Below are 57,671 nucleotides of genomic sequence, written 5' to 3' on the forward strand. Positions count from 1 at the left end.
AAGCTTTTGCAAGAGAAGCAAACCGAAAAATCAAACGACGTTCTAAAAATCATGGAAAAATACCTTACCCATTCAGTAGTAAATCATTAGCAGCATCGCTTAAATCTTATTTAGAATCAGATAAAGAATTCAGTTTTACTGATTTCGTAAATGAAATGGGCACGTCCAATAACCTAACTCTTACAACTTCCAGAGCACAGAGCAAGCTAGTATTGATCTTTTTAGAATATGAGATCGATGCTCTAGAAACGCAACCCATTCGAAATTTAATTGTTGTTCTGTTAAAAGATAAGTCTGCTTTGCAATTCAATGATGATGGCACTCCAAACGGAACAGAAATCATTGACTTTGATGATCTCATGCAAGCTGCATTGATCGATATGGATGAATTTCAAACGTCAGTAAGCGAAGAAAACGATATCGATATTTCCTTCATAAACGGCGCTAGCGGCACTACTAATTATTTTATAGAGTTTTTTGACGCATCAGGTGTGATAAAAAACAAAGAGAGCGTTAGCAATTTATTAAAAGCGCTAGGAGACTTCTCTAATAAGCATTCCTTAACAAGGAAACAACGAGAGTTATGTGAACGCAATGTAAAATCTCACATTGAAAAAAATGAAAGTAAAAAAGCCGTAACTAAGCTGAATGATATAAGCCAAGTCATATACCAAGCGCTGAGGTATGAAAAAGATTTAGATATAGGTAAAGACTCATTTGAAGATTATATACAGGATTATAACTATAAGATAAACGAGGAGTTCACTGTAAGTAAGAAAGAAAGAGATACTTTAGAGTTTATCTCTTTTGAGACAGAAGTCGGTAACTTAAAACTAAAGAAGTCAATTATCGGTAAGCAAAATTTATCAAACAAGATTATGTTTAATAAAAATGATAAAACCTTAACGATCAAAACTAAGATTAATGATCCTGACTTAATTGAAGTGTTATCTAGCCTACAAAATAGCCAATGAGCAATATAATCCGACAGATTTTAAATGAAAATAAGTTTGAAATTGATGACGCCTATGTGACATTCCATGGAATAAATCAACTCGAATTCGAAAATCTGTTTCCTATAGCGGAGTATCCCTCACGAGATTATAACGCGCAAAGTTGCAGAGGCTCACTATCACTTGATGAAATAGACTTTATTTTCAGTGATTATCACGAATTATTTACCCGTATTGAATCAGGTAATATCGAAGCAATATATGAAGAAGTTTATATTGATCATCATGGAATTGTTAAAATGTCAAACTTACCCAACTTTTATGTTAGATGGTTGGAGTTGCTAGCTTTATTGGCAGATCATAATTATCAACAGGATAAAATGAGTAATGCTCAAACATTTATATTTGTTGAAAATACAGAACGCAGCACATCGACTGTAATTGAAGTAGACTTAAGCAAAGTGTCTGAAGGTGCACTGTCAGCGCTTAGTAGCGCTATTGGAGACCCTACCTTATTACTTGAATCATGTAGACAAGAAGACACTCATCAAAATGAAAGACTTTCAGTAATGAAAAGTACAATTATCCGGTGTTTTGAATCTAATGATAAATGTTTTACAGAATTATTTGCCAACAGTGATTCAATTTTAAATTCGTTCCATAGAAATTACGAAACGTATATTAGAAGTTTTTCATTTGAAGAGTTTATCAAAGATTTGGAAGATGACGTTGGGGACTTTATAAAGAAAGTTGAAGAACAGATTCAAAATTTTTATGTACAATCCTTAGCAGTTCCTGGAGCTGTAATTTTATCTTCTGCACTACGGGGAGCAGAAAAAAGTATAAGTTTGGCTTTAATTTTTAGTACATTTTTAGCGTTAGTTTTAGTTTTTAAAGCATTAAAGAGCAAAATGAAGTTTATTGACAGAATCACTGAAAATACACTTACTAAACTTAATTTGTATCAAAAGCGAACTGAAGATATTAGAAATAGTTTTGCTCAAACTACCATTTCAGAAAAAATAAAAGATGCAGAGAATTCTGTGAATACTACGAGCAAAGAAAGTAAAGATGATATTTGTAACTTGCGAGACATTATCATTTTTTTAATAGCTATGTATTTGGTCTGTGCGGCCATATTTTTTAGGCTATAGTGGCGTGAGAGCCTATTATCATAATCCAATTGAATAATGATTGACGTCTAAATTCATACATCTATTTCAAATAGAGCATATGCGAAACCATGTTCTAACTTTTTAACCAATGAAAAACACCAGAAGCCCAATTTGCTTTATCGAAGAGGTATTGATGGAAGTTAATTACAAACATGATGACTGGGGCGAGCAAGGACGAATTTCAGCTCTGGACGATCAAAACGAAATAGGATATTTAGTCTGGAAAGTAAAAAATAGTAAGCTCTGGTTAGCTGATTTAATGATCCATGATGAAAGTAATCGCGGTAAAGGTATTGGAACTAAGTTGCTTAATGAGCTCGATAAAATAGCAGCACAGTACAAAGCAGATAAAATTTGGGGAACTACATCGAGTGAAGATTTACCTGTTCATCGGTTTTATCGAAAAAATGGGTATTCAGTTCAGGTTATAAATAATGAAGGATATCTGGAAAAATAGCTGTAACTGATCTACGTTTCAATTTCACTACATAGGAGCTTAATCATGGACGAACGAGAAAGACATTATATTGAAGAAGGTTTTAGCAGCTATAGTGCCGAGTGTGGCAGTTTACGCAATCCTTATCCGGTTGGAACTGAAGAATTTAACTGGTTTGAACGTGGCTGGGTGCAAGCTCAAAAAAGATCTTGTGATTCATTTAGCACTAACAAAGGCTACTTCAGCGACTTTGTTCCGTATGAGAGTTTAAAAGGTAGTGTTCCAATAACCCATAAACAACGCAACGAGTACGCTGAAATCAAGCGCAAAAAGAAATGATCACAAGATATTTGTAAATTAGTTAGTAAGCTTAATTTGTCCGTTTGAGTAACAATTGAACTGATATAGTTCAGTTCCCCATTTCAATTCAGTTCCTCAATAGGGAACTGAATCCAAACTTTTAATTTGCACATTTATAAATGATTGGTATGTATACAAAAAAGAAGACGGAAAAACCATTGTAACACCAAGGTTAACACCGGTTACAATGATAAACAAAGAAAACCAATTGAATTAGTAGGTTACGAGCTAGGTTTTAATTCCCCCGGCCCACAAGCCTCACCAACACAGACCACTCTAGAGCCTTTAAGCCCAATGAAATCAAGGGTTTAACGATTAATAAAATTTCTCGTGCTTTTGTCTCAAGTAGGCTGAAATGGGCTTATTTATACCCATTTTTTGACGAAAATGACAATTTTCAACGAAAAAACCAGACCGATTTTACCCCACTTGAAGACCATCTTTTTCATGCTGTATTCAATGACTTACACCCTACTTTCAGCCACGAAATAAACAAAAAATATCAAAAAATAAAAGAAAACTTGGGCATTCAACATGCCAATTTAATGCTGAATAACATTGATAAGGTGTTAAGAATAGGTGATTTAAACCTTTCGGAATCACTGGATAATTTAAAAAGCTTAGCTATCGAAAAAGCAAGGCTTATAAACTTAGCGCAAGAATCAGCGTAAAAATTGAATCATGGATATCTATATGAAGTATTGGTCAATTTCAGCAAGCTGGTAAACTCATAGCTCTAGTTGATAACCCTGCACTAGAATAAACTTGTATTACAACTGTTCAAATAAAGCTTGTTGAGCTATCTCTCTATATTCTTTTCCTATTCGAGGTGTATAGGAGGGATGAGGAGCTGTTACCACTTTTATTAAAGTGCCGTCGACTTCCACAAGCCCAACAGAAAATATAAATGCTACCTTACCTTTAACTTGATAATGGCGAATTTGCATTAATTTTGAAGGATGTAGGCACCACTCAGTTGAAGTTGAACTATTTATACTTTTGGGAACAAGAATAACTTTTGGTTTGAAATATTCAATTATCAGGTTGTTTAACTCATACGAAAAGCTCAATGCTCGAGCTAACAAATCTGCGTCTAATTTTTTGAGTTCACCGGTAAAGGCTTTAAAGTTTTTACTTCCCCAAGGCACAATATTCGCCATAAGAGTTTTATGTGCACCAAATTTTTTGTTTAATACCTCAGTATAAAACTGCCATTTGTTATTAGGCTTATTGATAGGGTCCCAACAGGGATGCAATACTCCACTCTTATCTGCGTACGCTTCACTAAAGTTGTTATTTAACTGCTGATCTAAAAAACCATTAAAATGAGTTGGCAAAGCTGAGTCTAAAATAGCCTGTAGAGATCCAGGTACATTTGGATTGGATCCTAGCCATATTACTTCAACAGCCTGATTTTCAAGCTCTGTTAACACTTTAGTTGTATTTGTCGTTTCAAATAATGACCCCCGAAAAGGAACAGAGTATGAGCCGGTACCTCTTTGTAAATTGTGATTTTCACTTCTTGATACAAACTCGATAATTTTTGTATTTACAACATCAAAAATATTCAATGGATTATTCTCTTCAAAATAATAGTAAATCACTACAACTCAATAACCGAATGACTTACCTGATTATTATCATAGTCGTCTATAATTATTAAAAATTATACATCTACCTCGCACGCGACCAATTTTAATAGTCTATGGATATTTCCCTATAAAACATACTTGGCAACAAGCGGTTGATTGCGAATGGCTAGTTGAAAACTTGCTAGATTGAAGTGTAAATACGTTAAATCAACATTCTTGATTAACCCGAAAAAACCCTGTAATGCGGATCTTTTAACCACTTTAAATTAGCATGATTTAATCCAAACCTTTCTGTGATCAATGCTCTATAGCCAGTATTTAGTTTAATTTTTTTGTCCGCATACACCTTATAGGTATCGTCTGCCTTACAATATATAATTCTGCCTCTGGCTATTTCTTGATATTCACATCCAGCTAATTCAGGAAACATTGGTAAATAAACTAAATGTTGCTCCCATTCAACAAAATGACTATAACCGCAGTCTATAATCCCAAGACTATCTGCAGATAGCAGAGTAACAGAAATAGATTTAGCAATAACAGAAGATTTGTATAACCAAAAAATACCGATTTCAGGTTGCTTATTTTGCATTGTAAAATCATCATGAATTAATTTTATACCACTAGTTTTTTGACGATTTACAACCCTTTTAAGTCAATACCTCATACAATAAAAACTTAAATTTCGCACCTAAACAACCTTTATGACAGTGCACAATAGCTAATTCGAATCAATCAGTTCTTTGTAGCTTACGAATATGGCTGTAATTTAATAATGCAACAAAGATACTGCCGCCAATGGCATTACCAATTAACATAATGCCAATTGTTCTAATAATTCCTAACAATTCAAATTGTTCGGTTGTTAGGTAAGCAACTATTAGTTCAACGGTTCCTGCAATTGAGTGATGTAAGCCACCTAACCCAATTGCAAAAGTCACTATATAAATGCATAAAATTTGGCTGCTAGTTGAGTGTGTTGATAGTGTTAACCATGCCCCTAAGGCCATTAACCAACCGGCTAAAATCGCGCTAATAATTAAAGTTGCGAAAGGAAACTGAACGATATGTTCTGCAATAATGGCATATCCATCTTTTGCATGAATCACGGGTTCTGCCATCGCCAGCATGCTGGCGCTTAAAACACCGCCCAATAAATTGCCCAGTATTACAACGCCCCATAGCCTAAACATACTTAAGTAACTGTTTTTTCCATCCAAAACCGGATAAAACGCGGTTGCTGTATGCTCGGTAAATAATTGTGATCGGCTTAAAATAACAAGGATAAATCCGAGCGGGTAAACCAGTGCAACAAATATTTTATTAAATCCGGATAAATCACCGGTTAAACTCGCCATAATTCCGACTAACATGACGGTAAAACAAATAATCATACCTGCGGCAACTGACGATAATAGTAAAGATAAATAAGGACGGGCGTGTTGTAATTCTCCCTCTTCTATCGCTTTTTGTAATATATCATCTGGGTGACGAAACGTTTCATCGGTTCTTTTGACAATAACTGAGGTATAACTTTTTGATTCCTGAGCACGCTCTTTAGTGCGTTCAACTTGTGGGCCTGCACTTAATATTTCACCATCTGTTGAGATGATTTTTTTGTCTGAATCCGGCTGCTCTGATTTATTCTCAGGTATTTTATTCATATTCCCTCACAGATTTACGCTCGTTTAAAAATAAGATTAGTGATGCCACTCAAATAAGTAAAAACTTACATTTTTCCTGCCTGTCCTTTGCCTAAGCCGGCACTAATTGCAATTTGAATAGCTTCAGCCGGTTTCATATCAATTGATGTAACACAATCTTTAGGCACAACAATCATATAACCGCCTACGTTGTACGCCATAGGTAAAAATACGGATACGTGATCATCCGGCATTACACTGGTGAGTTTGTCATTATTATTGTCGCTGTTTTTATCACGACGTTTGGTCACTATCCCAATCAGTTTCATTTGACTGCTAGGCATAGTCACTAAAACGACAGACTCGTCAGCAAAATCTTTACCCTGCATCATATCGAATAAGTCATTAATTGTGCCGTAAAGGTTACGTAGCAGCGGCATTTTATTCATTAACCGGCCCGGTAAACGCCAGATCGCATCTAACATTGTCCAGCGCGAGGTAAATCCAATTAATACTGCAATTAATAAAAAGCTGATAAACGCTAGCCCCGGAAAATAATAAGTTTCGCCTAAAGCCATTATCCAAACTGGGCTTAATGCAGTTTCTATGGTAATTAATAACCAGTGGATCAACATAATGGTGACAATAATTGGCAGGAGAATAGCGAATCCTTTAAGTAAAGATTCAAAAACAAATTTCATGGGCTGGCAGTCCTTATTTTGTATTAATCTTTAAGCAGTTTACTTTAACAGAAAAAATTATTCCCAAATATCAGCCAGATAAATTTGTTCTTTTTGTGTGTAGGCAATCTGGGCTTGTAATAGCTCAGCGCAAGCTAAAGCATCGGTTAATGCATGATGAGGTTTATAATAAGGTAGATGATAGCGGTTTCTGGCATCACTCAACCTTAAAGATACAGCTTGTTTGCCTTTTAATTTATCCCACCAGCTAAGCGGTCTATAACGACAAATTTTAGCTTCAAGGCTCATAGTATCAATCACCGGAAACTGAATTCCCTCGTTTATTCGGTGGATAAATGCACGTTTTAAAAATGACTTTTCAATATTCGCATAATGCGCAACCACTATCTTCCCACTTATTTCGGTTAAAAACTCATCCAAAATAAAACTTAAATCTTGAGCTGTTTCAATTTCTGAATGGGTAATCCCGTGGATCACAACAGAGTTGTCGTTTAATTGGCTAACCGGCTTTACAACCCAATATTTTGCCTGACTCAAAAAAATGCGTTTACTGGTAAAAGGCACTAAACCAATGCTCACAATTGAATGTTTATTCACATCTAGTCCGGTTGTTTCTAAATCCAGCGCAACCATTTGAACTTGCTCTAACGGCGTGTCGGGGAGTTGGCATCCAGCCTGATAAAAGGCTTTTAGCGCAGGGTAAGCCGCATTAGCAGCTTGCTCACAATAAAACGCTGGCCAGTCTGTAACCGAATGTTCTAGTTTGTTTTTTTCAAGATAAAACATAAAGGTTAACTAGCTCTGCCCGGCTGATACTTAAAGCGTAAAAACTTTTGAGCATCACTCACAATCTGAAATGCATCTTTTAAATTTTTGCGCTCAAAAGCAGATAATGCTTCCGGCTCTATATTATTATCCGGCTCGTTTTCCAGTTCTAAATCCTGTGCCTGATATTTAATCCGCACAATCGAAATTAGCTCAAGCGCATCGCGTAAATCTTCGGCGCGACCATTGGGTAATAATTTGCTTTCAATAATATCATCCAACCGTTCAAACGAGTTGTGCGCTTTTGAGCCAATCGCCAATGCATGTACCCGAATCATATCAACCAAAGGTGCTGTACCTCTGCGTTTGATATTAATGGAGTTACTTTGTTTGCCGTCTTTTTCCATCACAAATTCGCGGAAAAAGCCAAGCGGCGGAGTGCGCAAAATAGCATTGCGCGCCATACAAGCTAAAAATCGGCTGTTTGCTTTAGCTTTATAGCGAATAAGCTGATTAAGTTGTTTGACTAATCCACTTTTGCCATAAACTGGCTGTAAATCAAAAAAAATGGCTGCATTTAATAAAAATTCCGGTGTGGGTTGATCAATCCACTGACTAAAATATTGTTGCCAAACTTTTAAAGGTTGTCGCCATTTAGGATTACTTGCCATAATCTCGCCTGTGCAATAGCTGTAGCCACAAGCGGCCAAACCGTCACAAACAAATTTGCCTAATTGAGCAAAATACTCGCCGTGCAACGATGGCTGATAATTATCATCAAAAATAAACGCATTATCCTGATCTGTCACGATTAACTGCTCTTCGCGCGCCATAGATCCCATAGCAACAAAACAATACTCAACCGGAGCAGGCCCAAGTTGGGCTTCGCCAAGCTCTAATAATCTTTGTTTAAAGCTGCGTCCAATCACCGCCATAGCACCGCCGATCATTCGAGAATTGGCATCTTCCCTTACCATACGGACAAAACAAGCCCGTACATCCGCTTTTAAACTCACCAATTCATCCAGCGTTTGGGCTTTAAAAATACTACTGACCACAAATAAGCTGTTTTGGGTTTCATAGCGAATAATATCTGGCAAGGTAATAATCCCAATTGCCGAGCCTTGTTTTAATACTGGTAAATGGTGCACATTATGGCGCAGCATTAGTAGCATAGCTTCAAAGACTTGCTGGTTATGCTCTACCGAAAATACCCGTGGTGACATAATTTGGTTTACCGGTGTATCCAGCGCAAGGCCTGGCGTTAATAACCGATCACGTAAATCTGTATTGGTGACAATGCCGCAAATTTGGCTTTGTAAATCTGTGATAAGCAAACAGGATATGCCGTTTTCACTCATCTTAATAGCCGCTTGATGAGCTGTGGCAGTTTCGGTGATAGACAAAACATTGGGCGTTAATAAAACTTTAACTGAGGCTGTCATGAGTTGATTGGCATCTTCCCGCTGCGAAACCGAATGACGCAAGCGGCTGCGATCTTCTACCTCAACCACATCAGAAAAATACTCATAAGAATCAAATAATTCACTAAAAACCGCTTTGGGTAATAAATAAATTAAACAATCTTCCAATGCAATTACTGGAAAACGACTTGGCCGGTTTTGCAATAAGCTCACCTCACCAAAATACCCGCCTTCACTTAACCGATTGTATAATTCGCCACTTCGCCGATAAACCTCAACCGAGCCACTACGAATCACATGCCATGTATCTAATAACTGGCCTAATTCAACTATCTGACTACCGGCTTTGTAATAAGCGACATCCATATTAGATGCCGCTTGTTCGAGTGCTTGTTGTGGTAGCTGATCAAATGGCGGATGTGCCTGTAAAAAATTAAGCAAATCGATTTTTTCAGCTGACAACATATTTATTAACCTCTGGGTTCAGACATTAAACCTTTAATCATAGAAAAAGTGGCAATTAATAAGACTATGGTAAAGGGTAAACCGGTTGAAACGGCCATAGCTTGCAGCGCAACCAAACCGCCGCCTAAAATTAATGCAATGGCGACCAACCCTTCAAAAGTACACCAAAATACACGCTGTGGCGTAGGTGCATCCACTTTACCACCTGCGGCAATCACATCGATCACTAAAGAGCCAGAATCAGACGAAGTCACAAAAAATACAATAACCAAGACAATTGCAATAAATGAGGTGATCACAGCTAACGGCAAATCATCCAACATATAAAATAATTGTAAAGGTAATTCTGCTTCGGCTACGGCTTTATACCCCTGAACTGCATATTGCTCAATGGCAACTCCGCCAAATACACTCATCCACAATACACAAGCAAGCGATGGTACCAATAACACAGAAATAATAAACTCACGCACACTTCTACCACGCGAGACCCGCGCGATAAACATGCCAACAAACGGACACCAAGAGATCCACCATGCCCAATAAAACGCACTCCATCCAGAAACAAAATTAGTATCTTCACGCCCAACCGGATTTGAAAGCGCCGGTAAATATTCAAGGTAAGCCAGCAAGTTATGGCCAACCCCAGACAAAATAACAAACGTAGGGCCAACCACAATCACAAAAATGAGTAATGCAACTGCCAGTACCATATTGATTTCAGATAATTTTTTAACCCCGGCATCTAACCCTGCAACCACAGAAAATAGCGCAATTGCAGTAATCCCAATCACTAAAATAATTTGTGTGGTTGTCCCTTGTGGAATATCAAACAAATAATTAAGCCCGGATGCAGCTTGCGATGCGCCATAACCTAACGACGTCGCTAAACCAAATAAAGTCGCCAGCACAGCTAATAAATCAATAATATGTCCCGGCCAACCCCAAACTCTTTCCCCTAACACAGGGTAAAATACCGAGCGAATAGTGAGTGGCAAACCTTTATTAAACGAAAACAACGCCAAGCCTAAAGCCATAATCGCGTAAATAGCCCAAGGGTGCAGCGCCCAATGATAAATAGTGGCCGCCATGCCTAAATCTTTTGCGGCTTGAATATCATTAGCAGCGGCACCAAGGGGTGCCCAGTCTGTACGTACACCGTTTTCAACACTAATGCCACCAAATGAACTACTAAAATGCGACAATGGTTCTGATACGCCAAAAAACATTAAGCCAATGCCCATACCGGCGGCAAACAGCATAGAAAACCAACCCAAATACGAATAATCAGGTGTTGCTTCTGTGCCGCCTAACCTGACTTTTCCTAAGGGTGAAAAAATGAGTGCAATGCAAACCACCACAAAAAAGTTAGCTGCGCTGATAAAAAACCAGTCTAAGTTGCTGGTTAACCAACTTCGGGTAGCTGAAAAAATAGGTTCAACCTCTTTTTGAAAAGCGATTGTCAACACCACAAAAGCAATAATGCTAAGCGCTGAAATAGCAAATACGCGGTTATGAATATCCAGCCCGAATGGCCCAACATTCATAACAATATTATCCTGACCGACCTGATAATCTGTGTCAATTGGATTGACTTCGCCGTCAGGGATCATTGGATCTTTATTATCCGGCATCCGTTTTCTCCCGTTTGAATAAACCTATCACTTTCAGCAAACAACTCATCGCTAAAAGCTGAAATAAGCATAAGGTTATTTAATTAAAATAAGTGGTATAAAACCGCGATTGAATAAAAGTCGAATCTAAGTTTAGCTTAAATAAGAACTTTTTTCAGAGGAATGGCAGAAAAACGATTTTTTTGAAAAAATAAAAAGGGGCAAAAAATGCCCCTCGAAAATCTTACATTAAATCTAAAAATGATAAGTAAAATAGATTAACCTCAACTCTGGATAATAAATTTAAGGCTTTAGCTAACTTCTTATCCAGAGTTGGGGTTAGATTAATAATGTTGTTCGTAAAACTTATCGAGTGATACCGACAAACCACTTTCAGTTACAATTCGCACGTGTTTAGACTCTAACTGGCGAATATTTTTAACCCCACACGAATGCGCCAAAATCCCTAACCCATAATTAATATATTTATTATAATTAGCGACCCGCACCGATTTATCAGTTACATCCAAACCTTCCTGCCGCTTTAAATTTTGAGTCGCAATACCCGTTGGACAAGTATTTTTATTACATTGCAGTGATTGAATACAACCTAGCGCAAACATAAAACCGCGCGCCGAGGTAACAAAATCTGCACCTAATGCAATTGCCCACGCCACTTTTGACGGAGTAATTAATTTACCGGATGCCACCACTTTAACCCGCTCACGTAAATTATGGCGCTTTAAACAATGCACCACAATTGGCAGGCTTTCTTTTAGCGGCATACCAACATAATCCATTAAAGGCTGTGGCGCTGCACCTGTGCCGCCGTCTGCACTATCAATAGTGATAAAATCAGGCGCACTTTCAATCCCGCGTTTATTAATTTCTAAACACAAATCATCAATCCATTCATATGAGCCAATCACAGCTTTAAACCCAACCGGTTTGCCGGTGATTTCACGAACACTATTAATCATATCTAACAAATCACCCACACTTCTGATCTCTGGGTGACCATTTGGACTAATTGAATCCTGCCCAACAGGAATCCCGCGTATTTCAGCAATTTCAGCAGTGACTTTCTCGCCCGGCAAAATACCGCCTTTACCCGGTTTAGCGCCCTGACTCATTTTAATTTCAAACATTTTTACCTGTTCATAGCTGGCGGCTTTTTTGAGTTTATCTTCGCTTAACATGCCGTTTTCATTACGCACACCATATTTTGCGGTACCAATTTGCACCACAATATCAGCACCGCTTTCTAAATGATAAGGGGTTAAACCGCCTTCGCCGGTATTCATCCAGCAGCCAGAGTTAAAAGCACCGTTAGATAAAGCACGCACCGCAGGCTTTGAAATTGCCCCGTAACTCATCCCAGAAATATTAAAAATAGAGGTAGTTTGATAAGGCTGTTTACAATATGGACCAATTTGCATCGGCTCTATTGGCAAAGCATCTTCGTCTAATGTCGGAAACGGACAGTTCATAAATAAAATAGTACCGGCGGGCTCTAAATTGCGGGTAGAGCCAAAAGCGATTGTATGATCAACATTTTTAGCTGCGCGATAAACCCAACTCCGTTCCGCGCGGTTAAACGGCATTTCTTCTCTATCCATCGCAAAAAAATACTGACGGAAAAACTCGCCCTGTAGCTCTAAAAAATACCTTAACCGGCCAACTACCGGATAATTATGACGAATGGCATGCTGATACTGGCGTTTATCCACCACATACATATAAATAATTGCAACCACGGCTATTAACAACAAGCCAAGTAATAAACTGGATGCTATATCAACATTAAATACGATAGATTCCTGCATTTGACTTTTTATTCCCCCACAAAAATAATCTTAACAATCTAACATATAGTGATAATTTTTAGGGATTTTTTTATACAAAAGCTTTAACTGTTTCTGTAGAGTTAAAGTAGATTCTTAAATCAAAAGAAAGAGGAAATAAAACTATTTTTCTTTCGGTAGGAATAGAATAGGTAAAGTAAATCAAGTTGAAAAGCAGGTTCCGCTTAGGAACCTGCAAATAAATACTAAGCTGAAATCGCCGCCATGGCTTCAGCGTTTTCTTTTTCTTTAGAAACGTATTTTTTCCATTGCTGAGCCATTGCTTTAGAGCTTGAGTGCTCGCTCGCTAGCTCTAATGCTTTTAACGAAGCATCAAATTTTTTCAGGTTAAAATACGCCATGCCTAATACTAATTGTGCTTTGCCCGGATCGTCCAATTCACCTTTATTAATTGCAGCTTGGGTAGACGCAATTGCTTTTTCCCACTGCTCTAAATTAAGGTAAGTTTGGCCAAGCTGTGCATCTAAATTACCATCGGTAGATAAATCAGCCGCTTTTGCCAAAACCGGCACTGCTTTTTCATCTTCACGCGCTAAAGTATAGGCCTGAGCTAAAAACTTAAGGTTTTTCACATCTTCTTCTACTTTACCGTCTTTAATTGCTTGTTTAAGCAATTCAGCGCCTTTAATTGGCACTTGATGATAAACATACAATTGCGATAAAGCTAAAATATCTTGACGTGATTTAACAAAACCTTGCTGATAAGCAATTTCCATCATAGCCAGTTGCTTATCTTCTAAGCCTAACTCGCCATACATGCCTGCTAGCTGTAACCAATATTCAGGTTTATTAAATAAACGCACTAAGGTTTCAGTTACGTCAGCAACCTGCTCTGGTTGTTTTAGCGAATAATAAATGGCGCGTTGTAATACAAACCAGTTTTCTTTTGGCACATCACCCGCATCCGATACAATTTTTATCGCTTTCACAACTGGCTTTAATGCTGCTTGATATTCTTTTTGCTGATAATAAGCCTGAGCTAATAAAACCTGTGCATTTGCGTTTTCAGTATCACCGCCGTTGGCAAACCAATCATTTAACTTAGCGATTGATTTGTCATAGTTGCCTTCAGCCATGTGTAACTGAGCCAAACTATATAAAGTGCTTAAGCGTAAACTTTCAGGAATCGCTTGCTCTGCAACCACTGACTCAAAGTTTTCAATGGCCTTTGGCATGTTTTCCATGTTGTAGTAAACAAACGCATAAAAGTTATGCATCATCGCAATTTCATAACTATTCATTGAGCCGCGTTTGTCGTTTACGTTATCCAACGCTTCGATTGCCTCTTGCGTTTTACCTTCGTCAGCCAGCCCTTGAGCACGGGCTAATTGCTCATAAACTTTTGAGCGCATTGCCGGCACTTTTACCGTTTCTTTTTTACTGGCAGCGCCATCGGCTGCTAGCGCTGAAGTAATCGGCATTGCCGATAAAGCTGATAATACAGCCGTGACTAATATGGTTTTAGATAATTTGTTCATTTGTCTGCCACCTATTAATTCAGTTTAAAAGTAATTCGGTTTTGTACACCGGCTACTTCAACCGCTTCGCCATCTATCACTCTAGGCTTGTACTTAAATTTAAGTGCCGCCTGTAGTGCAGCCTGATCAAAAATGTTTTCTGGTTCAGCTTCAATAACAACCGGGTTGGTCACCGCACCTAATTTGTTCACTGTAAACTCAACAATAACATAACCTTCAATACCACGTTGCTGAGCACGTCTTGGGTAAATTGGCTGAACTTTAACAATAGGTAAATATTCACCATCACCCGACTCTAACGAAAGTCCACCTTCTAAACCGACATCTGCGTCAACATCCGCTGCAAAGTTAGTGCTAACTGCATTTGCATTTGGATCAGGTGAATCCATTGGCGGCGCTTCCATTGGTGGAGGCGGATCTTGTGGTTTTGGCGGCTTTTGTGGTTTTCTGTCTTTTTGCTCTGGTGCAGATTCTTTTTTCACTCTCACAAAGTCCAGCACACTGCCGCGTGGTGGATCGGTTAAAGCACCTTCACCACTTTTAATTAACGACTGCATGCCAAAAAAGAGCAAAAATGTAATCGCAACAGATAAACCAATTGCAATAATATATCTAAGCATAATCTTTAGTCGTTTGCGGCAATCGACACATCGTACGCACCAGCGGCACGCGAGGCATCCATTACTTTTATTAAGGTATCAACGTCTGCGGCTTTATCTGCCTGAATAACCACTGAACCTTGTGGGTTTTCAGCTTTTAAACGCTCAACGTTAGCTTGTACTGCGCGAATATCAACACGGCGTTTGTCAATCCAAACTTCACCTGTATCGCTAATCGCAATTAAAATATTAGCTCTGTCTTTTTTAACCGCAGTTGGTGCATCCGGACGGTTAACATCAATCCCGGACTCTTTTACAAACGATGCAGTTACAATAAAGAAGATAAGCATGATAAATACAACGTCTAGCATTGGCGTCATATCAATCGCTGTTTCTTCTTCTTCCATCACTTTATTTAATGGGCTTGCTCGCATTTTTTAATACTCTTTAATTGGTGGTCTGGATAAAAACTAACTCAGTTTTAAACAGACCTAATTAATCTTACCGACAGCTAACAACTTAGTGATCTGTTGTTAGATGATCTTCAAGCAATTCTGCTTCGCGTTTAGCGCTTCGGCTTAACCAGGTTGAGGCAAATACGCCAGACAGCGCACCAACCATACCGGCCATTGTTGGAATCGTTGCTTTAGATACACCCGATGCCATTGAACGGGCGTTACCTGAACCACTGATTGCCATCACATCAAATACTTCAATCATCCCGGTTACTGTGCCCATCAAACCGAGTAGCGGACACAAAGCAACCAAAGCATTTAACAGCATTAAGTTTTCATTTAACTTGTTAGACGCGCGTGAAATCATAGCTTCACGAATTTGCATGGCATTCCATGATTTTCGCTCGCTGCGCTGCTCCCAAGTGTTAATAACGCTGCTTTCGTATTTTTTATAGCCAAACTTAATAAACGCGATACGCTCGAAGATCAGGATCCACATGACAAATATCAGGGCTGCAATCCAAGTTAAGACGTTACCGCCTGTTTCCATAAAGGCTTGAATTGCTTCCATCATTTCGAAAAAAGCGTACACTTTTACTCTCCTTGCTCTGCACGCTCAGCGATAATGCCTGCGCTTTGTTCTTGCAAGATTGAAATTAAGCCACGGCTACGGGTATTTAAAACTGTGTACAATAATAAAGTTGGGATTGCGACAACCAGACCAAGTACCGTTGTTACAAGTGCCTGAGAAATACCACCAGCCATTAATTTAGGGTCACCTGTACCGAATAAAGTAATTGCTTGGAAAGTATTAATCATACCGGTCACCGTACCTAACAGACCTAATAAAGGTGCAACCACTGAGATAATTTTGATAAAGGTTAAGTTACGCGCCAGTTTTGGTACTTCACGTAAAATCGCTTCACTTAATTTAAGCTCTAACGTTTCGCTGTCAGCAGTTGGGTTATCTGCTTTAACCTGCATAACACGGCCAAGTGGGTTGTTATTGCTTGGTTTAGGATCTTTAAGTTGACGTTTAATTTTACCGCCCACAATTGTTAAGCTAATAAAGCGCTCAATGGCAATTAATAAACCGATTAAACCAACCGCTAAAATAACATAACCAACTGTACCACCTTGCTCAACACGCTCTTTCATATTTGGCGCTTGAACTAATAAACCTAAGATAGAACCACCTGTTGGGTCTAACGCAAATTCAACTAACTCACCTTTTTGCTCTTGTACCGCAGAAGCCGTTGATAAATAACGGTCTGAAGGTTGACGAGAAAGCTCAGCAATTGAACCTGTTTCAGTTACAAACTCTAAAAACTTACCATTTGAAACTAAGTTAAATGAACCAACACGAACCACTTCCTGCTCATTTTTAGTACCTGTCTCAGCGCTCATTACTGGAGCTGTGAAACGAGCCACTTTACCTGATTCAGTCATTTCGCGTTGTAACTCAAACCAAACACGCTCGATTTCTTCAACCGAAGCTAATTTAGAGCTTTTACCCATTTTTTGAGCTAACTCATCCAAAAATACATCACGGTTTGGATACTGAGCAGAAATAATCGAGTTTTGGAATTTGCCTTTCATATCGCCGGCAACTTGCTGAAGCACACCAAATAACTCTTTTAAAGACCCCATACGGTTGCTTAACGTTTCAGTTAAGTTAGCCAGTTCAATTTCGTTTTTTTCAAATTGAGTTTCTAACGATTCACTGCGATTAGTTAAGTTGTTACGCTGCGCTGCGGCATCGTTTAACATTTGAACTTGCTCAGCTTTTTTTGCTAAAAATTCTTTTTCGCGTTGCTCGTTCTGTTTGTTTTGAAATAATTTACCTTGCTCTAATTGAGTTAATAATTGGTCAAGGTTAACAGCCTGAGATTCCTCTGCTGCAAAAGCAGGTACAGAAACTGTTGCAGCCATCGCAGAAGAAAGCGCTGCTGCGGTTAATAAACGTTTGAAAATAGTCTTCATGATAAAACCTCTTACTCCGCTGCTGAAATAGGCAAAGTTAATAAGTCAGGGGCAAGTTGTTTACGGGCAATGCGTAAACCTTTGGTGATTTGTGTGCGATATTCTGGAGATAACTCAACAAATTGATTTTGGTTAGTATCCCAAGCACCACTTAATTTACCGTCACGAGTTTGGTAAATCAGCGCTACACGGCCAACACGTAAAAAGTCAACATCACGCTCTTCACCATCTAAAGTTAAAGTGCCGGTGTAAGCTTCAATTGTTTTACCGTAATCCACTTCAACCTGATACGCTTCTAATACACGGCGAAACTTTTCAGATGGCGCAATATCGGCTCTGTCCATCATAGTTTTTAAGCCTGCAATACGCTTTGCACGTTCTTCAGCTAAAAATGGAACATCTAAATTTACAAACTGCTCTAAGCCATCAATCATACGAATCATTAATGGTGTAACCTGACGTTCAACCACAGACACTTTATCGATTGAATCGTTAATATCAGCCATTTCAGCTTCTTGGTTAGCGATTTGTTTATCAAGCTGTTTGTTATACACTAACAAACCATCAATCTCTTTATTGATAGCTTTAAACTGCTGTAAACGGGTTTGAATATCGTCACTGATTTTGTCGATTTTCTTTTGTGACTTTTCAGCAGACTGGTTAATTTCTTTACCTGCTTTAATTGCAGGTTCTAAGCTCTCGGCCTGTGCAAATACAGAAGCAGATACAGCAACCGCAGAAGCAATAACAGACATTTTAAATATACGAGAAAGGCTCATAGGTAAGCTTCCTGTTAATTGATACTATTAAAAGATTGAGTGCACTATATGTCGTTTATGTGACACTAAAATTAACCGGATATGACAGTAATATGACAAAGAGAAAGGCAAGCTTTTAAAGCTAAATTGTGGTTATAAAAAAAGCAGCCGAAGCTGCTTTTTTAAGTTTAAAGATACCTTGGTTTTATAATTCCCAAGAAAAACTTAAACTCACTTCTTGGCCTGAGTCTGATGATTCAGCGACTTCACCATTGCGAGTGAACTCTTGAGAATCCCCTAAAATGTTTTTCACTTTTAAAGACATTTTAGTTTCAAACGTTGGGTAATAAGTATAAACAATGTCGAATGAATCAAACGGTGATTCAATTAAATCCGGCATTCTGTCGATACCAGCACTCATGATACGCTCACCAAAACGGTTATAAACGAGCGAAGCTGAATGCTCACCATCATAAGAGTCAAAACCTAACTGTAAGTTAACCACATATTCTGAGTGACCTGTCATACGTCGTGTAGGATTGGTTACATAAGCGTTATCATCACTGGTAATAGGTAATAATGCTTGGTTTGCCAAACTAAAGTATGAATACTGGTCAGGAATAACAATTTCAGAATCACTTAACGTGATGTTACCTGAGAAGAAGAAGCGATCAAAACCTTTACCAATGAAATCAAGGCTCTTCATCCACTCAAACTCTGTACCATAAATTTCACCGCGATCGGCATTAATAAATGATACGTTTGATTCATCTGCACCCGGCAATTGAATATTTTCAATTGGCGCAGTTAAATCTTTATAAAATAACGCAACAGATAAGGTATCTGATGTATCTGAATAGTATTCCCAGCGGATATCAAAGTTTTGAATCTCTGTTACTTTCAAATCTGGGTTACCAAATACAGGGTTATCAGTTAATGGGTCTAAGTAACGAACCGGAGATAATTCTTTTAAATCTGGTCGAACAAGGGTTTTACCATAACCTAAACGAACCTGCTGCTCATCACTCATAATATAAGTAAATGATAACGCGGGTAACAATTCGTTTTCTGCAATTGCCGTTGGCTCAAGTGCTTTTTTGCGGTTATTTTCAAAACCGATTGGCACAACAGCCTGACGCCAATCTTCAAACCTGACACCACCACTTAACCGATATTGCTGATCAAAGAATACATCAAACTGACCATAGTAAGAATCCAACATACGAGCCGCGATGTAATCATCAACCCGTAATAGTTGTTGGAACTGGGTCAAATTAGAGGTTAATATTTCGTCAGTATAAACAGAGTCAATATCACCCACTAAATAGTTAGATTCACCTTCTGCTGCCGGTGAGTATTTAGATAAATACTGGAAAAACACACCATTTGAAGTACGCCATTTTTTAGAATGGTCTGCACCTACTTTTAATTCTATTTCGGTATTATCTAAATAAATCGGTAATGAAGCATTCCATTGAAAAATTTCGGCTTCATCTTCCAACTCACTGAAAAAACGGCTAAGTGCAGGCGTTTTAGAGTCGGTTGCTAACGCAGCTTGACCTTGCAATGGGATATAAACGATTTCTCGTTCGTCTGGTGCATCACGAGTCGCTTTAGCTTTAGTAAATTGCCAGTCAAAACCTAGATTCATTAAATCTGGGAAGTTATGAATACCACGGATCTGATTTGTTGTTAATTCTCGTTTTTCAAACAAGATATTATAAACATCAGCAGAAGCGTCATAGTCAAAATCTTCGCCCTGTTCTAATTCAACTTTGTCTCGGCTGTTTCTTAAAAAGATACTGGTTGTTTCGATTCTGTGGTTAGTGCCAAACTCTAAACCAAAGTTTAAAATGGTACTAATTTGAACTTCATGCTCTGTTGATAAAACCTCTTTATCTTCAATCGCATTAATCCCATCAACGGTTGTATCAAAACGAACCTTGCGCTCTTTGGCATTAGACCAGCTATTATCATATTCAGATGATAATAAAACACCAAACACAACGTCCTCTGTTAATTCAAAACGATTCCCAACTGAAAAGCCAAACCCATAATCTGGGTCAATACTTTCACGGGTTACATTATTGCTGTTATCAAAAGCTAAAATAGTTTGATCAACGATTTGATCTGCTAACTCAGCATCACCCAAAGTAGACGTTAAAATGCTTTTGTTAATAACACCATATTCATCAATATTTTGCTTAACAATGCTAGGTAATTCACGCTCACCAACATCGCCCCAAAAGCTACTTCCGTTATCGTAAGTTAAACCGTCATCTGAGTTTTCAGAGTTATAGCCTAAGCTACCGTTAATTGTAAAAACAAACTCACTCGGAATTGATTTAGTTCTGATATCAATGGCACCACCACCAAATTCACCAGCCATACTAGGAGAGTATGCTTTTTGAACTGACAGATTTTCAATAATGCCACTTGGGAACATATCTAAAGGGACAACTTTACGTGTTGGATCCGGAGACGGAACATTTGCACCATTTAATGTGGTACTTGAATAACGTTCCCCTAAACCACGGACATAAATAAATTTACCACCAACTAGCGTTAAACCCGTCACCCGCTTTAATGCTGATGCCGCATCACTGTCACCAGTACGAGAAATTTGCTCTGAGCCTAATAAATCTGCAACGAAAGCTTGTTGTTTTCTTTCTTGAATCACCGCAGCGGCACTACCTTGCAAGCGACTCGCAGTCGCAACAACCTCTTCCATTAAAGGGTCTGCGTCTGCTGCAAATAAATTTGTAGATGTAACGGCAGCTAACACTGCGGTACAAACTTTGCTATTAAGCAGCTTGAAATGTTTAGACATACTTTTACCTCAGTAAATAAAACTAGAATCAAAAAATAAGGCGCTTAGTTAAGCGCCTTAGTTAGAGGCATTTATAAATTAAAGGCCGTGAGTCCAGTTTTTATACCAAGTGTCATTTGCATCTTTAACTGCACCAACATAGTCAGTTGCGTCAAATGCATCACTTACTGTGCTCATGTCTGTTGCTGTTACTGTACCTGTTGAAGAAGCTACAAAATTAGCATCAACCGTTACACCTGCAACCACTTCGTTACCAGCTGTAGCGGTTTCAAACCAAGCTTGAGCTTCTGCGTTTGCATAGTTTTTAGCACAAGAAAGAACTGAAGTAGAGATAGATAATGAGCCAGCTACCGCATTCGCTTTAGCAATATCATCATCAATGTCTAAACAAGAACCTTCAATAGCAGGCTCAACAAATAAGAAGTTGTAGAAAGCACCTTCTGAACCTTTGCGAATATCTATACCATTTGAATCAGGAGAATTACTGCCAATAAATGTTAAGTTAGCAATCGTTGGTTTTGAATTTGGAGTACCACCAGCAGCACCATCACCTTCTAATGCGTGATCACCACCAAGGTCATTTTGTTTAATTAATACGTATTGTACGTTACCAACCCAGCCTTGAGTCCAGTCTAAACTATCATCTTGGTTACCAGTTAAAACTAAATGTTTAGCACTTACTGTACCACCAAAGAACTCGACACCATCATCTGAGTTATTATGAACTTGTAAGTAATCAACTGTTGTACCAGAACCCACTGATTGGAAAGCAACACCGTTTAATTCGTTTTCACCGTCGACTTTAAAACCAGCGTACTTAACTTGAACATATTGCAAAGTACCAGAGTTATCATCAGCAATGTTACCACCATAAGTACCCGTATTTGCTTCACCCGGTACGTTAGCACCTTCGCTGTTTGGAGCCTGACCATTTAAAACGATACCACCCCATAAACCAGAATCGTCTTCACTAACAGTGCCTTTTACATCAGAAACAGAAGTGAAAACGATAGGTGCAGATACACTACCAGCAGCTTCAATCTTTGAGCCACGGCTAACAATTAAATAATCAGCACCTGACTGACCAAATACAGTCACACCTGGTTCAATTGTTAATGTTGCAGAATCAGCCGTTGTATAGCCTTGAGCCGCAATATCTTTACCAACAATAACAGCACCAGTTAACTGATAAACAGCACCCGGAGATAAAGTAACGTCTTCTGTTAGTGTACCGCTAATAGCACAAGTTAATTGACCAGCTGTAACCTCAGCAACTTCAGTTGTACCTTGAGGACAGTCAGTAACTGTATTGTGAATGCCGTAAGTCCAGCCTAAAGTCCAGTCATTAGTACCGTCAAATGCACCGATGTAATCAACTGTATCAAAATAACCGTCAACATCATTTGCTACATTTTTGCCAGCACCTAAAGCAGGAGAAGAAGCAACAGGCATATAATTAACTAACTTAGCATCATCCTGAATATTTGTATCAGAAGCAGCAAACCAGTCAGCAATTGTGGTTGCGCCTTCAGAGTCTGCAAATGGGGTATCACAGTTTAAGATAGAGTTTTCAATTTTTAATGTACCAGCAGCCGCGTTTGCTTTAGCGATATCATCGTCAATATCTAAACAAGCTTCTGCATTTCCACCTACAAATAAGAAGTTGTAAAATTGACCGTCAGAACCTTTACGAATATCCATACCGTTAGAAGTATCAATGTCGCTACCTAAGAAAGTGACATTAGAAATAACTGGGTTTGAATTTGGAGTACCACCCGCTGCGCCGTCACCTTCAAATGCATGATCGCCACCAACACTGTTGTGTTTAATATAAACGTGTTGAACTTTACCACTCCAACCTTGTGTCCAGTCTAAACTGTCATCTTGGTTGCCTGTTAACACTAAATATTTAGCATTAACTGTACCGCCGAAGAACTCTACACCATCATCTGAGTTATTGTGAACTTGTAAATACTCAACTGTTGTACCAGAACCAACTGATTGGAAAGCAACACCGTTTAATTCATTTTCACCGTCTACTTTAAAACCTGCAAAACGAACCTGAACATATTTTAAAACACCGCTGTTATCGTCTGCGATGTCACCACCGTAAGTACCTGTATCTGCTTCACCCGGTACGTTAGCGCCTTCACTATTTGGTGCTTGACCATTTAATACGATACCACCCCATAAACCAGAGTCGTCTTTATTTACTGTACCGTTTAAATCTTGGAATGCGGTGAATACAATTGGCTTAGTTGCTGTCCCTAAGGCATTGATTTTTGAACCACGACTAATAATTAAAGCGTCGCTACCAGATTTACCAAAAATAGTTGCACCAGCTTCAATATCTAACGTTGCAGAGTCTTCTGTTGTGTAACCATCAGCAGCAATATCTTTACCTACAAATACTTTGCCTTCTACTGCCCAGTAAACATCAGCGTGCAATACAACATCTTCTGTAATTTCGCCAGAAATTACATATACGTCTTTATCAAGGCTGCTAGATAATGCTGTATCTTTTGAAGCTAAGCCTAAAGTAATCGGAGACTCATCAGGAAAAGTAACATTTGAGCCACCACCATTATTATTGCCACCGTCTGAACCATTATTTACAACGCTATTATCTGTGCTTGCATCAATATTAATATCACCGCCACAGCCAGCTAAAATCAAAGATGTAGCCACCGCTGTTAACGAAAAAAGTTGTTTTAATTTCATTGTTATCACCGTTTGTTAAAATTGAATGTATCAAGATTTATGGCGCAGATTACGCACCAAAGATGACAACTAGATTCCAGAAAAATGACAGTTATATGACAAAGTGTAAACCAAGCTATACTGTTGCCTTATTTATTAACAAGATTATTTTTATTAATAATCAGCATGTTAAATCCAACATACTGATATTGGATTTAAATAACCCACCAATAAACTGATCTTTATTTAAACATTTTTATGACAATTGAGAACTTATCAGTCAGTTATTAAAAATCGCCAAGAACTCCATCAAACAAACTATACAAATTTAAATAGTTTTTAGTACAATGCTTTAAAGTTATTTTAAGTTAAGTGGCATTCAAAGATGAGTGATTCATTATTATTAGAACAAGCAAGATTGCTTTGCCAAAATAAAGGCGTGCGTTTTACCGCTGTGCGTGAACAAGTATTTACTTTATTGGCAGACGCAAACGGATCTATGGGTGCTTATGACTTATTAACCCAACTCCAAAAAACAGATGCTAAAGCAAAGCCGCCGACAATTTACCGTGCTTTAGACTTTTTACTTGAGCATGGTTTTGTACATAAAGTTGAGTCGCAAAATGCGTATGTATTATGCAGCCACTTTGCTGAGCACCATAAAGCCCAGTTATTAATTTGTGATCAGTGTGGTGATGTGCAGGAAATAAATAGTACCGCTATCAGCAAAGCATTAATTAATGCTGCAAAACAAAAACATTTTCAAATTGTTGAACCAACAATTGAGGCTCATGGCGTGTGTGAGAATTGTCAAAAAGTAAGCTGAGTTTAATCAGCTTACTTTTTAATCAGAAAATTTTACTACTTTACCAATAAGGTGTCATTTTAAGGGCTGACTGGCGCGATTGTTCCAGCACTCTTACTAAGTTACTAATTTTAGTATCGCCCCAAACCTTAAGCTCTTGGCCATTGTCGCCCTGATAATTGGTTAAGCTTTCATTAAACAAAGCCAATGTTTTTAACTCAAAAATACCTTGTAAAATATCCAGCCACGGCGCTCTAAAGTCGCTACGTTCTTCACTGTCGAACAATGCACCAATACTCGCGCCAGATAACAAACCGCGACCGACATATTTTTCTACCTGAATATAATCCTGCGCATCAAACTCTTGTTTAACCGGCATCATGTGTTTGAGTTTTTCCCAATCTTGCTGGTTTAACTGAGCCGCAATTGCGCCTATATTCTGGCTGATTTTTTCTTCGTTAATTTCTGAGTAACAGCGCCAACCCCGCTCAACTAACCAGCGCATTAAAGTTAAAATTAGCTGGCTGTAGCGTTTGCTGTAAAATAAGTTAATAACGTCTGATTCTTGCTGTAAACCTTTACGGCTGGCTTCTAAATAACTAATTAACTGCTCATCTTCCGCTATTTTTTTACGGTAAATACCTTTTTTAGAGGTGAGCTGTTTAATATGAACCGCTTCATCTAACCAGCTAAATTCACGAATAAGCCACTTAATATCTAGCCAAATCTGACTGCCAGCTTTTTTAGGAATATATTCACGGTACAAATTTAAAGTATGCCGTACTAAATACACGCCTTTAATTAGCTGCTGTAAGTTCGACAAGTGTTGTTGTTGGCAATAAACTTCTTCGTGATATTGCCAATAAGCTAAACCATGCTCAATAGATTGCTGAAACGCTTGTTCAACTGTCATATCAGTGCTGAGTTTGCACATTCCTATTTCTGGCTTGTTGTGTAGCTCTTTACCCAAAAATAATCGATAACCACGTGCCGCTTTACTGTCGTTTGATAATCTAAGTGGTAATTTTTCAGTTAATACATTCGCCAATTCAAAGAGCTGGCGCATATCGCCATCAATTAATTCAAGTTCAATTTCACGAATATCAAGCGACTTGTTTTCTGAGCTTACCTCACCTGAATCAAATACCACTTCAACCACACTATTTTGATAATTAATCAGCCATAAATGACGGGTAAAGTGGGTGGTAAATAAGGGAACTAAATTTTGCTGTAACTCGTTAACTAAATGAGGCTCGGGCCAAACGTCAGCAGGAAATAAACTTAAATCCGGTTGTTGGGTATTGTCTATATCAATATTGTATTCTGGTCTTTTATGTAAACCACCCACGACTCGGCCTGCGGTTTTTAAAGTTTGTTCAGACGCACTATCTCGGGTGCGGATCCGCAAGCCAAAATCGTATGCTCTTAATTGCTGGTTTGGGGTATCAAAGTAGGTATTAATGAGTTTTTTGCAGTTGTAACCATCTGTTTTTAACATAGGTAACAATAAATCGTCGAGTTGTGTTTTAACATCACAGCTATCAATGATTTGCTCTGAAGCGACAGCAAATTTTAGTTCTATCTCAGTATCCATATAGGTGCGTTTCACGCGCTAATTTTTGGTAAGAGATGAGAAAATACCCCAGCATAAACAATTGTTCAAGTAATCCTTACCGATTGATTCAATATACCCCATATATTTTTGTTCTATCGCAAAAAATTAAGATGAAATGTGACCGATTAACATAATTGCGCTGGTAATCTGAGCCAATAAAGTTTTAAATAAGGGCAAGCTGCCAAATCGGTCTGATTTGGTTCAATTAAATAATAATTCTAGATGTTTGCTAAATCATTTTTAGCCTTTCAAATAATAATTGGAGTTTTCCATGAAACGCTACATTTTGGCTGCCATTTGCTTGAGCCTTTCTTCAAGCCCTGTGTTTTCTGCACAAAATAGCCAATCTAATTACATTTCAGATCAGTTAACTGTATTTGTTCATACTGGGCCTACCCGTAATTACCGTATTACAGATACCGTTGTATCCGGCAGTGAAATTACTATATTACAGCGCTCTGAAGACGGTGACTTTAGCCAAATCCGTTACGATGAAAATAAAACAGGCTGGATTGAAACTCAATACATTCAACAAGGTGCGAGCTTAGCGCAGCGCTTAAAAACAGCCGAAACTGAATTAACCGAGTTAAAGAGCCAATTAGAATCTAAACAAGCCAATTTAAGCGATCAACAAAGCGAAAAACAAATGCTGGAAAGCCAGCTAAGACGTAATCAGGAAACCACGCAAGAATTGCAGCAAAAGCTTGAAAAAACACAAAGCCAGTTAACCTCATTACAATTAAGTGAAACCGAAAGTTTAGAAAAAGCTAAAATGGATTGGTTGGTTAGAGGTGGTTTATTGTCTATCGGCAGTTTGATTTTGGGTTATATTTTAGCGCTTATGCCAAGACGTAAAAAACGCCAAAGCGAATGGGCGTAAGATTAACTTGTAATTAAAAGTAATAAAAAAGCTGGCTATGCCAGCTTTTTTATTATGTGTGCTTGGTATTTTCCAAACCTATGATTTGTAAATTATTAAATTGGCGAATCTACCGCTGGGAATTTAACAAATCGCTCGTCCGAACACTCAATTGGCTCAGCCGGTAAAGTTTGCATATCTTTCACACTAATATCGGCCTGCTCTCTGTCTGGAAAGTTTTTAACGGCTCTTGGTCCAAAGGTATATTGAATATGATGATGCTTGTAATGTTTGTTATCACGGATTTCGGGCATGGTATCAAACACAACATTATCCAAGGTCAGCTTTAACGGGTTAATTAACTCGCCCGACTGATAACCGCTGATATTAACTAAAGCTTCATTATATTTAGCCCCCGGATAATCAATATAATGGAAGTTTTTCAAAACGATATTTTCCATTTTAGGCGGCAATTTATCTGACTTAGTAGAGCTATAATATGGGGTAAATACCAAAGCATCTTTCGCGCGGCGCATACAAACATTATCGTAAGTGACATTAGTAATATCACCGCCGCGTTTACCGTCTGATTTAATTCTAATGCCGACACCGTGGCCACTATCCATCCCGTCTAAAGTGAGATCCCATACTTTAATGTTATCTACACCTGCATCGGTTTCACTGCCAATCGACATACCGTGACCATAATAAAAATGGTTGTGCGCGTATAAATGATTTTGCGAAGCTGGTTTGTTGTCATCATCGCCAGATTTAATCGCTACATTGTCATCACCGGTGCTGATAAACGAATAAGCGACAGTTACGTTTTTACTGGTTCCCGGATCAATCCCGTCAGTATTTTTAACTAATTCAGGGATAAAACAGGTGCTCGGTTTATCGAGTTTACCCGGCGCAGGCATATCTTCTTCTGCACACTGATAACCCGGATTGGTATAAGCTAATGAAGGCGTTAATAATTTAATTCCCCAAAACGTTAAGCCGTCATTACGTTTTGTGCCAACGTGGAATTTAGCGCCATTTTGCAGGTTAATTTTATAAAAGGTAAAGTTTTTGCTGTCGTCAATTTGGATCATTCGTGGATTATTTTGCTCAAGCTTAGGCTTGGCTTTACTTTGCATAGACAAATCCCACCACGTGGTTTGATAAGCTCGTTTACCCGAAGTTAAAACCGAACCACCACGTGCATCAATGGTCCCTTCACCTACAATGCCGCTGTTTTCAGTATTTTTAGCGTAAATCCAAGGCTCGCAGCGGTTTTTAATATCCGGCAGTGCATCACCACAAACGCCATCACCTAAATCGTAATCGGCTGGGCTACGTGAAGCAAATAGCTTAACGTCTTTATCAACCCATAAAGTCACACCAGACGGAATACGCAGTGGACCGGCTAAAAATGCATTATTGCCATTATCGGTAATTAATTTTACAGCCTGCCCTGCCGGACAATTATCCATTGCCTGCTGAAGCCGGCTAGAATCTGGGCTTGAGTTTTTAGGATCGTGATCGACTTCATCCGGTAAAACCCAGTTTACATATTTAAGATTTGCTTTTAATTCGGTACAAATCTGCTCAGGCATGCTTGGCTCTGGCGGTAATAATTTGTCGAATTCATGTGACGCAGTTTGTTGTTTTACTGAGTTTTTTTCTGCTTGATGTGTTTCTTGGTGAGACTTTTGAGTTTGGTTTGTTTCAACACTAGAGTCGGAACAGGATATTAGACCCGCGACAGAAACAGACACAATACAGCTTGCTAAACGAAATTTCATATTGCCTCTTTAATTTTTAACTGAACCCGAATGAATTATTTTTTATCCAATTAATTCATTTATCTGGCTTAGCCCGTTTGAAGTTATTTAAATTATAATTGGTTAATTCCATTTTGCCACCGGTGGCAATTTAACAAAAAAAGCGTGTTTTTGCACACTCTTTTTACATTAAGCTTAATTTATAATTCAGCCTGAGCTAGCTTAGGTAACTTGCCACTTGTCCCCATCGCCAGAGCTGCAAGCTTTTGTTTAAGTAACGGCGCTTTATCGGCAAAATTAAGTGCCAGCCCTCTTAACTGTTTAACTGGTAAAAAGTCTGTGCCAAAACCTTGTTTAAAAGCTTGCATCGCGATAATTCTTTGCATCGCTTCGGCTTGTCGCCAGCGCATGGTTTGTTTGAGTAAAGTTAAATTAATCTCATCACTTAATGCCAAACTACTTTGTACAGCTTCGGCTACGGCTAATGCATCCATTAAACCTAAATTAGCGCCTTGTCCGGCAAGTGGATGAATCGTATGCGCAGCATCGCCAATTAAAATTGCAGAGCCGGTAATAAATGTTTGCGCATAACGCATTTTAAGCGAAAAAGAGAGGCGCTCAGATAAAAGCTCAACTTGGCCTAGTACACAATCAAAACAAGCAGCCAGCTTTTTACTAAATGCCTGTTCAGATAACGCTAATAACTCATCAGCTTTATCAGAATCTTGTGACCAGACAATTGAGATTTCATTTGGATTAGCTAAGGGTAAAAATGCCAATGGCCCGCTTGGTGTGAACACTTGTCGCGCAATATTTTGATGAGGATATTCGGTTTTTATTTTGGCAACAATTGCTTTTTGCCCATAATCAGAAAACGTCAGTGGGATATCTAAATTTTGTCTGAGCTTAGACTCTGCGCCATCCGCTACAACTAATAAGCTGGCTTGTAAAAACTGACCACTTTCCAGTTGCACCAAAGCTTGGCTTGCATCTTGATTAACTTGAATAACACGGGTTTGATAAAGTTCGCAGTGAGCATGTTCGCTCAGTAATTGAGTCAGCGCTTTTTCTATTTGTGCGTTTTCAACAATATAACCTAAAGCATCAGCATGATTATCCTGACTAGAAAACTCGATGCTAGCGGCGCTGTCTTTATCCCACACCTGCATTTGCTCAAAAGGCGCTTTAGCACTAGGTTGAATTAAATCCCATACCCCTAACTGGTTAAATGCATTAATTGATGCCTGATTAATCGCACTCACTCTAAGTGCCTGAGTTTGACTGATTGGCGCATTTAGCTCAGGTGCAACTAAAGCAACCTTTACCTTTGCCTCGGCTAAAGCCAGTGCACAGGTTTGCCCTATCATGCCACCACCCACTATCACTACATCAAATTTATCTATCACTTGCTTAACCTATTATTTGTTATTTAAAAACCCCATAGCCCTTTGGGTAAAAACCTGTTTAATTAACGGGTTTAATTCAAGTGCCAGTAAACCTGCGTTTCTGGCTAATTTTAAAATGGGTTGGTTATTAGAAAAAGTACGTACCAAAGTATCGGTGGCCTGTAAAATTAGCCGGATATCGGTATTGCGCTCAGTTTGATAACTTTGCCAATTAAGCCCAATATCTTGCGCTTTAGTTAATTTATTTAATATTTGCGCAGCTACTGCCGCAACATCCCGAATACCTAAGTTAAACCCCTGACCAGCGATTGGATGAACAGTATGAGAGGCATTTCCCAATACAACAACTCTGTGATGCAAGTTTTGCTGGCTAAAACGTCGTGATAATGGATACATTTGACGCTCGCCTATACGCACAATTTTTCCGGCTTTATATCCCGCGCTTTGTTGTAATGTGGCAATTAACTCAGCATCATTTTTTGCCATTAATTGCTCAATGGTTTGTTGCTGCGCACACCCAACTAAACCAAACCGGTTGCTTTTCATTGGCAACATGGCCAGCGGCCCTTGCGAGGTAAATCGCTCATAAGCAATGTTATTATGCTCACGATCTACTTCTACATTGGTGGTTAGTGCCCATTGGTCATAATCATCTGTTTGGCCGGATAAATTAAGCAGTTCTCTGATTCGGCTATTTGCTCCGTCACAAGCTAAAATCAGTTTAGCTTGCAGGGATTCGCCTGTATTTAACTCAAGCTCTGCATAATCTTTGGTTTGTTTAATATTATCGACCTGAGCTGCACAAAACCATTGAATATTGTACTGCGCAATATGGCTTAGCATAGCTTGACCAATTTGCTGCGCCTCAACCACAAAACCTAAAGCTGACTGATGCTCAGGTTTATGGATAAAACTAAATCCAGCACTGTATTGTTCACTAACTTCAATTTTAGTAATTGGCTCAACCTGATTCTTTAACCTTGGCCATACTCCCCATTTTTGTAATAACCGAGCTGAGCCATAAGATAAAGCAATGGCTTTACTATCAAAGCTGTTACTCACAGTATGATACGATTGAGGATCAATATTTTGTGCTTCAACTATCGCAATTTTAAGTGGCTTTTGTTCGGTTGCACTTTGATTGATAGCCGTATTCAATTGCGCTTCAATCGCTCGAATCGCACTGACACAACAAGTGCCAACCAAACCACCACCAACAATAACAATATCAAATTGTTCAGCAGTCATCTTAACCCGCCATTAACTGCTCTATTGCAGAAATTGTTTTAGGTGCAGCCTGAGTTAAATTGGTATAGCCGGATTCTGTAATCACAATATTATCTTCTATTCTAATCCCAATGCCTCGCCATTTAGGCTCAACATTATCGATATCTTTTGCAATGTATAAACCTGGTTCAACCGTAATGACCATACCTGGGGTTAAAGGTCTGTCTTGATCATTAATCTTGTATGCACCAACATCATGTACATCAATACCCAGCCAATGGCTCAAGCCATGCATAAAAAATTGGCGATAAGCTGGCGGGTTATCACCCTGAGCTTGGGTATTTTGCTCAAGTGTACCGGTTAAAATACCTAAATCGATTAACCCCTGAGTAATCACATTGACCGCGATTTGAGTGGCAGCACTGAGCGTTTGTCCGGGTTTAAAGCTGTCTAAAGCGGCTTGCTGAGCGTCTAAAACCAGTTGATATAATTGAGCCTGCTCTTTACTAAATCGCCCATTTACCGGAAATGTACGGGTAATATCCGCGGCATAGCCGTTTAGCTCACAACCGGCATCAATTAATACTAACTCTCCAGCCTTAAGCTCATCACAATTTTCGGTGTAGTGTAAAATGCATGCATTATCTCCACCTGCAACAATACTGTTATAAGCCGCAAAACGAGCGCCTTGATAAGCAAACTCATGCAAAATATCAGCTTCTAACTGATATTCATATTTACCCGCGGCGGATGATTTCATGGCTCTGATATGCGCATCACAACTAATATCAGCCGCTTTTTGCATCACAGCTAATTCGCTTTCAGATTTTATCAAACGAAGTTCATGAATAATGCAACGCAGATCAAAAAACTGAGTTGGTGCACTGGCAAATTTCCCTTTTTGACGAACGGCTAAAATGGCAGAAAACACAGTTTCATCATTTAGTTGTGATTCACCCTGCAACCAATACACAGCCGTTTTACCATTGAGCAACTCAACTAATTGAGTAGCTAATTCACCCACCGGATAAGCAGATGATAGATTAAATAACTCTTTTGCTGCTTCAGGACCAATGCGGCGACCATTCCAAATTTCAGCCAACTTATCTTTTGCGCGGCAAAATAAAATGCTTTGAGTAGAGTTATCAGCTTGTTTGATTAATACCAATGCAGCCTGCGGCTCATTAAAACCCGTTAAATAAAAAAAGTCGCTGTTTTGTCTGAATAAATATTCGGTGTCATTACTGCGGGTTTGTTCACTGGCTGAGAATAAAATACAAAGGCTATTGGCCGACATTTGAGCTAAAACAGCTTCTCGTCTGGCTAGGTATTCGCTCTGTGCAATCATCTTGTTCCCTGATTTTAATTAATGTAATAACGGGCTTTTTGGCTGTTCAACTTGCTCTAATTTGCGATCACCCAATTCACCAAAACATAAAATAGCAGTCATTCTGACGTACTCGACTACTTCTTCAAACGCGATGAGGTTTTCTTCATCATCTTCCATGTCAGTATCCATTTGGCTGATATCTAACAGATCCTGATACGCCTCACGTACTTCATTATCTAAGCCTACAAACTTATCGCCAATTGCACTACCAAATGCCGCAATAAAAGCGCCGAGCCATTCAATTAACATTTGGGCACATTCACTGAGCGGAATATCATCTTCCTGCGGTAAAAATATTTGAAATGCATAATCCATATTTAGCAATTGCTGATAGGTGATTTCGTACAATTCTTTAAATTTATCTTCAGCCTGCGCATTTATATCTGCACCTTGTAAAACAAATTCACTTACCAGCTCTAGCCAGTCCGCTTGTTTGTATGGCATGCCAGCACATAAACAGCCAGCTATTATGCCATGAACCTCAGCCGCAGTTGCTTTCAGTTCATTTTGATGCAAAAAAAAGTCGAATTGGTCATAATCGGGTAAGATAATATCTGTCATTTTATTTAACCTGAAGTTTGAATAAAAAATTAGCTAGTTGCCGGTTTTAATAATTGAATAATGTTTAGCTAATTTTAGGCAAATTGTTGCCTATCGTACCACTGTGAACAACATGCAGCTAGTAGCCAAATTTAAGAAAATGTTTGTTTGCCGGAAAAATCAGCATCTAAACTCAAGATTAAGATATTTATTAATACTAGGCTTGCAATCAGTAAGCAGCATGCTTATAGTGCGCGCCATCAGACACCTAGTTGTTCGGGTGTACAATTTAATGCGCAGTTAGCTTTAAACAGAGATATTAAATTAAGCTATAATTAAAAAGCTTATTTGAATAACCAACTGCACATTAGATAGAATCCAGTTTTGTTCCCTGAAGTGTTCGTCTAGGGGTTAAGTCCCTGAGCCGATACTAACACTTTAGGAAGATACCATCTTAGCTATTGAGCAGGCTCGGCATGTACCGAGAAGCCTACGGTTGAGTGTTATTTTCCGCCTTGAACTTGACGGTTCAAGGGCCATTACCCGCAGCGGCATTTTGGGGAACTTCCTTATTTTCCAGCTATTTCTTGGAAAAGATCTATTTAACTCTAAAACACAATCAAATAACTTAGCTGCTTTATATTAGCTTAAAGTTCCAGGTCTATTTAGTAACAATCCCGTCCAATTATTTATATTAATTTAGCTCTATACTTGTAATGCCTCAAGATGCCTAATTTCAGTGACAGAAAAAATGCATAAGACAAATTGTTATAGATATAAAATTTTACAATACAACAATTTGGCCCAGCTTTAGGCATTGTACGCCCCCTTTTAGAGCTTTTTAGCCAGTCTCAAACAAAAAAGCAGAGTCAGATTAACATCTGGCTCTGCTTTTAAATTACGCTTTTATTTGTTTAATCGATAAACTTATTCGTCGTCAAGTTGCTCTTGTGCTTCTGCCGGAGCAACTGCTGGGCTTTCTTCAACTTTTTCAGCCGTTAATAAACGTTCACGAATAATTTTTTCAATTTCATCTGAAATTGCTGGGTTTTCTTCTAAAAACTTAATGCAATTAGCTTTACCCTGACCAATTCGGTTGCCATTATAGCTGTACCAAGCGCCCGACTTATCAACTAAACCTTCTTTAACACCCAAGTCTAATAACTCACCATGTTTAGAAATGCCTTTACCGTATAAAATTTGGAAATCAGCTTGTTTAAATGGTGGAGCCACTTTATTTTTAACCACTTTAACTCGGGTTTCATTACCAGTTACTTCATCACCTTCTTTTACTGCACCGGTTCGGCGAATATCTAAACGAACTGATGCGTAAAATTTAAGCGCATTACCACCGGTTGTGGTTTCTGGGTTACCAAACATAACCCCGATTTTCATACGAATCTGGTTAATGAAAATACATAACGTATTAGACTTTTTAATATTAGCTGTCAGTTTACGTAATGCTTGCGACATTAAACGCGCTTGTAAGCCAACGTGGGTATCACCCATTTCGCCTTCAATTTCTGCTTTTGGCGTTAATGCAGCTACTGAGTCAACAATCACAACATCAACCGCATTTGAGCGAACTAACATATCGGCAATCTCAAGCGCTTGCTCGCCTGTATCTGGTTGAGATACTAATAATTCATCAATGTTTACGCCTAATTTTTTGGCATAAACTGGATCAAGTGCGTGTTCAGCATCTACGAAAGCACAGGTTTTACCTAGCTTTTGCGCTTCAGCAATGGTTTGCAAAGTTAAGGTGGTTTTACCTGATGATTCAGGACCAAAAATTTCAACAACACGGCCACAAGGCAAGCCGCCTATACCTAATGCAATGTCTAATCCCAGTGAGCCTGTCGAGATACTTTCAACATCAAGCGCCTTGTTATCCCCTAATTTCATAATCGAACCTTTACCAAATTGGCGTTCGATTTGTCCTAATGCTGCACTTAATGCTTTTTGTTTATTATCACTCATCAAATTCTCCGGCTTGCTTTAAGCTAATTCGTCAATATGCAAATAAGTATACTGGTTACTCATACAGTATCAATATTTTTTTCTAAATTTTTTATTGCCTTGGTCAAGGCATGTAATATCGCCTGTTCTCGCACCTGAGTGCGTGAGCCGTTAAATATTAAATGTTCAACTATAGGCGGTGTGCCTTTGATCTGCCATCCAAAATAAACCAGCCCAACTGGTTTTTGCTCACTACCACCGCCCGGCCCGGCAATGCCACTGGTGACTAATGCAATATCAGCATTTGCATTTTTAAGGCATCCGGTTACCATCTCGCTAACCGTTTGTGCGCTCACAGCGCCATAATCAGCCAGAGTTTTAGCCGACACGCCCAATAAGTTTTGTTTGGCTAAATTGCTGTAAGTTACAAAAGATTGATTAAAATAAGCTGAACTACCAGCAATATCGGTTAAAGCGTAAGCAATTCCGCCTCCGGTACAAGATTCAGCAGTTGCAATTGTGAGTTGGTTTTGCGTTAAAATAGCGCCTAATTTTTTTGATTGATTTTCAATTTCAGTCCAATACATTTTCATCGTTTCAGGTTTATCTAAATTTATGACATCAGATATTTATTCAGAAGAGTCACTACGTCAACATACTCCAATGATGCAGCAATACTTAACTTTAAAAGCTGATTATAAGGATATTTTATTATTCTATCGAATGGGGGATTTTTACGAGCTATTTTTTGACGATGCTAAAAAAGCTTCTGAATTAATTGATATTTCACTCACCCACCGAGGCAAAACCGCAGGTAAACCCATTCCTATGTCGGGCGTACCTTATCATGCGGTTGATACTTATTTAGCTAAATTAGTTAAATTGGGCGAGTCAGTTGCTATTTGTGAGCAAATTGGCGATCCGGCAACCAGCAAAGGGCCGGTTGAGCGCAAAGTAGTGAGAGTCATTACGCCTGCAACCATTACCGAAGAGTCATTATTAGAAGAAAGACGCGACAATGTATTAATGGCCATTTATCAGGCTAATAATAATCAGTTTGGCTTGGCCTGTTTAGATATTGCTTCTGGCCGGTTTGAAGTGGCCGTAATTGATAACCAGGAAAGCTTGCAAGCTATTTTACAACAAAAACAACCAGCAGAGCTTTTGTACCCTGAAAGTTTTAGAGCAGTAAACTTAATTGATAACAGCCCAGCGAATAAACGCAGACCAGACTGGGATTTTGAAGCCGAAAGTGCATTCAGACAGCTTTGCAAACAGTTTAATACTCAAGATTTAAACGGCTTTGGCATTGCCGAAGAAAACATTGCGATTTGTGCTGCTGGTGCGGTTTTGCAATATGTAAAAGATACCCAAAAAACGGCGATTCCGCATTTACGTGGACTGCGGACATTACAATTGGGTGAAAATTTATTTTTAGATGCAATCTCAATTCGCAACCTTGAATTAAATCAAAGTTTATCTGGCACCAAAGGCCAAACCTTATTATCGGTACTGGATAAAACCGCTACACCAATGGCGAGTCGCCTGCTACAACGCTGGATAGTTCAGCCCATTTTAAATAAACAAGTATTAGCTAAACGCCACTTAATTATTAGCGATATTATTAACAGCGGGCTTAGCAGTGAGTTAAAAACTGAGCTTAAAAATATTGGGGATATTGAGCGTATTATCTCGCGTATTGCGCTGCGCTCTGCTCGACCGCGCGACTTTTCAAGATTAAGAAATGCGCTGGTTTGTTTACCCGATTTAAAACAATTATTAGCCAGCAGCTGCGAAACCGGACTGTTAAAATATAAAGATTTATTAAATGAATTTAGTGACCTACGCGAGTTATTAGTTAATGCAATTGTAGATAATCCCCCGGTTGTGATCCGTGACGGTGGGGTTTTAGCACAAGGGTTTGACCCCGAATTGGATGAACTCAGACGATTAAGTCAGGGGGCTCAAAATATTCTTGAACAAATAGAACTTCGAGAGCGTGAGCAAACGGGTATTTCTACCTTAAAAGTAGGTTATAACAAGGTACATGGCTTTTTTATTGAGATCAGCAAAGCCCAGTCAGCCCAAGCCCCGGTCGAATATATTCGCCGCCAAACCTTAAAAAATGCTGAGCGGTATATCACCCCTGAATTAAAAGAACTCGAAGACAAAGTATTAAGTGCGCAAAGTAAAGCGCTCGCCCTAGAAAAACAGCTCTACGAAGCATTATTTGATGTTTTTCAACCACACATTGCCGAGCTTCAGCAAGTATCAGATCATATCGCCCGGCTAGATGTATTGAATAACTTTGCCGAGCGCGCTGAAACCTTAAATTATTGTCAGCCGCAATTTAGTGATGAAATTGGCATTCATATTAGTGGTGGTCGCCACCCTGTGGTTGAAGAACTCACCAGCGAGCCATTTATTGCCAACCCGATAGAGCTGAATGCAAACCGAAAAATGCTGGTGATTACCGGCCCTAATATGGGTGGTAAATCCACTTATATGCGCCAAACCGCGCTGATTACCATAATGGCTTATATTGGCTGCTATGTGCCGGCTGACTCTGCAACTTTAGGCCCGGTAGATAGAATTTTTACCCGGATTGGCGCATCAGATGATTTAGCCAGCGGGCGCTCAACATTTATGGTGGAGATGACAGAAACCGCCAATATTTTAAACCACGCGACAGAAAAAAGTTTAGTCTTAATGGATGAAATAGGCCGAGGCACCAGCACTTACGACGGTTTATCTCTGGCTTGGGCCTGTGCTGAAAATTTAGCGTTAAAATTAAAAGCACAAACCTTATTTGCTACTCACTATTTTGAATTAACCAGTTTGGCGGAACAAATTGAAAGTGTTGCCAATGTACATTTAGATGCAATTGAGCATGGCGATACCATCACTTTTATGCATGCGGTTCAAGAAGGCGCAGCCAATCGTTCTTTCGGTTTACAAGTAGCAGGGTTAGCCGGTGTGCCAAAAACGGTCATTATGCAGGCAAAACGTAAATTACATGAGCTTGAAACCAGTCACCATAACGAACTAACATCAGATCCTTTACCGGCAGAGCAACACTCTGCGCAATTTGACTGGCTTTCGCAAATTCACCCAGCGGTTGAAAGCCTGCAAAATTGTGATCCCGACAGCTTAACCCCAAGACAAGCTTTAGATTTGCTTTATCAGTTAAAAAAGCAGGCTGAAAATTAAATTTAGACTTTATAAAGTTTTTTTTCATGCGACAATACGCGCAGTAAATGAGTTTAAGAGATACACACAGGTATGACAGCACAAATTATTGATGGCAATCAAATCGCCAAAAACATCCGCGCATCGGTTAAAGAATCGGTAGCAAAACGCGTTGAACAAGGTAAAAGAGCACCGGGTTTGGCCGTTGTTTTGGTTGGCGATGATCCGGCATCTCAGGTTTATGTTGGAAAAAAATGTGATGCCTGTAAAGATGTCGGCTTTCATTCAGAAGCTATCTTTTTGCCTTCAAATACAACTCAACAAGCCTTATTAGATAAAATTGACGAGCTTAATAACGACGATGCTATCGACGGTATTTTAGTTCAACTCCCTTTACCAAAAGGATTAGACAGCTCATTAATTATCGAGCGTATTTCGCCAAATAAAGACGTAGATGGTTTTCACCCATATAATATTGGTCGTTTAGCGCAACGCATTCCAACCCTACGCCCTTGTACACCTGCCGGTATTATTACTTTAATTGAAAGCACTGGGTTAGATGTAACAGGTTTGGATGCTGTCATTGTTGGTGCCTCTAATATTGTTGGCCGCCCAATGAGCTTAGAATTATTACTAGCCGGTTGTACCACGACAGTAACACACAGATTTACTAAAAATTTAGAAAGCCACGTACGCCGAGCAGACTTATTAGTAGTTGCAGTTGGTAAACCTGAATTTATTCCGGGTGACTGGATTAAACCAGGGGCAATTTTGATTGATGTAGGTATTAACCGCTTAGAATCTGGCAAACTGGTTGGCGATGTTGAATATGCAGTCGCCGCAGAAAAAGCCAGTTACATCACCCCAGTTCCGGGTGGCGTGGGCCCAATGACAGTGGCCACTTTAATCGCCAATACTTTGCAAGCCTGCGAACAAAACGATCAATAATTCATACCTATACTCAAACTGCTTGGATAGATAATATTCAGCTTAGCCATTAAGTTGGCTAAGCTGAATACACATAATTTTTTAAACTTCACATTAAAACATGACTTAAACAACGTTTTTATCTTCGCTTGTTTTATTAAACCTCAATTTCGCCCTGTAGATATAATACGGCTTGGCCGGATATAAATACTCGATCTCCAGTTAATTCGCATTTAAGTTCTCCACCACGAGCTGATACTTGTTTAGCAAATAATGCTTTTTTTGCTAATCTATTTGTCCAATAAGGCATTAACTGGGTAAAAGCCGAGCCAGTTACAGGATCTTCTTTTATCCCAACTTTAGGCGCAAAAAAGCGGGCTACAAAGTCATACTGCTCAGACGGCGCTGTCACTATCACACCTCGATAAGCTAATTTTTCAAGCTCTGTCACATCGGGGTTAATCGCCATTAGCTCAGCTTCGCTGTCAAATACCGCCAAATAATCTTCTGCGGCTAGGCAAACTTGTGGCGCTTTACCTAAGCCTTTTATTAGTGCATCCGGCAACTCAACTGGTTGAGCTGGCTGAGCCGGAAAATCTAAAGCTAACCAATCTTGATGTTTAGTTACTTTTAGCTCGCCAGATAAAGATGAAAATACAATGGTATCTTGCTGATAGTTTAGCTGATTGAAGATCACAAAAGCCGCAGCTAAAGTAGCATGACCACATAGTTTTACTTCACTTACCGGAGTAAACCAGCGAATTTTAAAAGCTTGATTATCCGCCACAAAAAATACCGTTTCAGATAAGTTATTTTCCTGCGCGATTTGCTGCATTAGCTCATCCGGCAACCAAGTTTTAAGCGGTATAACCGCAGCCGGATTACCCGAAAACACTTGCTGCGCAAATGCATCGACCTGATAAATTTTAAGCTTCACTGATTTTCCTTAGTAAGTTTACAAGTTTAAATTCTGACACAGACAAAAAAGCCAGACAATATGGCTATATTATCTGGCTTAGAATTTAACTCGCTAAACGGTTAGCTGTTTAAAACTACTTATGCATTAGCAAAGTAAGTTTCTAAATCGTCACTACCACCAATGTGTTGGCCATCAATAAATACTTGCGGCACTGTGTCTCGGCCACATACAGCTTGCAAGCTGTTAATACCAATACCTTTACCTAGTGTGATTTCTTCAAACGCGTAGCCTTTTTCTGTTAATAACGCTTTTGCTTTAGCGCAGAAAGGACAACCCGGTTTAGTAAATAAACTCACTGATTTTGGTGCCGTTTCATTTGGGCAAATGTAGTTGAGCATGGTATCTGCGTCAGATACTTCAAACGGGTCACCTTCAACTTGTGGCTCAATAAACATTTTTTCAACTACGCCGTTTTTAACCAGCATAGAATAACGCCAGCTACGTTTACCAAAACCTAAGTCGGCTTTATCAACTAACATGCCCATTTTGTCGGTAAACTCGCCGTTACCATCAGGAATAACTGTAATATTGTCAGCTTCTTGGTCTTTAGCCCAAGCATTCATAACAAACGTATCGTTAACCGACATACAAACAATTTCATCTACACCTTGCTTTTTAAATACATCCGCAAGTTGGTTAAAACGCGGTAAGTGAGTAGACGAACAAGTTGGGGTAAATGCGCCCGGTAAAGAAAACACGATAACGGTACGGTTGTTAAAAATGTCATCGCTTTTAACTTTTTGAAATCCTTCATCTGTTTTAACAACAAACTCAACGCTAGGAACTGTCTGGCCTTCTTTATTTACTAACATCTATCTCTCCATATCACTTAATTAAAATTTGTTTGCGGTAGTAGCTTGACCGCTTAATGTGATACCAGTATTACTCAACAGCTTAAATTGGTAAAACATTTAAAACAGAAAGGCTTTATCGCTTTTTTCGATTCAAGCCTTATTCCTTGTTTAATTTTGATAAACCGACTGATTATTTGCCCTGAAAAATTGAATATCTAATAAACCTGGATGAGATGCTAACCCAATAAATAAAGGGGCTAGCGATAACATATCAATTTGCTGGCTTTGCCAAGCAAGATCATCTGTTTGATAACGCCACGGAATAGAGATTGAATTAATATTGGTCTCTAATATGCCGTCAGCATTATTTTGCCATGCTAATAAATCATCCAGATATTCATTATTGGCAGCAACAAAACCGGCAATGCTTGGTGCATGTGCAACGGTATTAGTATGTAGTGTCAGGCTGTTAAATTCTGCTGTCGGTAAATTTGTATTATCTGTGCCATAACCAAATCCCCAAATATAAGAAGCTTGATTTTGATTTTCCAGCCAATATGTTTTTTCTGCATTGGCCTGACTGGCAAATAACTGACGATAATTTGCTGATGCCAAAACAGGATTAATTAAATAATAATTAAGCTGATGAATCGTTGCAGAAATGCTCTCACCATTTTCATCTGCCGGAATAGGGTAATCATTATAATAATTAAGATTAGCAAGCTCTCCACTGGCGTAATATCTATCCCAGATATTTTTAGCCGGTAGATTGCCAGCTTCTTTCGCCAGCCAAATTAATAACATTTGCTGATTATAAACCCCTTGGGTATTGAGTGTAGTTAGTGCTAAATTACGCTCAATCACCGCAATCCCCTGCTCTGCATTAGCCGTTACACCTTGCCAGTCAACCGAGGCAAATAAGGTATCTACTTTGTCACTCAATTGAGTATTATCAAACGCATGTTTTGCAAATTGAGCACCCGCTAATAAATAAGCCGTTTCCAGTAAGCTATAGTTATCACTTAATGCGCTGCCATCTACGCTGAGTTGTTTAGCAAAAATACCAAACTCATCCCGGGCAGGTTCAAAATCTTCATTGTCGCCTAATAACGCATCTAAAGTGGCATTAGCCAAACTTAATGCACTGGTATTCCACTGCATTTTGTCAGCAATTGATAAACCAACTAAAGCCAACCCGGTTGCCGCTACCGATAACTCACCACGCGAAGTCGGCTGTAAATTCAATTTGCTGGCATATAAACCTGACGGATCTCGCATCGTTTCAACCAGAGTTAAAGCATTTTGCGCAATTAGGCTTGCTTGCTGAATTTGCTGTAAATCGGCAACACCAGAGTTTTCTGAATTCCAGATAAGAGTCATCATAGATTGCGCCGGAATTTGAATTAATGCACTTTGCCCCTGCCAGTTGATATCAGCTTCCTGCAAAATATTGGTTTGATTAGTCACCACCAGCACTATGCTGTTATCAGGGTTTTTAAAGGCTTGAGTCGCCAGTACATCATTAATCTGGCTGGCATCAATTCTATAAGCTTGTGACTGAATAAACCGGCTAAAATGTGCAAATGCATAAAATTCAGCATTTTTGGTAATGTCACCGTTCGATTCTTTAGTTAACAAGGCACGACAATTAGTGCAACCACCTTGCACCGGACCAAAGTTAGAATCCAGAATTAAATTATCCAGCAATACAGAACTAGCACCAGCATTTAAATACGGCATAATCATAGCCGAACTGGTATCGACCAGATATTGACCAAATGTTCGGCCATTATTCTGGTTTCGGCAAGAGGTGATAAACACGTCTCTTGCTCTGGTTAAATTGCTAATTAGACTAATTGCCCGGCTTACATCCGCCGCGCCGTTATTTGCCTGATAACATTGCAAAGCAACACCAAATGCTCGTCCATAAATAAAATCGTTCGCCAGTGCTTGCTGAGTAAACAAGGCTATATCAGCGTCTTGCTGAGTATCATAATCGGTCCAGTTGCCATCCCAAATCCATAAGCTGGGTGATAACTGGCTCGCCGTAAACTGTGGATATAAATTATTTTGGAAAAAGCTTTGGTAATCTGTATTAGCAAAGCTCATCGACGGATAATTGGCCTCTAAATGAGGTTGGTTTTGCAAACTAAAGCTGGCAATTTCAATGCCTGCATTTTGATATTCGGTTAAAGCTTTTGCCAAGTAACTTGCATACTCATCGTAAAATTCAAGCCGTAAACTGCCACCGTTTAATGCATCGTTATCTTTCATCCAGCCCGGCGCACTCCACGAAGCTGCATCCACTTTGATTTCAGTATTCTGCGCTAAAATATCACTCAGCACAGGTAAAAAGTATTCATCATCGGCAGCGGTTGAGAAAAACTCAAGCTCAGGATCGGTTAATCCGGCAGGTCGGTCATTATAACTTTGTGCAGCTCTGGCAACATATTCCCCTAACCCCGACAATGAAATTCTGACCCTGCTTAACCCTGCACCTTGGTTAGGCTCAAATAGCTGGCTAATAATCTCGGCTTTGTCTTCTGATTCAAAAATTAAACTGGCAGAGCTATCCGTTAAACCCGCGCCAAATCCTTTAATTTCCTGATAGCTACTACTGTCACTTACATCAATTTGGTGAGTTGCGGTTCCGGCACTTGCTCTTAGCGTAATTTCGTCTTGTTCAGCCAATAATTGAGTTTGATCCGCAGTTGTTAACCAAACCTGAATTTGGTTGGTTAAGCTTGCATTAACAGTATGAGAAAACGTATCTGACGTTTGGGTTAACTCTCGGCTACTGGCGGTAATAGTAAATAAAGTCTGGCCAACGGTTTCACAAGGCAAACTAAATTCAAATTCGCTTAAGTCGTTATTTTCGTCAAATAAAGCAATTTGTTCGCCCGAACTTAGTAAGTTAACGGTTAAGGTACGTAAATCATTTTCAGCATCATCAGCAATATCAATCGCATAAACAATGGCTTCTTCACCTATAGTACAGCTTGACGATACTGTGGACGGTATCGCTAATGTATCTGTATGTATTTGGCTGATTTCATAAAGTTGAGTAGTTTGGGCAACACCATCGTCAGCAAAACCTTGAATTAACAAGCCTGCTCCACCCCGATTAGACGTGCTGATAAAACCACACTGTTGGGTATTTAAACTGAGCGTACGGGTTGGTTCATTGGTAAATTGATAAATCGCCCGATAACTAATTTCATCGTTGTCTGAATCGGTTGCCGATAAACAAACTTGTAATGTTTGCCCGTCTCTAACCTGACCTGAAACAAGTTCGGCGTCAACTAACTCAATATCTAATTGAGGTTTTGCATTTAGCGTATTATCAATAACATGACTATACACTATAGAATTTTGAGTTAAACCACGACTGGTTGTACGAATAATAAAATCAATCGCGTCAATTTCATCACAAGGTAAAGTAAAATTACCGGCGGTAATTTGCCCTAGTTCAACTAGAATTTCGCCACTGTTGGCGTCAATAACATCTAACGCATAAGAATCACCCTCAATGTCGGCTGCGATTCGGGCAATAAAATGACTGCTTTGCTCACCAACCCGACAACTGCCACTGTTACTAATGGCAGTTTGAATGGTATCTTTATGGATTGTGCCTAAATTTCTTTCCTGATTGCCTGTCGCGGTTCCGTCGCTGGCAAATCCCTGAATCACTAAGCTTTGACCGCCACGGTTAGTTAAATCAATCGTGCCACATTGGTTAGTTAACGCGACAGATTGCAGGGTTTGATTATCAAACCGATAATAAAGTTGAACATTTAACTGATCGGCTGGTGTCTCAGCATCATTAACCTGAGCACAAACTTCAATATTTTGTCTATCCCGAATTGCACTGCCAACATACTCAATATCTGCTGTGTTTAAGGTTAAGTTAATGGTTGGCCGAGTATTCACCGTATTGCTAACTAAATGCTGATAAACAACTGAACGGGTTGATAACCCTCTTGAGCGGGTTTCAATATAAAAATCTGTTGTGCCGGCAGTATTACACCCTAAAACAAAGCTGCGGTTTGTGCCTAAATCCTGTAATAAAACATTATCGCTTCGGTAAACAGCCAAAGTTTGTGCATCGCCTTCGGTATCATCATTGAGTGTAATTTGGTAATTACGCGCAGTATCGCCAATTTGACAGCTCTGGCTACCTGTGTAAGCAAACTGCACTGTATCCTGATGAATTTCAAAAGGTTGTGTTATCGTCGTTGTATCCTGACCATCATGAGCACTTAGCGTTAAATTTAAATTTTTATTGCCTGCTCCAAAAGTAGAAATTTGGCCGCAAAAATTATTTAAACTGATATTTTGTTCTGCCTGACCATCAACCTGATATTGAGCGCTCAGTGTTAAGTTATCATTGTCGGCATCGGTTGCCGTTAAACAAATCTCAAAGGTTTGATTATCTCTTAACTTGTCATTGATATAGCTTTCATTTGCAAAAGCATAACTCAACTCTGGCACAGTATTGATTGGTGCTAATACCTGATGCTGATAAATTAACGAGGTACTGGTTAAGCCTCGGCTTTTATTTTGAATATAAAAACTTTGACTATTTGCTAGTGCCTGACAAGATAAGCTAAAGCCACCTGTCCCATCAGTTTGAATGGCTGAGGCAATTTCAGTATTAGACGGGTATTCAAATACCGTCAGCGCCTGATTATCGCCTTGTGGATCTGGCTCAATGTTAATTGGATACGATAAATTACTACTGCCTAAAGTACATGATCCTGACTGGCTGGATGGCGTATTAATTTGATCCTGATGGATAATGCCTTTGTTTTCAGCTAAATCCTTTTTAGTAACACCATCGCTGGCTTCTAAAATAATAGTTAAATTTTGATTGCCTTTATAATAAGTTGAAAATTGCATGCAATTTTCGGCATCTAACGCAACCGCAATTTCAGTTGAAAGATTTGTATTGGTTAGGTGATCAAATTTAATTGTGCCAGTAATATTAACCGCTTCACCTTCTGGGTCTTGCGATTCAATACACAATTTTAAATTATCATTATCTCTAAATGCGCCATCAATTTTATCTACACCACTTGATTCTTCAGCTGTTGAGGCAAGCACCTCAAGCGTATAAGTTAAACTTGGCTGTTCATTTGCTTTTTCACTAACTGTATGTAAATAAACCGGAGATAAAGCCACTAACTCCCGACTTTCATTTTTTATCTGAAATGCAAGGCTTTGTGCCTGCTGACAACTTAACGTAAATTGCCCTGAAGTCACGGTACCTAAAGTTTTAATAACAGCTTGCGTATCGGCATTAATCACGGTTAGTTGATGGCTATCGCCTTCAGCATCAGGATTCACATTAACGGTGTAAGTTAAATCCTGTTCACCAGCAATACAAGCCTGGCTTTGAGTTCTGGCAAACTGAATAGTATCGGTATGAATACGACCTAAACTTTGCTGTTTTTCAATGCTTGTTTGGCCGTCGTTGACCGTTGCGATTAATTTAATTTGTTGCCCGCCACGCCCTTCTGTACTGATTTGTCCGCAGTTATTAGTCAAATTTAAAGCTTGGGCAGTTAAATTCTCCCATTGAAATAACACCTCAGAACTTAAACTGTCGCCATCAGCATCGGATGTTTCAATACATACATCTAAAGTTTGATTATCGCGATAAACTATATTTTGGTTTTGAGTTAATACATCGCCCTGAATTGTAAAGTTAAGTTCTGGTAATTGGTTTACCTGACTGGTTACCGAGTGAGTATAAGTTTGGCTGCTAATACTTTTGCCACGACTTTGAGTTAATAACTGATAACGAGTTGTGCCTAATTGCTGGCACGAAAAAGTTAAGTTAGCTGAGGTGACTTGCCCTAATTCGCGTAATACCGTGTTATTGGCCGCATTATCAGCCAGTTGAATAACACTAACAGAGTAAGTATCAAACTCAGTATCAGGTGTTACGGTAACAGCCACCGTTTTATCCGAGCTCCCTAATTGGCAACTTGAATTAACCGTTTGTCCAACCGGTAATGAATCTGGATAAATCGTTCCTAAATCTAAATTAACTTGTGTATTGTCTGTGCCGTCTGAGGCTGTTGCAATTAAACTTAATGCCTGTCCGGCAAAATTATCTGTATTGAGAGTATGACAATTATCAATTAAAGCTAAGTTTTGTAATCCGGCGCCGGTTTGAGCCGCCAAATTAAGCGTTAAAGCATCGTTATTTTGGTCGCTTGCGTTTAAACAAATTTCAATAGCTTGTCCGTCACGAATTAAATTTTGATAACGGCTAATGCTGGCAGGCAAAGGCGCAAAACTTAATTCGGGTGCAATATTAATTTCAGGATCAGCCTCCAATTTAATCTGAATACTGCCCGGAGCTAAAGACTGAGCATTAAAGCTATCGATACAAACAGCGTTAATCACATCATTATTGGCAAACTTATTTCGTGCTAGCTGAATAGTTGCACCAGATTGCTGCTCAACCAAATATTGATTATTTTTGCGTAGTACAACTTTACTTGAGTCCTGTTCAGCATCGACACAAGTAGGTAATTTAAAACTGAGTTGAGTTGTTGCAAAATCAGCAGGATCTACATAATAAATACGGTCATTGGCAAAATCACCGGCATCTAGCAAGCTAATGGTATTTTGTTGCAGGGTAAAAGATAAATTATCAGTAAGGCTGGTATTTTGCTGATATTGCATTAATCCGCGGATTAACACGGCACCACTAAACTGGTTAACTGGTAAAACAAAGCTCAGATTATTAGTAGTTAAATTTTGCCATGAATTACCAGAGTCAGTTGAAACCTGCCCAACAAAGCTGGCGTCAGAAACTTGACCCTGAGTTAACTGCATTTGAAAACTCAAATCGCATTGTGCAAAGTTTCGCAGAACCTGACCGTCAAATTCACATTCGTCAGGTAAATTATTAGCTGATAATACTAGATTATTTGCTAATACTGGAGTGACACCTGAGTTACCAGAGTTATCCCCATCACCTTGATCGCTGTCACCACCTGAGCCACCACAAGCAAAAAGTGTTGTTAAAACAAGGCTATAAAATAATGAATGAATTAAACGAGACAAAATTAAGCTCCAAACCTGCCACTGCCAATTTTTTGGTTAGGCTAGTTCAGAGTCAATATTTATGCCAGTTTTACTGATTTAATAACTGCCGTACTAATTCTTCCTCTGAAAATGTTTGATTCAGCGCCAATGCCTGCTTTAAGTAAGTTTTAGCTTCTTGTTTACGTTCAAGCTGATACAAGGCGTATCCTATATGATACAAATTACTTGGATTAGCAGAATTAATAGTATGTGCATTACGCAATAACTGTAAACCTTCTGTCATTTTTGTTTGCTTAACCAAAATCCAACCTTTGGTATCTAAAGCGTAAGGGTTATTTGGTTCTAATGTTAAGGCTTGCTCTACTTTTTGTAGTGCATTGTTGAGATCACTCTCCATGTAAATCACGGCTAGATTATTCAAAATGGCAACTGTTTGAAAATCATCATTTTGATTTAAGATAAACTCATAATGATATTTAGCTTTTTCTAGTTGTTGATGATTCAAATAAAAATCAGCCATCAATTTTTGCTTAATTAAATTATTTGGATCTTTTTGAATTAACGATTGCATAAAATTTTCAAATGGAGCGGCATACTGATGATGGCTTGCAAGTTGATACAGCTTAAATAATGGCTGCAAAAAGCCATTATTTAACTCAACAGACTCTTTATATAATTTAAATGCGGCCTCAAAATCCTGCTGAGCTAACTTTAGATCGGCTTGTAATAACCTGACGTTTTCTTCTTTCTGGTACTGTTTAGCCAAACTGATTATAAGTTTATCTGCTTTTTCTAACTGACGAGTGTTTAAATATAAACGAGCAAGTTCTAGTTTATAAATAAGTGTGTTTGAATCTAATTCGATTGCCCTTACAAAACTTTTTTGTGCATATTCAGCATCACCTGCCGCAACTTGCAATTTAGCAATTTCAAACTGTCTGAAAGCCGATGATAATGACATCCCAACTAATATTCTAAGTTGCTCTTTGGCTTCGCTTGTTTGATTAAGAGCCAATAAAATTTTAGCTTTTTTCACTAATACTTGGTAATTAAGCGGTTTTAATTTATCTAACTGGTTAATCGTATTCAGCGCTTTATCATAAGCTTGGTTTTGAATATGTAAATCGGTTAATAAATTAATTGCATCTGTCGCCGTTGAATTATTTAAAATAATAGATTCTAATTTTTCAATGGCTATTGCTGTTTTCTGTAACCTGACTAAATTTAAAGCCATTAAAAAGTTGGTTTGATAGTGTTTTGGCTGTTGTATTAATAATTGCTTTAGAACAGTATCGGCTTGAACATTTTCCCCAGTTTCATACAGCACACTAGCTTGATTAAACTGAGCCGCAAAGTTCTTAGGCTCTACGGTTAATATTTTTTTCAGCAGCAATTCTGCTGCTTGATATTGTTTTAGCTTAATCAATATTCCAGACTTTAAACTTAAATAATCAATATTATCGGGAGATTGTTGTAAAAGCTGTTCTACCAATTCCAAACTGTGTTGGTATGCTTTATTTTGTAATAGTAAAACAGCTTTTGTATACAAATTTGGATTGATCGTATTTGTTTCAATATTGTTTTCAATTGATGTTAGGATAAGGTTAGCTTGCTCTGGTTTTCCGCGAGCCATTGCCAATTTAGCCGATAATAATTTAATCGTATCGTTATCTGGGTAAGTATCGATTAATAAAGAAATCCAATAATCGGCTTTATGATAAGCCCCTTGAGTAAGATAAAGTTCCGCTAACTGATTTGCTTTATTAACATCATGAATTAATAAATTCTCATGCTCAGATAACAGCTTCATAGCAGCATTGGCTTGGTCTAGTTGTATAAATGTATTCGCCATTAAAGAAATAGCAGTTAAGTTTTGCGGATCATCTTTTAAATAATTTTGAAGCGATTTACTTGTAGACTCATAATCTCCCTGCCCGTACGATACAATTCCTGAAACTAATTTTAGTTGAGGCAATTCGTCAAATTGTATTTGGGGTAACAAGGATAGCTTACTTAATAATTCAGTTTCTAAAGCTTGAGCTTGTTCAAACTGCTTTTCAGCTCTTAACAAACTAATTTGTAGCAGAAGTGCATTCGGGTCATCTGGCGTATTTTGTAAAACTTGTGCTAATAATGGTTTAGCTTTTTCGATTTGTTCACTTTTAATATAAGCACCAATTAAAGAGCGTACAATCACAGGGTCATCAGGATTAACCTGATAACCTTGTTCAAATGAGCTAAGCGCTTTTTCTGGTTGCTTTTCGATTTGAGCAACCCGCCCAATTAAATGCCAAGTTGTAGAGTTATTTAACTGAATACTTTTTGATAATTCAATAAGTTGCTTAGCTTCAGTCACTCGCTCACGAATTAAATGTAGTGAGGCATAACCATTCAACACAGCAACATTATTTGGTGAGTTTAACAATAATTGTTTATATAGCTCATCAGCTTTAACATATTGCTTTAAATTAACTAATGCAGAAGCTTTAATTTTTTGCCAGCCAAGTAAATTGTGTGGCGTTAACCGCCAATTATCTGCAAGGTGTATGATTTTATCTGGTTCACGATTAAACAAATATGCATAAGACAAATGAATAACCACTAAATTTGGATCAGCTCCCAGTGCTAAACACTCATTAAAGGTGTCAATAGCATGGCTATAATTGTGAGTTTCTAATAACAAACGAGCATATAATAATTTACCGGTTAAATTTTCTGGATTTTTCTGCAGTACATTTTTCAGGTGAATATAAGCCTCATCATACTTCTGTTGATGGAATGCGGCTAAAGCATCTTCATAATCCTGATTATCAGCCTGGGCAAATACAACCGTTGGCGTACATAGCGACAATAACAAAAGTGATCCAGCTAAACGCATAATATCCCTTAAAATAAATAGCTCTTAAATTTTTATAACCGTATTATACGAAAAAAGGTGGCATAGCCACCTTTTAAATCATAATTTATTATAGTTAGTTTATAAAAGTCGCTTTTGACGAGCAAATAAACCTATCAGGCCTGCTAACAACAGCATAATGCTAGCTGGTTCAGGTACTGGCGTTGGCTTATTAGAGGTAGATGTAGAAGTTGTAATACCAGCTATTTTCACTGCATCTACATGATCAAAACAGTCGTTTAAGGTTTCAAAAACATTGTTATAAGCCCCTACCAACCAATATTGACTTTCAATACCATTAGTTTCAGTACTAACATCTATAGTCTGGTTACCTATAGTGCCTGAAAAAGACCAAGTATTTGTAGCAGCATTAGCAACTGATTGCCATGTTTCACCTGCCAGAGTAGGTAAATCATTAAAAGTCGCTAACGATATATCCCCATCCGGAAAAGCCCAACCTAAAACAATTTCAGAAATATTAACAGCTTGGGAAAACGATAATAAAATCATGTCGTAATCTAAAAAATTATCAACCGTATGCTCTAATGCAGATTCATCTTTATTATATGTAAGCAAACCATAATTGTTGGAATCTATTTTTGCTTCTTCAATATATTCAGTGGTGGATGAACTAGTAATACAAGGAAAAGTAAAAAACATAAATCTACACTTTCCCCATACATCGGTTGTTACCTCATTGGTATCAGCCCAGGCTGTTGCAGCCAAATCGACACCATTATTATCGTTATAATTCAACTCATTACCGTATGTGTTGCCATTGATATCGAAGTTATTTGTATCTGTAAAATCCCATGTCTGAGTTGCAGCGATAGCCATATTTGCCGACAGGCTAAGAGCTAGACCTAAAAGAAACTTTTTCATAAATCCATCCATTCTCTGTTTATGAGTTAATATTTTCAGCATAAATTTGAACGACATTTCTAAAAATTAATAGTATTAAACTTATTGGTACAAACCTTAAGCAAAAATAACGCCACAAATAAAATATTCAATTAAAATAAGTGGCTATCTATTAAAGTCCGGAAACACAAGATCTCAGTGTAAATTTTACTGACAGTTTAATCAGTTAATTAGCATGATTTTAGCGCATTTATTGCATTTTTAAACTTAAATTGATAACCAAGTTTAATCAGCTTTTCGCAATTAATATGCTTGCCCTTTTGTTTATCTAACTTAGGAAATAAATTTAATATTTGACCATCTATTTTTATAGCTTGTTTATAAAAATCAGCTTTTGAAACCCGCTCTGGGCTACTAATATTAATGATTTCGTTTTTAACCGCTTTATCGATTAAAAAACTAATCGCTTTTATCGCATCATCCAAGTGCAGCATATTGGCTGGTGCTTGCTGGCTTAATGTTTTCATGTGTTTAATAAATCTGGCAGGGTGGCGATCTGGGCCAAATAAACCAGCTAAGCGCACAATAATATAATCGCCATTAAAGTCGGTTGTTAACAAATTCTCAGCCTGCAATAAAATATCTGCTTTCTCATTATGGGCTGTAGCATCTGTTTCCAGCATTAATTTATCTTGCTCAGGGTAAACACTGGTTGAACTGGTCATAATGATTTTTTTTACCCCAGCTAAATTCGCTTGTGTAGTAATTTGCCGCCACTTTAATAAATAATCTTGACCTTTATTAACTTGTCTAAAACCGGGCGGGATTGTCACAATTAAAATATCTGCATTAAATATCCGGTGAGCAACAGACTGATTATCTGTAAAGTTTTCTCCTAGTTCAAATACGGAACAAGGAACAAATTGGCTGTTAATTTGATCACAGCCAGCTTGAGAGCTACGAGTTGTATGTACATTGTAGCCTTGGGTTAATAAGTGCTGTGCCAGTGGCAAACCTAACCAGCCAGCACCTAAAATAGAAATATTTAAATTAGCAGGCATACCAACAACGAACCTTTTTGCTGATAACCCAGTTTTTCACAGCATTGCTGAAAGTTAAAAAATGCTGGCTTTCCAAATGCTGCTGAAAAGCTTGTTCATCATCATAAGATTCGTAAAAGAAAAAATGAGTAGGGGTTTCGTGACTTTGGCTAACTTCAAACTGATGACAAGCCTCTTCGTGGTGAAGAGATGAGTCTGCATTTTCCAGCGCGGCGTCTAAAAACGGCAATAAATATGCTGAGTGAATCACAAACTCAACCGTAACTATATACATATAATTTTTCCATATTCCATAATAATACTTATAGCCATTTAGTCAGAATAACTAAATAGATATAAACTTTTATTATAGATGACTAATTGCAGATAAAGTTCACTTGAAAACAAAAAGTAAAATAAATGTTAATCAAACACAATAGTTTTATTGCCATTGATGATTACTCTATCTTCAATATGGTTACGTAAACCGCGAGCTAGTGCTTGTTTTTCGCATTCTTTCCCTTTGCGAACCATATCATCGACAGAATCTCTGTGGCTAATTCTAATAATTTCCTGATCAATAATAGGCCCTGCATCTAAATCCCCGGTCACATAATGGCAAGTTGCACCAATCAGTTTAACACCACGCTCGTGCGCCTGATGGTAAGGTTTGGCACCCGCAAAAGACGGTAAAAAACTATGATGAATATTAATAACCTGACCTGCGAATTCACGACACATCGCATCTGGGAAAATCTGCATAAAGCGCGCCAGTACAATTGTGTCGGCATTATATTCATGTAATAAAGATCTAACTTGCTCAAAAGATTCAGCTTTGCTCTCTTTTGAAAAAGGAACATGATGATAAGGAATGCCATGCCATTGCACCATTTGGCGCAAATGCTCATGGTTGGCGATCACAGCTACGATATTACAATCGAGTTCACCACTGTGCCATCTATGTAATAAATCGGCCAAACAATGAGATTCCCGGCTAGCCATCAACACGACATTTTGTTTATGAGATGAATCAACAATTTTCCAGTTCATTTCAAATTGCTGGGCGAGTGGTGAAAATTCTTGCTTAAATTGCGCTAAAGACAAAGCAAATGACTCAGCTTCAATCTCATTTCGCATAAAAAAGCGATTTGCCTGATTATCTTTATGATGATTCGCTTCCACAATAGAAGCCTGATGATCTGCTAAAAATTGGCTCACAGCCGAAACAATCCCGACTTTATCAGGACAATCAATCACTAAACGGTAGCTTTTCATTATTTTTATACCAAAAAAACGAGTTCTAATGAGGCGAGGTTATCAAAGAATGAGTAAATTTACTCGCCATTTCAGTTATGAGTCTTATAATATGGCCAAATTTGCTAAATCAAACCTCTAAAAGGAAGGAAAATGAGTTTATCTAACGTACCTGCGGGTAAAAACTTACCAGAAGAAGTTAACGTAATTATTGAAATTCCGGCGAATGCGGACCCAATCAAATACGAAGTAGACAAAGACACTGGCACAGTTTGGGTAGACCGCTTTATGGCAACCCCAATGTTTTATCCTTGTAACTACGGCTTTGTAAACGATACTTTATCGTTAGACGGTGATCCGGTTGACGTTTTAGTCCCTACTCCGTATCCGTTAGTACCGGGTGCTGTTATTAAGTGCCGTCCTGTTGGCGTTTTAAAAATGACTGATGAGTCGGGTGAAGACGCTAAAGTTGTTGCTGTACCGGTTAGTAAATTAACTAAAATTTACGATCACGTACAAGACGTAAACGACTTAGATGAATTATTAAAAGCACAAATCACTCATTTCTTTGAGCGTTACAAAGAGCTTGAGAAAGGCAAGTGGGTTAAAGTTGACGGTTGGGAAGACGCTGCCGCAGCTAAAAAAGAAATTGTTGATTCTTTTGAGCGTGCAAAAGCTGCAAAATAATTTAGCTTTATACAGTTATTAACCCCAATTCAGGTTAGATAACTAAACCAATTTGAAAAGGCGATTTATCGCCTTTTCTTTTATCTGCAACTTTATTCGCCATTTCCCTTAATTTAGAAACTCAGCGGCAAGCCTTTACTTTTATTATAGAAATTCCTCCCCCAGCCGATACTTTAACTATACTCAATTAAACTCGGCTCAGTTTAACGAAACTATTTAACCTCAACTCTGGATAAGAAGTTAGCTAAAGCCTTAAATTACCTATCAGACAGAGAATTCTAATCATGAAATTAGCTCATTTTTTCAATTTTCGTGGATTAACTCGCAGCAAAAGCAAAATAATGTGTTTTTCTGCTTTTTTGCTGCTTAGCTACACAGTAAAAGCCGATGATGATACTATAGGGGCAATCGCTTGGGTTCAACAGTCTGCCGAGTATCAGGCAATTGCATCACAAACCTTTAAAAATGCGGCTAATCAAATTGAAGAAGCGGTTTTTGATAGTGACTGGACAGCAGCTATTGAACAATTTGGTCATACCGGTATGAAACAACTCCCTAATGCGATTTTGCTCGATTTAGATGATACGTTAATCAGCACTATGCCTTATCAGGCCGAATTAGCTTTAGACAATAAACCCCATTCAGATGCTGAATTTAATAAATGGGTTAATACCGAGCGAGCTAGATTAGTCCCACATGTACTAGAGCTAATCCAAAAAGCATCAAGTTTAGGGGTTACTGTATTACTCATTTCTGACAGAACTTGCTTGCCGAACCCTAGAGATCCCTGCCCAATTAAATCTAAAACCCTTAAAATGCTTAACCGAAACTCTCTTAATTTCCCAAAAGATCAGATGTTTTTTCGCGGTGAATTTTCAGACTGGAATCAGGATCAAAGCAGCCGCCGGGCTTTTATTGCACAAAGATACCGGATTTTGATGATTATTGGAGACGATATTAATCAGATGATACCAAAAACATCTAATCTGCCAGCCAGCGCCCGTCAAAAATTAGTTTCTCAATACGATCAAATGTGGGGTAGCCGCTGGTTTTTAATTCCAAATCCGGTTTATGGCGGATGGCGTGACACCTTAAAGTCATCGCTAAAATCAAACATAAAAGGCTATTAATACATGCTATGCTTAAACAGATCATATTAAGGATGAAAGCTTAATTTATGTCATATCAACAGCCAGTTAAAACCAGATTAACTCTGGCGAAAAAAATTTATTTAATACCTTTAATTGGGGCACTTGGTTTTTTATTTTATGTCGGTGTAATTTACACCAAAGCCACCAATAGTGCGCATACATTAGAAGAAGTCAGAGATATTCATTTTCCAAGTTTGCAATTGATTGAACAAAATCTAGAATCTTTGTCTGATATAAAAGAACAATTAAGTAGTGCAGTTACCACTGGTGATGAAGACACATTATCGAGTGCAGACATACAAGCTAAAGAATTAACAGAGTCGGTCAGTTCATTAGCTCAATATCACTCCGATTATGCAGAGCAGTCCAAAAAATTTGCAACAGACTTTAATATCTATTATCAAAAAGCTAGGAATATAACTAGCGAGATGATTAATAATACAGCTGATTTTAATGTTATTGGCGAACAAGCAGCTGTAGCTAATCAGATTTATACTGATTTAGAAGCAGCTATGAATCAATTCAGAAATGAACGAGAGCAAAATTTTAATACTGCAATTCAAGAATCCAGTAATACTACATCAACTTTAATCTCACTCGGGATTTTAATGATAGTAGTAGTTACGGCCCTTTTAATGGTCCCTGCTTATTTAATTTCTTCGAGTTTAAAACGTAACCTTAATCAAGTTATAGATAGTCTGCGCAACATAGCACAAGAAAATGGAGACTTAACGGTAAGAATAAAAGTCAACCAAAATGATGAAATAGGCCTATTAGTATATTGGTTTAACTCTTTTATGGAGCAATTACAACAAGTCATAAAACAGGTTGTTGATTCAGCGATACCTTTAGCTGAACTAGCCCAGACTCTACAAAACTTGGCTGAAAAAACAAAAAAGACAGTAACGATTCAAAAACAAAGTGCAGGCTTAACGAAAGATACTGTCGATAATATGACTCATTCAGTTAGCTCGGTAGCCAATGCAGCGGCAAGCGCAGCACAAGCAGCTATAAAAGCAACTCAAGCTACCGAAAATGGGAAAGAAATAGTCGATAAAACGGTAGCAAAAATTCAAGCTATGTCATCGACTTCTGCACAAACTTCGGATGTGATAAAACAATTGCAACAAGATTGCGAACAAGTGAGCTTAGTATTAGATGTTATTCGCTCAATAGCTGAACAAACTAATTTATTGGCCTTAAATGCAGCAATTGAAGCAGCCCGAGCAGGAGAGCAAGGCCGAGGATTCGCAGTAGTAGCAGATGAGGTACGTACATTAGCTTCACGAACCCAAGCGTCAACCACTCAAATAAATGAAACAATTATCCAATTACAAGCAGCTTCACAATCAGCTGTTGATGCTATGAGTACAGGTAATGAAAGAGCTTTAGATTGTGCAAATACAGCTACTCAAGCAGGTGAAAGTTTGCACTCAATCAATCAAACTATCGCACAGATCAGTGAAATG

The 57,671-nt window shown here is 38.5% G+C and carries 43 protein-coding genes and 1 other RNA gene (2 of these 44 cut by a window edge); 12 read left to right on the plus strand and 32 right to left on the minus strand.

Annotated elements, in window-relative coordinates; translation table 11 throughout:
- From N7931_RS01510 to N7931_RS01525, 4 genes are all read left to right on the plus strand, one after another.
- Window positions 1-974, plus strand: partial view of a nucleoid-associated protein gene (locus N7931_RS01510; RefSeq protein ID WP_262791477.1) — the 3' portion only. It extends 115 nt beyond the left edge of the window; only the last 974 of its 1,089 coding nucleotides appear in the window; the start codon falls outside the window, past its left edge; the stop codon is at window positions 972-974.
- Entirely contained in the window at window positions 971-2,107 is a 1,137-nt protein-coding gene (locus tag N7931_RS01515) for a hypothetical protein (protein ID WP_262791478.1), read from the plus strand. The genes N7931_RS01510 and N7931_RS01515 overlap by 4 nt, the downstream gene beginning before the upstream one ends.
- 109 nt (window positions 2,108-2,216) lie before the next feature.
- On the plus strand, window positions 2,217-2,585 hold the full coding sequence (locus N7931_RS01520; protein WP_410369320.1) for a GNAT family N-acetyltransferase: 369 nt from the start codon (window positions 2,217-2,219) through the stop codon (window positions 2,583-2,585).
- 45 nt (window positions 2,586-2,630) lie between these two features.
- Window positions 2,631-2,903 carry a hypothetical protein gene (locus N7931_RS01525; protein WP_262791480.1) on the plus strand — a complete coding sequence of 91 codons (273 nt, stop codon included), beginning with the start codon at window positions 2,631-2,633 and terminating at the stop codon, window positions 2,901-2,903.
- Window positions 2,904-3,694: 791 nt separating this feature from the next.
- Here the strand turns inward: N7931_RS01525 and N7931_RS01530 are convergent.
- The 16 genes from N7931_RS01530 to N7931_RS01605 form a co-directional block, all read right to left on the minus strand.
- Complete coding sequence (locus N7931_RS01530) at window positions 3,695-4,495, minus strand: hypothetical protein (RefSeq protein ID WP_262791481.1); 801 nt, start codon at window positions 4,493-4,495, stop codon at window positions 3,695-3,697.
- Window positions 4,496-4,736: 241 nt separating this feature from the next.
- Window positions 4,737-5,108 carry a hypothetical protein gene (locus N7931_RS01535; protein WP_262791482.1) on the minus strand — a complete coding sequence of 124 codons (372 nt, stop codon included), beginning with the start codon at window positions 5,106-5,108 and terminating at the stop codon, window positions 4,737-4,739.
- 139 nt (window positions 5,109-5,247) lie between these two features.
- Window positions 5,248-6,180 (minus strand): formate/nitrite transporter family protein, encoded by a 933-nt coding sequence (locus tag N7931_RS01540; protein WP_262791483.1) that lies wholly within the window; start codon window positions 6,178-6,180, stop codon window positions 5,248-5,250.
- Window positions 6,181-6,245: 65 nt separating this feature from the next.
- Window positions 6,246-6,860, minus strand: a complete 615-nt coding sequence (locus tag N7931_RS01545) for a DUF502 domain-containing protein (RefSeq protein ID WP_262791484.1) — start codon at window positions 6,858-6,860, stop codon at window positions 6,246-6,248.
- Window positions 6,861-6,917: 57 nt separating this feature from the next.
- Complete coding sequence (locus N7931_RS01550) at window positions 6,918-7,646, minus strand: 3'-5' exonuclease (RefSeq protein ID WP_262791485.1); 729 nt, start codon at window positions 7,644-7,646, stop codon at window positions 6,918-6,920.
- Between the two features lie 5 nt (window positions 7,647-7,651).
- Complete coding sequence (locus N7931_RS01555; RefSeq protein ID WP_262791616.1) at window positions 7,652-9,511, minus strand: DUF294 nucleotidyltransferase-like domain-containing protein; 1,860 nt, start codon at window positions 9,509-9,511, stop codon at window positions 7,652-7,654.
- Between the two features lie 8 nt (window positions 9,512-9,519).
- Window positions 9,520-11,148, minus strand: a complete 1,629-nt coding sequence (locus tag N7931_RS01560; protein WP_262791486.1) for a BCCT family transporter — start codon at window positions 11,146-11,148, stop codon at window positions 9,520-9,522.
- A 323-nt stretch (window positions 11,149-11,471) separates the two neighbouring features.
- On the minus strand, window positions 11,472-12,953 hold the full coding sequence (locus N7931_RS01565) for an FMN-binding glutamate synthase family protein (RefSeq protein WP_262791487.1): 1,482 nt from the start codon (window positions 12,951-12,953) through the stop codon (window positions 11,472-11,474).
- Between the two features lie 224 nt (window positions 12,954-13,177).
- Window positions 13,178-14,470: a tetratricopeptide repeat protein gene (locus N7931_RS01570; protein ID WP_262791488.1), complete on the minus strand. Its 1,293-nt coding sequence runs from the start codon at window positions 14,468-14,470 to the stop codon at window positions 13,178-13,180.
- 14 nt (window positions 14,471-14,484) lie between these two features.
- Window positions 14,485-15,090, minus strand: a complete 606-nt coding sequence (locus tag N7931_RS01575) for an energy transducer TonB (protein WP_262791489.1) — start codon at window positions 15,088-15,090, stop codon at window positions 14,485-14,487.
- Window positions 15,091-15,095: 5 nt separating this feature from the next.
- Entirely contained in the window at window positions 15,096-15,503 is a 408-nt protein-coding gene (locus N7931_RS01580; protein ID WP_262791490.1) for an ExbD/TolR family protein, read from the minus strand.
- A gap of 85 nt (window positions 15,504-15,588) precedes the next feature.
- A complete protein-coding gene (locus tag N7931_RS01585) occupies window positions 15,589-16,116 on the minus strand; it encodes a MotA/TolQ/ExbB proton channel family protein (RefSeq protein ID WP_410369321.1) in 528 nt (175 codons plus the stop codon).
- A gap of 2 nt (window positions 16,117-16,118) precedes the next feature.
- Window positions 16,119-17,507 (minus strand): MotA/TolQ/ExbB proton channel family protein, encoded by a 1,389-nt coding sequence (locus N7931_RS01590; protein ID WP_410369322.1) that lies wholly within the window; start codon window positions 17,505-17,507, stop codon window positions 16,119-16,121.
- 11 nt (window positions 17,508-17,518) lie between these two features.
- A complete protein-coding gene (locus N7931_RS01595) occupies window positions 17,519-18,286 on the minus strand; it encodes a DUF3450 domain-containing protein (RefSeq protein WP_262791491.1) in 768 nt (255 codons plus the stop codon).
- A gap of 184 nt (window positions 18,287-18,470) precedes the next feature.
- Entirely contained in the window at window positions 18,471-21,095 is a 2,625-nt protein-coding gene (locus N7931_RS01600; RefSeq protein ID WP_262791492.1) for a TonB-dependent receptor domain-containing protein, read from the minus strand.
- 78 nt (window positions 21,096-21,173) lie between these two features.
- Window positions 21,174-23,816, minus strand: a complete 2,643-nt coding sequence (locus tag N7931_RS01605) for a hypothetical protein (RefSeq protein ID WP_262791493.1) — start codon at window positions 23,814-23,816, stop codon at window positions 21,174-21,176.
- A 364-nt stretch (window positions 23,817-24,180) separates the two neighbouring features.
- Between N7931_RS01605 and N7931_RS01610 the strand changes: the two genes are divergently transcribed.
- A complete protein-coding gene (locus tag N7931_RS01610; RefSeq protein WP_262791494.1) occupies window positions 24,181-24,621 on the plus strand; it encodes a transcriptional repressor in 441 nt (146 codons plus the stop codon).
- Between the two features lie 40 nt (window positions 24,622-24,661).
- On the opposite strand, the gene N7931_RS01615 is transcribed toward N7931_RS01610, so the two are convergent.
- The gene (locus N7931_RS01615) at window positions 24,662-26,194 is read right to left on the minus strand and encodes a CYTH domain-containing protein (protein ID WP_262791495.1); all 1,533 of its coding nucleotides are present in this window, start codon (window positions 26,192-26,194) and stop codon (window positions 24,662-24,664) included.
- 292 nt (window positions 26,195-26,486) lie between these two features.
- Here N7931_RS01615 and N7931_RS01620 point away from each other — a divergent pair, with 292 nt between their 5' ends.
- Window positions 26,487-27,095: a TIGR04211 family SH3 domain-containing protein gene (locus N7931_RS01620; protein ID WP_262791496.1), complete on the plus strand. Its 609-nt coding sequence runs from the start codon at window positions 26,487-26,489 to the stop codon at window positions 27,093-27,095.
- 95 nt (window positions 27,096-27,190) lie between these two features.
- Here N7931_RS01620 and N7931_RS01625 read toward each other — a convergent pair whose 3' ends face one another.
- The 5 genes from N7931_RS01625 to N7931_RS01645 form a co-directional block, all read right to left on the minus strand.
- On the minus strand, window positions 27,191-28,861 hold the full coding sequence (locus N7931_RS01625; RefSeq protein ID WP_262791497.1) for a glycoside hydrolase family 28 protein: 1,671 nt from the start codon (window positions 28,859-28,861) through the stop codon (window positions 27,191-27,193).
- Between the two features lie 179 nt (window positions 28,862-29,040).
- Complete coding sequence (locus N7931_RS01630; RefSeq protein ID WP_262791498.1) at window positions 29,041-30,246, minus strand: UbiH/UbiF/VisC/COQ6 family ubiquinone biosynthesis hydroxylase; 1,206 nt, start codon at window positions 30,244-30,246, stop codon at window positions 29,041-29,043.
- Between the two features lie 12 nt (window positions 30,247-30,258).
- Window positions 30,259-31,494, minus strand: a complete 1,236-nt coding sequence (locus tag N7931_RS01635; protein WP_262791499.1) for an FAD-dependent monooxygenase — start codon at window positions 31,492-31,494, stop codon at window positions 30,259-30,261.
- 1 nt (window position 31,495) lies between these two features.
- The gene (pepP, locus tag N7931_RS01640) at window positions 31,496-32,821 is read right to left on the minus strand and encodes a Xaa-Pro aminopeptidase (RefSeq protein ID WP_262791500.1); all 1,326 of its coding nucleotides are present in this window, start codon (window positions 32,819-32,821) and stop codon (window positions 31,496-31,498) included.
- Window positions 32,822-32,839: 18 nt separating this feature from the next.
- On the minus strand, window positions 32,840-33,424 hold the full coding sequence (locus N7931_RS01645; RefSeq protein WP_262791501.1) for a UPF0149 family protein: 585 nt from the start codon (window positions 33,422-33,424) through the stop codon (window positions 32,840-32,842).
- 364 nt (window positions 33,425-33,788) lie between these two features.
- On the opposite strand from N7931_RS01645, the gene ssrS reads away from it, so the two are divergent.
- A non-coding RNA gene (gene ssrS, locus N7931_RS01650) (6S RNA) lies at window positions 33,789-33,970 on the plus strand.
- Window positions 33,971-34,330: 360 nt separating this feature from the next.
- On the opposite strand, the gene recA is transcribed toward ssrS, so the two are convergent.
- Both recA and N7931_RS01660 read right to left on the minus strand, forming a co-directional pair.
- A complete protein-coding gene (gene recA / locus N7931_RS01655) occupies window positions 34,331-35,383 on the minus strand; it encodes a recombinase RecA (protein ID WP_262791502.1) in 1,053 nt (350 codons plus the stop codon).
- 59 nt (window positions 35,384-35,442) lie between these two features.
- Entirely contained in the window at window positions 35,443-35,949 is a 507-nt protein-coding gene (locus N7931_RS01660; RefSeq protein ID WP_410369323.1) for a CinA family protein, read from the minus strand.
- A 28-nt stretch (window positions 35,950-35,977) separates the two neighbouring features.
- Between N7931_RS01660 and mutS the strand changes: the two genes are divergently transcribed.
- On the plus strand, window positions 35,978-38,572 hold the full coding sequence (mutS, locus tag N7931_RS01665) for a DNA mismatch repair protein MutS (RefSeq protein WP_262791504.1): 2,595 nt from the start codon (window positions 35,978-35,980) through the stop codon (window positions 38,570-38,572).
- Window positions 38,573-38,644: 72 nt separating this feature from the next.
- Window positions 38,645-39,499, plus strand: a complete 855-nt coding sequence (gene folD / locus N7931_RS01670; RefSeq protein ID WP_262791505.1) for a bifunctional methylenetetrahydrofolate dehydrogenase/methenyltetrahydrofolate cyclohydrolase FolD — start codon at window positions 38,645-38,647, stop codon at window positions 39,497-39,499.
- Window positions 39,500-39,635: 136 nt separating this feature from the next.
- Here folD and N7931_RS01675 read toward each other — a convergent pair whose 3' ends face one another.
- The 8 genes from N7931_RS01675 to purU all read right to left on the minus strand — a co-directional run bounded on the left by N7931_RS01675 (window position 39,636) and on the right by purU (window position 54,385).
- The gene (locus tag N7931_RS01675; RefSeq protein ID WP_262791506.1) at window positions 39,636-40,415 is read right to left on the minus strand and encodes a PhzF family phenazine biosynthesis protein; all 780 of its coding nucleotides are present in this window, start codon (window positions 40,413-40,415) and stop codon (window positions 39,636-39,638) included.
- 119 nt (window positions 40,416-40,534) lie between these two features.
- Entirely contained in the window at window positions 40,535-41,269 is a 735-nt protein-coding gene (locus N7931_RS01680) for a glutathione peroxidase (RefSeq protein WP_262791507.1), read from the minus strand.
- Window positions 41,270-41,419: 150 nt separating this feature from the next.
- Window positions 41,420-48,331, minus strand: coding sequence for a glycoside hydrolase family 30 protein (locus tag N7931_RS01685; protein ID WP_262791508.1), 6,912 nt, complete (start codon window positions 48,329-48,331; stop codon window positions 41,420-41,422).
- 70 nt (window positions 48,332-48,401) lie between these two features.
- Window positions 48,402-51,191, minus strand: a complete 2,790-nt coding sequence (gene prsT, locus N7931_RS01690) for an XrtA/PEP-CTERM system TPR-repeat protein PrsT (RefSeq protein ID WP_262791509.1) — start codon at window positions 51,189-51,191, stop codon at window positions 48,402-48,404.
- 99 nt (window positions 51,192-51,290) lie between these two features.
- Complete coding sequence (gene xdp1 / locus N7931_RS01695; RefSeq protein ID WP_262791510.1) at window positions 51,291-52,091, minus strand: exosortase-dependent surface protein XDP1; 801 nt, start codon at window positions 52,089-52,091, stop codon at window positions 51,291-51,293.
- A 209-nt stretch (window positions 52,092-52,300) separates the two neighbouring features.
- Complete coding sequence (locus N7931_RS01700; protein WP_262791511.1) at window positions 52,301-53,131, minus strand: NAD(P)H-binding protein; 831 nt, start codon at window positions 53,129-53,131, stop codon at window positions 52,301-52,303.
- On the minus strand, window positions 53,121-53,405 hold the full coding sequence (locus N7931_RS01705; protein ID WP_262791512.1) for a putative quinol monooxygenase: 285 nt from the start codon (window positions 53,403-53,405) through the stop codon (window positions 53,121-53,123). The genes N7931_RS01700 and N7931_RS01705 overlap by 11 nt, the downstream gene beginning before the upstream one ends.
- A 128-nt stretch (window positions 53,406-53,533) precedes the next feature.
- Window positions 53,534-54,385, minus strand: a complete 852-nt coding sequence (purU, locus tag N7931_RS01710; RefSeq protein ID WP_316250557.1) for a formyltetrahydrofolate deformylase — start codon at window positions 54,383-54,385, stop codon at window positions 53,534-53,536.
- A gap of 132 nt (window positions 54,386-54,517) precedes the next feature.
- On the opposite strand from purU, the gene ppa reads away from it, so the two are divergent.
- The 3 genes from ppa to N7931_RS01725 all read left to right on the plus strand — a co-directional run.
- A complete protein-coding gene (gene ppa / locus N7931_RS01715) occupies window positions 54,518-55,051 on the plus strand; it encodes an inorganic diphosphatase (protein WP_262791513.1) in 534 nt (177 codons plus the stop codon).
- A gap of 284 nt (window positions 55,052-55,335) precedes the next feature.
- Window positions 55,336-56,181: an HAD family acid phosphatase gene (locus N7931_RS01720; protein ID WP_262791514.1), complete on the plus strand. Its 846-nt coding sequence runs from the start codon at window positions 55,336-55,338 to the stop codon at window positions 56,179-56,181.
- A gap of 47 nt (window positions 56,182-56,228) precedes the next feature.
- A protein-coding gene (locus N7931_RS01725) for a methyl-accepting chemotaxis protein (RefSeq protein ID WP_262791515.1) crosses the window boundary here: on the plus strand, window positions 56,229-57,671 show its 5' portion. The gene runs 189 nt beyond the window's last position; the window shows 1,443 of its 1,632 coding nt (coding positions 1-1,443); its start codon is at window positions 56,229-56,231; its stop codon lies off the right edge, out of view.

Source organism: Catenovulum sp. 2E275 (assembly GCF_025515275.1).
GTDB lineage: Bacteria > Pseudomonadota > Gammaproteobacteria > Enterobacterales > Alteromonadaceae > Catenovulum.

Excerpts from the sequence above, each read along its gene's own strand:
- recA (WP_262791502.1), bottom strand. The coding sequence starts at position 35,383 with ATGAGTGATAATAAACAAAAAGCATTAAGTGCAGCATTAGGACAAATC.
- N7931_RS01625 (WP_262791497.1), bottom strand. The coding sequence starts at position 28,861 with ATGAAATTTCGTTTAGCAAGCTGTATTGTGTCTGTTTCTGTCGCGGGT.
- pepP (WP_262791500.1), bottom strand. The coding sequence starts at position 32,821 with ATGATTGCACAGAGCGAATACCTAGCCAGACGAGAAGCTGTTTTAGCT.
- N7931_RS01515 (WP_262791478.1), top strand. The coding sequence starts at position 971 with ATGAGCAATATAATCCGACAGATTTTAAATGAAAATAAGTTTGAAATT.
- N7931_RS01580 (WP_262791490.1), bottom strand. The coding sequence starts at position 15,503 with ATGCGAGCAAGCCCATTAAATAAAGTGATGGAAGAAGAAGAAACAGCG.
- N7931_RS01600 (WP_262791492.1), bottom strand. The coding sequence starts at position 21,095 with ATGTCTAAACATTTCAAGCTGCTTAATAGCAAAGTTTGTACCGCAGTG.
- N7931_RS01570 (WP_262791488.1), bottom strand. The coding sequence starts at position 14,470 with ATGAACAAATTATCTAAAACCATATTAGTCACGGCTGTATTATCAGCT.
- N7931_RS01660 (WP_410369323.1), bottom strand. The coding sequence starts at position 35,949 with ATGTATTGGACTGAAATTGAAAATCAATCAAAAAAATTAGGCGCTATT.
- N7931_RS01525 (WP_262791480.1), top strand. The coding sequence starts at position 2,631 with ATGGACGAACGAGAAAGACATTATATTGAAGAAGGTTTTAGCAGCTAT.
- N7931_RS01610 (WP_262791494.1), top strand. The coding sequence starts at position 24,181 with ATGAGTGATTCATTATTATTAGAACAAGCAAGATTGCTTTGCCAAAAT.
- N7931_RS01550 (WP_262791485.1), bottom strand. The coding sequence starts at position 7,646 with ATGTTTTATCTTGAAAAAAACAAACTAGAACATTCGGTTACAGACTGG.
- prsT (WP_262791509.1), bottom strand. The coding sequence starts at position 51,191 with ATGCGTTTAGCTGGATCACTTTTGTTATTGTCGCTATGTACGCCAACG.
- N7931_RS01645 (WP_262791501.1), bottom strand. The coding sequence starts at position 33,424 with ATGACAGATATTATCTTACCCGATTATGACCAATTCGACTTTTTTTTG.
- N7931_RS01700 (WP_262791511.1), bottom strand. The coding sequence starts at position 53,131 with ATGCCTGCTAATTTAAATATTTCTATTTTAGGTGCTGGCTGGTTAGGT.
- N7931_RS01635 (WP_262791499.1), bottom strand. The coding sequence starts at position 31,494 with ATGACTGCTGAACAATTTGATATTGTTATTGTTGGTGGTGGTTTGGTT.
- mutS (WP_262791504.1), top strand. The coding sequence starts at position 35,978 with ATGACATCAGATATTTATTCAGAAGAGTCACTACGTCAACATACTCCA.
- N7931_RS01565 (WP_262791487.1), bottom strand. The coding sequence starts at position 12,953 with ATGCAGGAATCTATCGTATTTAATGTTGATATAGCATCCAGTTTATTA.
- N7931_RS01575 (WP_262791489.1), bottom strand. The coding sequence starts at position 15,090 with ATGCTTAGATATATTATTGCAATTGGTTTATCTGTTGCGATTACATTT.
- N7931_RS01680 (WP_262791507.1), bottom strand. The coding sequence starts at position 41,269 with ATGTTAGTAAATAAAGAAGGCCAGACAGTTCCTAGCGTTGAGTTTGTT.
- N7931_RS01595 (WP_262791491.1), bottom strand. The coding sequence starts at position 18,286 with ATGAGCCTTTCTCGTATATTTAAAATGTCTGTTATTGCTTCTGCGGTT.
- xdp1 (WP_262791510.1), bottom strand. The coding sequence starts at position 52,091 with ATGAAAAAGTTTCTTTTAGGTCTAGCTCTTAGCCTGTCGGCAAATATG.
- N7931_RS01615 (WP_262791495.1), bottom strand. The coding sequence starts at position 26,194 with ATGGATACTGAGATAGAACTAAAATTTGCTGTCGCTTCAGAGCAAATC.
- N7931_RS01620 (WP_262791496.1), top strand. The coding sequence starts at position 26,487 with ATGAAACGCTACATTTTGGCTGCCATTTGCTTGAGCCTTTCTTCAAGC.
- N7931_RS01560 (WP_262791486.1), bottom strand. The coding sequence starts at position 11,148 with ATGCCGGATAATAAAGATCCAATGATCCCTGACGGCGAAGTCAATCCA.
- N7931_RS01605 (WP_262791493.1), bottom strand. The coding sequence starts at position 23,816 with ATGAAATTAAAACAACTTTTTTCGTTAACAGCGGTGGCTACATCTTTG.
- ppa (WP_262791513.1), top strand. The coding sequence starts at position 54,518 with ATGAGTTTATCTAACGTACCTGCGGGTAAAAACTTACCAGAAGAAGTT.
- N7931_RS01705 (WP_262791512.1), bottom strand. The coding sequence starts at position 53,405 with ATGTATATAGTTACGGTTGAGTTTGTGATTCACTCAGCATATTTATTG.
- folD (WP_262791505.1), top strand. The coding sequence starts at position 38,645 with ATGACAGCACAAATTATTGATGGCAATCAAATCGCCAAAAACATCCGC.
- N7931_RS01540 (WP_262791483.1), bottom strand. The coding sequence starts at position 6,180 with ATGAATAAAATACCTGAGAATAAATCAGAGCAGCCGGATTCAGACAAA.
- N7931_RS01720 (WP_262791514.1), top strand. The coding sequence starts at position 55,336 with ATGAAATTAGCTCATTTTTTCAATTTTCGTGGATTAACTCGCAGCAAA.
- purU (WP_316250557.1), bottom strand. The coding sequence starts at position 54,385 with ATGAAAAGCTACCGTTTAGTGATTGATTGTCCTGATAAAGTCGGGATT.
- N7931_RS01545 (WP_262791484.1), bottom strand. The coding sequence starts at position 6,860 with ATGAAATTTGTTTTTGAATCTTTACTTAAAGGATTCGCTATTCTCCTG.
- N7931_RS01590 (WP_410369322.1), bottom strand. The coding sequence starts at position 17,507 with ATGAAGACTATTTTCAAACGTTTATTAACCGCAGCAGCGCTTTCTTCT.
- N7931_RS01535 (WP_262791482.1), bottom strand. The coding sequence starts at position 5,108 with ATGCAAAATAAGCAACCTGAAATCGGTATTTTTTGGTTATACAAATCT.
- N7931_RS01520 (WP_410369320.1), top strand. The coding sequence starts at position 2,217 with ATGAAAAACACCAGAAGCCCAATTTGCTTTATCGAAGAGGTATTGATG.